This window comes from Nonomuraea sp. NPDC050783, from assembly GCF_040802095.1.
Classification (GTDB): Bacteria; Actinomycetota; Actinomycetes; order Streptosporangiales; family Streptosporangiaceae; genus Nonomuraea.
In genome coordinates this window covers 1-55,348 of sequence record NZ_JBFAHK010000037.1, presented here as the reverse complement: position 1 = coordinate 55,348, position 55,348 = coordinate 1, and the positions used below count along the sequence as shown (strand labels likewise).

56 protein-coding genes (1 of these 56 cut by a window edge) are annotated in these 55,348 nt (G+C 73.8%); 29 read left to right on the top strand and 27 right to left on the bottom strand.

Translation table 11 applies throughout. The annotated features are described in order from the left end of the window. The 6 genes in view from AB0H75_RS46940 to AB0H75_RS46915 are tightly spaced (at most 14 nt apart) and all read left to right on the top strand, a layout consistent with a single transcriptional unit that may run on beyond the window. Nucleotides 1–546, top strand: the 3' portion of a protein-coding gene (locus tag AB0H75_RS46940) for a carbohydrate ABC transporter permease (RefSeq protein ID WP_367807953.1). 336 nt of this gene lie to the left of the window's left edge; 546 of the gene's 882 nt are visible here — the last part of the coding sequence; its start codon lies off the left edge, out of view; the stop codon is at nt 544–546. Nucleotides 547–557: 11 nt separating this feature from the next. Then, nucleotides 558–1,367, top strand: coding sequence for a carbohydrate ABC transporter permease (locus tag AB0H75_RS46935; protein ID WP_367807951.1), 810 nt, complete (start codon nt 558–560; stop codon nt 1,365–1,367). A 14-nt stretch (nt 1,368–1,381) separates the two neighbouring features. After that, nucleotides 1,382–2,680, top strand: coding sequence for a sugar ABC transporter substrate-binding protein (locus AB0H75_RS46930; RefSeq protein WP_367807949.1), 1,299 nt, complete (start codon nt 1,382–1,384; stop codon nt 2,678–2,680). A 9-nt stretch (nt 2,681–2,689) separates the two neighbouring features. Next, entirely contained in the window at nt 2,690–4,234 is a 1,545-nt protein-coding gene (locus AB0H75_RS46925; RefSeq protein WP_367807947.1) for an alkaline phosphatase, read from the top strand. A gap of 11 nt (nt 4,235–4,245) precedes the next feature. Continuing rightward, on the top strand, nt 4,246–6,192 hold the full coding sequence (locus tag AB0H75_RS46920; protein WP_367807945.1) for an NPCBM/NEW2 domain-containing protein: 1,947 nt from the start codon (nt 4,246–4,248) through the stop codon (nt 6,190–6,192). A gap of 14 nt (nt 6,193–6,206) precedes the next feature. Beyond that, nucleotides 6,207–7,805 carry a beta-N-acetylhexosaminidase gene (locus AB0H75_RS46915; RefSeq protein ID WP_367807943.1) on the top strand — a complete coding sequence of 533 codons (1,599 nt, stop codon included), beginning with the start codon at nt 6,207–6,209 and terminating at the stop codon, nt 7,803–7,805. 74 nt (nt 7,806–7,879) lie between these two features. Here AB0H75_RS46915 and AB0H75_RS46910 read toward each other — a convergent pair whose 3' ends face one another. The 3 genes from AB0H75_RS46910 to AB0H75_RS46900 all read right to left on the bottom strand — a co-directional run bounded on the left by AB0H75_RS46910 (nt 7,880) and on the right by AB0H75_RS46900 (nt 12,416). Continuing rightward, nucleotides 7,880–8,374 (bottom strand): DUF2087 domain-containing protein, encoded by a 495-nt coding sequence (locus AB0H75_RS46910; protein WP_367807941.1) that lies wholly within the window; start codon nt 8,372–8,374, stop codon nt 7,880–7,882. A gap of 183 nt (nt 8,375–8,557) precedes the next feature. Beyond that, on the bottom strand, nt 8,558–11,065 hold the full coding sequence (locus tag AB0H75_RS46905) for a DEAD/DEAH box helicase (protein WP_367807973.1): 2,508 nt from the start codon (nt 11,063–11,065) through the stop codon (nt 8,558–8,560). A 46-nt stretch (nt 11,066–11,111) separates the two neighbouring features. Beyond that, nucleotides 11,112–12,416: an acyltransferase gene (locus AB0H75_RS46900; RefSeq protein ID WP_367807939.1), complete on the bottom strand. Its 1,305-nt coding sequence runs from the start codon at nt 12,414–12,416 to the stop codon at nt 11,112–11,114. A gap of 197 nt (nt 12,417–12,613) precedes the next feature. On the opposite strand from AB0H75_RS46900, the gene AB0H75_RS46895 reads away from it, so the two are divergent. Next, nucleotides 12,614–13,849 carry a sensor histidine kinase gene (locus AB0H75_RS46895; RefSeq protein WP_367807937.1) on the top strand — a complete coding sequence of 412 codons (1,236 nt, stop codon included), beginning with the start codon at nt 12,614–12,616 and terminating at the stop codon, nt 13,847–13,849. Then, nucleotides 13,840–14,487, top strand: coding sequence for a response regulator (locus tag AB0H75_RS46890; RefSeq protein WP_367807935.1), 648 nt, complete (start codon nt 13,840–13,842; stop codon nt 14,485–14,487). Before AB0H75_RS46895 ends, AB0H75_RS46890 begins: the two co-directional genes overlap by 10 nt. Nucleotides 14,488–14,631: 144 nt before the next feature. On the opposite strand, the gene mihF is transcribed toward AB0H75_RS46890, so the two are convergent. Both mihF and AB0H75_RS46880 read right to left on the bottom strand, forming a co-directional pair. Beyond that, nucleotides 14,632–14,937, bottom strand: coding sequence for an integration host factor, actinobacterial type (mihF, locus tag AB0H75_RS46885; RefSeq protein ID WP_367807933.1), 306 nt, complete (start codon nt 14,935–14,937; stop codon nt 14,632–14,634). Between the two features lie 567 nt (nt 14,938–15,504). Next, nucleotides 15,505–16,752, bottom strand: coding sequence for an ROK family protein (locus tag AB0H75_RS46880; RefSeq protein WP_367807931.1), 1,248 nt, complete (start codon nt 16,750–16,752; stop codon nt 15,505–15,507). Between the two features lie 23 nt (nt 16,753–16,775). Between AB0H75_RS46880 and AB0H75_RS46875 the strand changes: the two genes are divergently transcribed. From AB0H75_RS46875 to AB0H75_RS46825, 11 genes are all read left to right on the top strand, one after another. Next, complete coding sequence (locus tag AB0H75_RS46875) at nt 16,776–18,014, top strand: MFS transporter (protein WP_367807929.1); 1,239 nt, start codon at nt 16,776–16,778, stop codon at nt 18,012–18,014. 294 nt (nt 18,015–18,308) lie between these two features. Continuing rightward, nucleotides 18,309–19,403, top strand: a complete 1,095-nt coding sequence (locus tag AB0H75_RS46870; protein WP_367807927.1) for a LacI family DNA-binding transcriptional regulator — start codon at nt 18,309–18,311, stop codon at nt 19,401–19,403. Beyond that, nucleotides 19,400–20,314 carry a carbohydrate ABC transporter permease gene (locus AB0H75_RS46865; RefSeq protein WP_367807925.1) on the top strand — a complete coding sequence of 305 codons (915 nt, stop codon included), beginning with the start codon at nt 19,400–19,402 and terminating at the stop codon, nt 20,312–20,314. Before AB0H75_RS46870 ends, AB0H75_RS46865 begins: the two co-directional genes overlap by 4 nt. Then, a complete protein-coding gene (locus tag AB0H75_RS46860; protein WP_367807923.1) occupies nt 20,311–21,129 on the top strand; it encodes a carbohydrate ABC transporter permease in 819 nt (272 codons plus the stop codon). Before AB0H75_RS46865 ends, AB0H75_RS46860 begins: the two co-directional genes overlap by 4 nt. A 9-nt stretch (nt 21,130–21,138) precedes the next feature. Then, on the top strand, nt 21,139–22,455 hold the full coding sequence (locus AB0H75_RS46855; protein ID WP_367807921.1) for a sugar ABC transporter substrate-binding protein: 1,317 nt from the start codon (nt 21,139–21,141) through the stop codon (nt 22,453–22,455). Continuing rightward, a complete protein-coding gene (locus tag AB0H75_RS46850; protein WP_367807919.1) occupies nt 22,452–23,465 on the top strand; it encodes an ADP-ribosylglycohydrolase family protein in 1,014 nt (337 codons plus the stop codon). The genes AB0H75_RS46855 and AB0H75_RS46850 overlap by 4 nt, the downstream gene beginning before the upstream one ends. 5 nt (nt 23,466–23,470) lie before the next feature. Continuing rightward, on the top strand, nt 23,471–24,451 hold the full coding sequence (locus AB0H75_RS46845) for an ADP-ribosylglycohydrolase family protein (protein WP_367807917.1): 981 nt from the start codon (nt 23,471–23,473) through the stop codon (nt 24,449–24,451). Then, entirely contained in the window at nt 24,448–25,587 is a 1,140-nt protein-coding gene (locus tag AB0H75_RS46840; protein ID WP_367807915.1) for an ADP-ribosylglycohydrolase family protein, read from the top strand. Before AB0H75_RS46845 ends, AB0H75_RS46840 begins: the two co-directional genes overlap by 4 nt. Next, nucleotides 25,584–26,921 (top strand): ADP-ribosylglycohydrolase family protein, encoded by a 1,338-nt coding sequence (locus AB0H75_RS46835; protein WP_367807913.1) that lies wholly within the window; start codon nt 25,584–25,586, stop codon nt 26,919–26,921. Before AB0H75_RS46840 ends, AB0H75_RS46835 begins: the two co-directional genes overlap by 4 nt. Then, nucleotides 26,918–27,802, top strand: a complete 885-nt coding sequence (gene rbsK / locus AB0H75_RS46830) for a ribokinase (protein WP_367807911.1) — start codon at nt 26,918–26,920, stop codon at nt 27,800–27,802. Before AB0H75_RS46835 ends, rbsK begins: the two co-directional genes overlap by 4 nt. 111 nt (nt 27,803–27,913) lie before the next feature. Beyond that, nucleotides 27,914–28,120, top strand: a complete 207-nt coding sequence (locus tag AB0H75_RS46825) for a hypothetical protein (RefSeq protein WP_367807909.1) — start codon at nt 27,914–27,916, stop codon at nt 28,118–28,120. 36 nt (nt 28,121–28,156) lie between these two features. Here the strand turns inward: AB0H75_RS46825 and AB0H75_RS46820 are convergent, their stop codons facing one another. After that, on the bottom strand, nt 28,157–28,870 hold the full coding sequence (locus AB0H75_RS46820) for a FadR/GntR family transcriptional regulator (RefSeq protein ID WP_367807907.1): 714 nt from the start codon (nt 28,868–28,870) through the stop codon (nt 28,157–28,159). Between the two features lie 176 nt (nt 28,871–29,046). On the opposite strand from AB0H75_RS46820, the gene leuA reads away from it, so the two are divergent. Beyond that, on the top strand, nt 29,047–30,885 hold the full coding sequence (gene leuA, locus AB0H75_RS46815; RefSeq protein ID WP_367807905.1) for a 2-isopropylmalate synthase: 1,839 nt from the start codon (nt 29,047–29,049) through the stop codon (nt 30,883–30,885). On the opposite strand, the gene AB0H75_RS46810 is transcribed toward leuA, so the two are convergent. After that, nucleotides 30,857–31,282: an SRPBCC family protein gene (locus tag AB0H75_RS46810; RefSeq protein ID WP_367807903.1), complete on the bottom strand. Its 426-nt coding sequence runs from the start codon at nt 31,280–31,282 to the stop codon at nt 30,857–30,859. The genes leuA and AB0H75_RS46810 overlap by 29 nt on opposite strands. Beyond that, the gene (gene pyrF, locus AB0H75_RS46805) at nt 31,279–32,103 is read right to left on the bottom strand and encodes an orotidine-5'-phosphate decarboxylase (RefSeq protein ID WP_367807901.1); all 825 of its coding nucleotides are present in this window, start codon (nt 32,101–32,103) and stop codon (nt 31,279–31,281) included. The genes AB0H75_RS46810 and pyrF overlap by 4 nt, the downstream gene beginning before the upstream one ends. 125 nt (nt 32,104–32,228) lie before the next feature. Here pyrF and AB0H75_RS46800 point away from each other — a divergent pair, with 125 nt between their 5' ends. After that, nucleotides 32,229–32,705 carry a DUF2283 domain-containing protein gene (locus AB0H75_RS46800; RefSeq protein WP_367807899.1) on the top strand — a complete coding sequence of 159 codons (477 nt, stop codon included), beginning with the start codon at nt 32,229–32,231 and terminating at the stop codon, nt 32,703–32,705. Nucleotides 32,706–32,793: 88 nt separating this feature from the next. On the opposite strand, the gene AB0H75_RS46795 is transcribed toward AB0H75_RS46800, so the two are convergent. Then, the gene (locus AB0H75_RS46795; RefSeq protein ID WP_367807897.1) at nt 32,794–33,153 is read right to left on the bottom strand and encodes a hypothetical protein; all 360 of its coding nucleotides are present in this window, start codon (nt 33,151–33,153) and stop codon (nt 32,794–32,796) included. Nucleotides 33,154–33,171: 18 nt separating this feature from the next. Here AB0H75_RS46795 and AB0H75_RS46790 point away from each other — a divergent pair, with 18 nt between their 5' ends. Continuing rightward, nucleotides 33,172–34,014 carry an HAD family hydrolase gene (locus tag AB0H75_RS46790; protein ID WP_367807895.1) on the top strand — a complete coding sequence of 281 codons (843 nt, stop codon included), beginning with the start codon at nt 33,172–33,174 and terminating at the stop codon, nt 34,012–34,014. A 109-nt stretch (nt 34,015–34,123) separates the two neighbouring features. Here AB0H75_RS46790 and AB0H75_RS46785 read toward each other — a convergent pair whose 3' ends face one another. The 5 genes from AB0H75_RS46785 to AB0H75_RS46765 form a co-directional block, all read right to left on the bottom strand. After that, nucleotides 34,124–34,312 (bottom strand): hypothetical protein, encoded by a 189-nt coding sequence (locus AB0H75_RS46785; RefSeq protein ID WP_367807893.1) that lies wholly within the window; start codon nt 34,310–34,312, stop codon nt 34,124–34,126. A gap of 137 nt (nt 34,313–34,449) precedes the next feature. Continuing rightward, complete coding sequence (locus AB0H75_RS46780; protein ID WP_367807891.1) at nt 34,450–35,067, bottom strand: TIGR00645 family protein; 618 nt, start codon at nt 35,065–35,067, stop codon at nt 34,450–34,452. 5 nt (nt 35,068–35,072) lie between these two features. Further along, the gene (locus AB0H75_RS46775; RefSeq protein WP_367807889.1) at nt 35,073–35,222 is read right to left on the bottom strand and encodes a hypothetical protein; all 150 of its coding nucleotides are present in this window, start codon (nt 35,220–35,222) and stop codon (nt 35,073–35,075) included. A 77-nt stretch (nt 35,223–35,299) separates the two neighbouring features. Next, a complete protein-coding gene (locus AB0H75_RS46770) occupies nt 35,300–35,521 on the bottom strand; it encodes a hypothetical protein (protein ID WP_367807887.1) in 222 nt (73 codons plus the stop codon). Between the two features lie 86 nt (nt 35,522–35,607). Further along, a complete protein-coding gene (locus AB0H75_RS46765) occupies nt 35,608–35,976 on the bottom strand; it encodes a winged helix-turn-helix transcriptional regulator (RefSeq protein WP_367807885.1) in 369 nt (122 codons plus the stop codon). A 68-nt stretch (nt 35,977–36,044) separates the two neighbouring features. Here AB0H75_RS46765 and AB0H75_RS46760 point away from each other — a divergent pair, with 68 nt between their 5' ends. Further along, nucleotides 36,045–36,791: an NADPH-dependent F420 reductase gene (locus tag AB0H75_RS46760; protein ID WP_367807883.1), complete on the top strand. Its 747-nt coding sequence runs from the start codon at nt 36,045–36,047 to the stop codon at nt 36,789–36,791. Nucleotides 36,792–37,045: 254 nt separating this feature from the next. Here AB0H75_RS46760 and AB0H75_RS46755 read toward each other — a convergent pair whose 3' ends face one another. Further along, nucleotides 37,046–37,714, bottom strand: a complete 669-nt coding sequence (locus tag AB0H75_RS46755) for an endonuclease V (protein WP_367807881.1) — start codon at nt 37,712–37,714, stop codon at nt 37,046–37,048. A 34-nt stretch (nt 37,715–37,748) separates the two neighbouring features. Next, the gene (locus AB0H75_RS46750) at nt 37,749–39,377 is read right to left on the bottom strand and encodes a catalase (RefSeq protein WP_367807879.1); all 1,629 of its coding nucleotides are present in this window, start codon (nt 39,375–39,377) and stop codon (nt 37,749–37,751) included. A 124-nt stretch (nt 39,378–39,501) separates the two neighbouring features. Here AB0H75_RS46750 and AB0H75_RS46745 point away from each other — a divergent pair, with 124 nt between their 5' ends. The 4 genes from AB0H75_RS46745 to AB0H75_RS46730 are packed head-to-tail and all read left to right on the top strand — an operon-like array spanning nt 39,502 to nt 44,402. Then, nucleotides 39,502–40,614, top strand: a complete 1,113-nt coding sequence (locus tag AB0H75_RS46745; RefSeq protein WP_367807877.1) for an alpha/beta hydrolase — start codon at nt 39,502–39,504, stop codon at nt 40,612–40,614. A gap of 46 nt (nt 40,615–40,660) precedes the next feature. Next, nucleotides 40,661–41,974 (top strand): FAD-dependent oxidoreductase, encoded by a 1,314-nt coding sequence (locus tag AB0H75_RS46740; RefSeq protein ID WP_367807875.1) that lies wholly within the window; start codon nt 40,661–40,663, stop codon nt 41,972–41,974. Between the two features lie 10 nt (nt 41,975–41,984). Beyond that, nucleotides 41,985–43,637 carry an AMP-binding protein gene (locus AB0H75_RS46735; protein ID WP_367807873.1) on the top strand — a complete coding sequence of 551 codons (1,653 nt, stop codon included), beginning with the start codon at nt 41,985–41,987 and terminating at the stop codon, nt 43,635–43,637. A gap of 9 nt (nt 43,638–43,646) precedes the next feature. Beyond that, nucleotides 43,647–44,402: a sulfite exporter TauE/SafE family protein gene (locus AB0H75_RS46730; RefSeq protein ID WP_367807871.1), complete on the top strand. Its 756-nt coding sequence runs from the start codon at nt 43,647–43,649 to the stop codon at nt 44,400–44,402. Here AB0H75_RS46730 and AB0H75_RS46725 read toward each other — a convergent pair. The 11 genes from AB0H75_RS46725 to AB0H75_RS46675 form a co-directional block, all read right to left on the bottom strand. Then, nucleotides 44,390–45,160 (bottom strand): type 1 glutamine amidotransferase, encoded by a 771-nt coding sequence (locus tag AB0H75_RS46725; protein ID WP_367807869.1) that lies wholly within the window; start codon nt 45,158–45,160, stop codon nt 44,390–44,392. The two genes, AB0H75_RS46730 and AB0H75_RS46725, sit on opposite strands and share 13 nt — an antisense overlap. Next, entirely contained in the window at nt 45,160–45,570 is a 411-nt protein-coding gene (locus tag AB0H75_RS46720; RefSeq protein ID WP_367807867.1) for a DUF5655 domain-containing protein, read from the bottom strand. The genes AB0H75_RS46725 and AB0H75_RS46720 overlap by 1 nt, the downstream gene beginning before the upstream one ends. Nucleotides 45,571–45,607: 37 nt before the next feature. After that, nucleotides 45,608–46,435: a bifunctional 5,10-methylenetetrahydrofolate dehydrogenase/5,10-methenyltetrahydrofolate cyclohydrolase gene (locus AB0H75_RS46715; protein ID WP_367807865.1), complete on the bottom strand. Its 828-nt coding sequence runs from the start codon at nt 46,433–46,435 to the stop codon at nt 45,608–45,610. After that, the gene (locus AB0H75_RS46710; protein WP_367807863.1) at nt 46,432–47,037 is read right to left on the bottom strand and encodes a cyclodeaminase/cyclohydrolase family protein; all 606 of its coding nucleotides are present in this window, start codon (nt 47,035–47,037) and stop codon (nt 46,432–46,434) included. The genes AB0H75_RS46715 and AB0H75_RS46710 overlap by 4 nt, the downstream gene beginning before the upstream one ends. A gap of 29 nt (nt 47,038–47,066) precedes the next feature. Continuing rightward, entirely contained in the window at nt 47,067–47,537 is a 471-nt protein-coding gene (locus AB0H75_RS46705) for a hypothetical protein (RefSeq protein ID WP_367807861.1), read from the bottom strand. Nucleotides 47,538–47,616: 79 nt separating this feature from the next. Next, a complete protein-coding gene (locus AB0H75_RS46700; protein ID WP_367807859.1) occupies nt 47,617–49,065 on the bottom strand; it encodes a M1 family metallopeptidase in 1,449 nt (482 codons plus the stop codon). Between the two features lie 65 nt (nt 49,066–49,130). Continuing rightward, entirely contained in the window at nt 49,131–49,895 is a 765-nt protein-coding gene (locus AB0H75_RS46695; protein ID WP_367807857.1) for a chitosanase, read from the bottom strand. 63 nt (nt 49,896–49,958) lie between these two features. After that, nucleotides 49,959–50,579: an FMN reductase gene (locus AB0H75_RS46690; RefSeq protein ID WP_367807855.1), complete on the bottom strand. Its 621-nt coding sequence runs from the start codon at nt 50,577–50,579 to the stop codon at nt 49,959–49,961. 25 nt (nt 50,580–50,604) lie between these two features. Beyond that, the gene (locus AB0H75_RS46685) at nt 50,605–51,720 is read right to left on the bottom strand and encodes an LLM class flavin-dependent oxidoreductase (RefSeq protein ID WP_367807853.1); all 1,116 of its coding nucleotides are present in this window, start codon (nt 51,718–51,720) and stop codon (nt 50,605–50,607) included. Between the two features lie 81 nt (nt 51,721–51,801). Beyond that, nucleotides 51,802–52,452, bottom strand: coding sequence for an epimerase (locus AB0H75_RS46680; RefSeq protein ID WP_367807851.1), 651 nt, complete (start codon nt 52,450–52,452; stop codon nt 51,802–51,804). A 157-nt stretch (nt 52,453–52,609) separates the two neighbouring features. Further along, complete coding sequence (locus AB0H75_RS46675; protein WP_367807849.1) at nt 52,610–53,353, bottom strand: IclR family transcriptional regulator; 744 nt, start codon at nt 53,351–53,353, stop codon at nt 52,610–52,612. Nucleotides 53,354–53,423: 70 nt separating this feature from the next. On the opposite strand from AB0H75_RS46675, the gene AB0H75_RS46670 reads away from it, so the two are divergent. Further along, nucleotides 53,424–53,789 carry a metal-sulfur cluster assembly factor gene (locus tag AB0H75_RS46670; protein WP_367807847.1) on the top strand — a complete coding sequence of 122 codons (366 nt, stop codon included), beginning with the start codon at nt 53,424–53,426 and terminating at the stop codon, nt 53,787–53,789. Beyond that, nucleotides 53,786–54,769, top strand: a complete 984-nt coding sequence (locus AB0H75_RS46665) for an amidohydrolase family protein (RefSeq protein ID WP_367807845.1) — start codon at nt 53,786–53,788, stop codon at nt 54,767–54,769. Before AB0H75_RS46670 ends, AB0H75_RS46665 begins: the two co-directional genes overlap by 4 nt. The last annotated feature ends 579 nt before the right edge of the window (nt 54,770–55,348 follow it).

The following is a 55,348-nucleotide window of genomic DNA, read 5'->3' as shown; positions in this document are numbered from 1 at the left end:
GCCACGCCGATCGTCCTCGGCCTGGTCTGGGACTGGATCTTCGACCCGCGCGACGGCGCGCTCAACAGCGCCCTCGCCCTGGTCGGGGTGGACGGCCCCGACTGGCTGTCGGACCCGGCGTGGGCGCTGCCGGCCGTCGCGCTGGTCAGCGTCTGGCAGCACACCGGCTACAACATGCTGTTCTTCCTGGCCGGGCTGCAGGGCGTGCCGCGCGAGCTGCACGACGCCGCCGCCGTGGACGGCGCCACCCCCGCCCAGCGCTTCTGGCGGGTGACGCTGCCGCTGCTCAACCCCACGATGTTCTTCGTCACGGTGACCAACCTCATCGGCGCCTTCCAGGTGTTCGACACGGTGTACGCGATGACCGGCGGCGGGCCCAGCCACAGCACCGAGGTGCTGAATTTCCGCATCTTCCAGACCGCGTTCAAGGAGTTCGACTTCGGCTACGCGGCCACGCTGTCGACGCTGCTGTTCGCCGTCATCTTCGCGGTGACGCTGGCGCAGGTCCGCTTCTTCGGCAAGCGCACCACCTACGACCTGAGCTGAGGGACGGACTCATGGCCAAGCGCATCCTGCTGTACGCCACGCTCACGATCGGCGCGTTCGTGTCGGTGTTCCCGTACCTGCTGGTGGTGCTCACCGCGTTCAAGACGCAGGCGCAGCTCAGCTCGACCGCGCCGTGGCTGCCCGGGCTGCCGCCCACCGCGGGCAACCTGGCCACGATGCTCGCCGGCGACTTCCCCCGCTACCTGCTCAACACGGCCGTGATGACGGCGCTGCTCACCGCCGGGCAGCTGGTGTTCACCACGTTCGCCGCCTACGCCTTCGCCCGGCTGCGCTTCCGCGGCAGGGACGTGCTGTTCTGGCTGTACGTGGCCACGATGATGGTGCCGAGCGCCGTCACCATGATCCCGCTGTTCCTCATCATGCGGGAGCTGGACCTGGTCAACACTTGGTACGGCCTGCTCGCCCCCTACATCCTCGGCACCCCGTACGGGATCTTCCTCATGCGGCAGTTCTTCAAGAGCCTGCCCGGCGGGCTGGAGGAGGCCGCCCGCATCGACGGCGCCGGGACGATGACGATCCTGCTGCGCGTGCTGCTGCCGCTGTGCCGGCCCGCGCTCGGCACCCTCGCCATCATCACGATCATCTCGTCCTGGAACAGCTTCCTGTGGCCGCTGATCATCACCAGCGGCGACGACACCCGCGTCATCACCGTCGCCATCGCCACCCTCAAGGACGGGATCGGCGTCGACTACCACCTCATGATGGCCGGCAGCCTGATCGCGCTGGTGCCGATGGTGGCCGTCTTCATCTTCTTCCAGAAGCACATCGTCAGGTCGGTGGTCCTCACCGGCCTCAAATAAGAAGAGGTCAGCGAATGACACACACCCCCCGGATTCGCTGGGCCGGGGCGCTGCTCGGCGCCGCCATGCTCCTCGTCCCCGGCTGCTCGTCCTCGGCGGAGCCCGGCAAGGTCACCCTGACCTACCGGCTCTGGGACGACCAGCAGAAGGCCGGCTACGAGAAGGTCATGGCCGCCTTCGAGAAGGCCAACCCCGGCATCGACGTCACCATCGAGCTGCTGCCCTACGACCAGTACTGGACGAAGCTCACCGCCGACGTGGTCGCCGGCAGCGCGCCCGACGTCTTCTGGATGACGCCGACCCAGTTCCCCGAGTTCGTCACCAAGGGCGTGCTCACCCCGGTCAAGGTGGACACCGCCAAGTACCACAAGACCGTCGTCGGCTCGTTCACCTACGAGGGCAAGCTGTACGGCGTCCCCAAGGACTGGGGCGTCGTCGGCCTGCTCTACAACAAGGACCTGTTCGCCAAGGCCGGCGTGGAGATGCCGGACAAGCTCACCTGGACCCCCGACGGCGGCGGCACCCTGCTCGACACGGCCCGCAAGCTCACCGTGGACGAGGCGGGCAAGCATCCCGGCGAGCCCGGCTTCGACCCGGCCAAGGTCAGGACGTACGGTTTCGCCTCCTGGAACCACTACCAGACCCAGTGGATGAACTGGGTCGTCTCCAACGGCGGCAAGCTCGTCGACAAGCCCTTCGGCACGTACACCTTCAACGACCCGGCGTCGGTGCAGGCCCTGCAGTTCGGCGTGGACCTGGTCAACAAGCACCACGTCTCCCCGCCCGCCACCCGGACCAACCCGCCGACCGGCAAGGTCACCGACATGTTCAAGGCGGGCGAGATCGCGATGTTCCCCGCCAACAACGCGCTGTTGCCGTTCGTGGCGCCCGAGGCCACTTTCGAGGTGGGCGTCGCCCCCATGCCGGAGGGCCCGGCCGGCCGCGCCGTCAACCTCAACGGTCTGGCCGAGACCGTCTACGCCAAGAGCGACCACCCGCAGGAGGCCATGAAGCTGGCCGAGTACCTGGGCACGGCCGAGGCGCAGAAGATCATGGCCGACGGCGGCTACGTCTTCCCCGCGCTCGACGGCCTGTCCCAGGGCTACGTGGACTACTGGAAGGCCAAGAAGGTGGACGTCTCGCCGTTCGTCGAGGAGTCCGAGGGCACCACGTTCCCGCTGCCGATCACGACCGGTTTCACCGGCTTCGAGACCAAGCTCAACCAGCTCTTCAACGAGATGTACCTCGGCAAGCTCACGCCGCAGCAGGCCGCCGACCAGGCGGTCGCCGAGGGCAACGCCACCGTCGAGTAAGGACCCCCCATGATCACCCGGCGTTCCCTGTTCGCCGGGGGCGCGAGCCTGGGCCTGTCCGCCGCACTGGGTGCCACCCCGGTGCGCGCGGCGGCCCGCCGCGCCCCCCTGTCCGACCCCTTCCAGCTCGGCGTCGCCTCCGGCGAGCCCACCTCCGACGGCGTGGTCCTGTGGACGCGCCTGGCCACGGACCCGGTCGCGCTCGACGGGCTCGGCGGCATGCCGGAGCGGGCCGTGCCCGTCCAGTGGGAGCTGGCCAAGGACGACGGCTTCCGCCGCGTCGTGCGCCGCGGCACCGAGGTGGCCCGCCCCGAGGCCGCCCACAGCGTGCACGTCGAGCTCGACGGCCTCGACCCCGGCGCGGAGTACTTCTACCGCTTCCGCGCCGGCGGCGAGATCAGCCCGGCCGGCCGTACCCTGACCGCTCCCGCCCCGGGCACCCGCTCCCGCGCGCTGAACCTGTCGTTCACCTCGTGCGCCGACTACCAGGCCGGCTGGTTCACCCCGTACCGGCGGATGGCCGAGGACCAGCCCGACCTCGTCGCCTTCCTCGGCGACTACATCTACGAGTACGGCGACTACAAGTACCCCGTCCGCGACCAGGCCGGCGGCGAGTGCCTGGACCTGGCCGGCTACCGGCTGCGCCACGCCCAGCACAAGGCCGACCCGGAGGCGCAGCTCGCCCACGCCGTCGCGCCCTGGGTCGTGGTGTGGGACGACCACGACATCGAGAACGCCTGGGCCGGCGACGTGCCCGAGCAGCCGGACCCGCCGTTCCTCCAGCGCCGGGCCGCCGCCTTCCAGGCGTACTACGAGAACATGCCGCTGCGCCGCGCCCAGAAGCCGGACGGCGCCGCGCTGCGGCTCTACCGCAGCATCCGCTGGGGCGCGGTGGCCAACCTGCACCTGCTCGACACCCGCCAGTACCGCGACCTGTACGCCTGCACCGGCAGGAGCGGCACCGTCGGCCCCGACTGCCTCGACCGGCTGGCCCCGAACCGGACCATCCTCGGCCAGGAGCAGGAGGCGTGGCTCGACGCCCGGCTCAAGGACTCCCGCGCCACCTGGGACCTGCTCGGCCAGCAGGTCTTCCTCATGGAGATGGACTGGACCGGCGGCGAGGCCAAGGGTTACTCCAACGAGGGCTGGGACGGCTACGTCGCCTCCCGCAACCGGCTGACCGCCGCCATCGACGCCTACCGGCGCAACGCCGTCGTCCTCACCGGCGACGTGCACTCTCACTGGGCGGGCGAGGTCAAGCGCGACTACGCCGACCCCGAGTCGAAGTCCGTCGCCGTCGAGCTGGTCACCACCTCGGTCACCAGCGCCGGCAACGGCATGGACGAGTACCCCGACACGCAGCGCCTGCTCGGCGAGAACCCGCACGTCAAGTTCTTCAACGGCCGCCGCGGCTACGTCCGCGCCCGGCTCACCCAGCAGGAGATGAAGGTCGACTTCCGCTCCCTGTCCCGCGTCACCGAGCCCTACGCCCCGGCCTACACCTCCGGCTCCTTCGTCATCGAGCCGGGCCGCCCCCAGCTCAACCCCGCCTGACAGGAACCCCCATGCGCATCCTCCCGGCCGCCGCCGCGGCGGCCCTCCTCAGCCTGCCCCTCATCCCGTTATCCGGCCCCTCGGCCGCGGCCGGCGCCGCCCTCCCGCCGATGGGCTGGAGCAGCCGCTCGCTCGGCTGCACGGTCTCAGAGGCGTCGGTCCGCAAGGCCGCCGACGCCCTGGCCCCCCTCGCCCCGCTCGGCTACCGGTACGTCATCCTCGACGACTGCTGGCTCGCCCCGCAGCGCGCGGACGGCGTGCTCGTCCCCGACCCGGCCCGCTTCCCCGGCGGCATCCCGGCGCTGGCCGGGTACCTGCACGGCAAGGGGCTCAAGCTGGGCCTGGCCCTGTCCGCCGGCACCCGGGCCTGCGCGGGCGGCGGGCCCGGGTCGTACAAGAGCGAGGCCGCCGACGCCGCCCGCGTCCGGGAATGGGGCGTGGACTACGTCAAGTACGACTGGTGCTCCGTCCCCACCGCCGACTTCCCCGGCCAGAACGTCCAGCAGATCGCCCAGACCCTCTACCCGCGCATGCGCGCCGCCCTCGGCGACGGCGTGGTGTTCGCGATGAACAACGAGGACGGCAGCACCGTCCCGTGGTTGTGGGGCAAGGACGCCGGGGCCACCACCTGGCGCACCAACGTCTACAACCGCCCCATCCCCGACGCCTACGCGAGCATGGTCGACATCTGGGAGACCAACCAGCTCAGGGCCGAGTACGCGGGCGGCGGCAGCTACGCCGACCCCGACCTCCTCCAGGCCGGTCGCGGTGGCATGACCGGCACCGAGTACCGCACCCAGGTCACCCTCTGGGCGATGGGCGCGGCCCCGCTGATCCTCCAGGCCGACCCGGCCGCCGCGCCGCCCGCGATCGTCGCCGACCCCGAGGTGGTCGCGGTGGATCAGGACGAGCTGGGCGCGCACGCCCGCCTGGCCAGGAGCGACGGCTGGTACCACGTGCTGGACAAGCCGCTCGCGGGCGGCGACCGGGCGATCGCGCTGTTCAACGAGAGCGACCGCGCCGCCACGATCCCGTGGTCCCTCGGCTCCGGCCGCTGGCGGGTCGAGGACCTGTGGACCGGCGCCGTGGCGACCACGACGGGGAAGCTGGCGGCCCAGGTGCCCGCGCACGCCGCCGTGCTCTACCGGGTCGCCGGGCGCCGCGACGGGGCGCCGCCGCTGGTGACGTTCGAGGCCGACCCGGCGAAGGCGCCCGGCGAGGACCGGCCCACCACCCTGGAGCCCGGCAAGGCGGGCGAGCTGGTCACCCGCGTCACGAACACCGGCGCCACCGCGAGCCTGCGCGACGTCACGGTCAAGGCCGCGAGCGTGCCGCAGGGCTGGCAGGTCACCGCCCGCACCCCGGCGGGGACCGGCCGCCTCGCCGGGGGTGACGCCTTCACCGTCACCTGGGCGGTCACCCCGCCGGCCGGGACCGCGCCGGGCACGTACGAGCTGGCCTTCGAGGCGGCCGGGCAGCGCGCCACGGCCGTCGTCGCCGTCGCGACCGCCCCGGGCGCCGGCCGTACCTTCCTCAGCGACCTGGCCTGGACCAGGGCGAGCAACTACTTCGGCCCGGTCGAGAGGGACGCCAGCAACGGCGAGCGCGCCGCCGGCGACGGCCGCCCGCTGACCGTCGAGGGCGTGCGCTTCGCCAAGGGCCTCGGCACGCACGCCCCCGCCGACATCGAGTTCTACACCGGCGGGCGCTGCACGACGGTCGAGTTCCAGGCCGGCATCGACGACGAGGTGGGCGCGGCCGGCTCCGCGGGCTTCGAGGTGTGGGCCGACGGCGGCCGGGTGGCCTACTCCGGCCTGCTCACCGGCGCCATGCCCGCCCGCCGGGTCACCGCGGACGTCACCGGCGCCCGCCACGTCCGGCTGGTGGCCACCAACGGCGGCGACAACGCCACCTCCGACCACGCCGACTTCGCCGACGCCGCCATCACCTGCGAGTAGGGAGTTCCCCTTTCATGATCGTTCCCAAGCCCGTCACGCACGAGCCCAGGCCGGGCTCGTTCATCCTCGACGACCGGACCGCGCTCGCCGCCGACCCGGCGCTGAGCGGCACGGCCGCCTGGCTGCGCGCCGAGCTCGCCCCCGTCACGGGCGGCGAGCTGCTGCCGGGGCCGGGCTCGGGAACGATCACCCTCGGGCTCGGCGACCTGCCGCCCGAGGGCTACCGGCTGACCGTCGGCCCCGGGCGGGCCGACATCGTGGCGGGCGGGCCCGCCGGGGCGTTCTACGGCGCGCAGACCTTCCGGCAGCTCCTGCCCGCCGCCGCCTTCCGGCGGGCCGCCGCGGCCGGGCCGTACGCGGTGCCCGGCGCGTACGTCGAGGACGCCCCCCGCTTCCCCTGGCGCGGCTGCCTGCTGGACGTCGCCCGGCACTTCCTGCCCAAGCACGAGGTGCTGCGCTTCATCGACCTGCTGGCCCTGCACAAGCTGAACGTGCTGCACCTGCACCTCACCGACGACCAGGGCTGGCGGATCGAGATCCGGCGCCACCCCCGGCTCACCGAGGTCGGCTCCTGGCGCCGGGAGAGCCAGACCGGCTGGAACGGCCCCCCGGACGGCCGCCCGCACGGCGGCTACTACACCCAGGACGACCTCAGGGAGATCGTCGCCTACGCCGCCCGCCGCAACGTCATGGTCGTCCCCGAGATCGACCTGCCCGGCCACACCCAGGCCGCCATCGCCGCCTACCCCGAGCTGGGCAACCTCGGCACGCCGCTGGAGGTGCGCACCACGTGGGGCATCGGCGTGAACGTGCTCAACGTCGAGGAGAGCACCATCGCCTTCTTCCAGGACGTGCTGGAGGAGGTGCTGGAGCTGTTCCCCGCCCCGTACGTGTGCGTCGGCGGCGACGAGTGCCGCAAGGACCAGTGGCGGGCCAGCCCGGCGGCGCGGCGCCGCATGGCCGAGCTGGGGCTGCGTGACGAGGAGGAGCTGCAGAGCTGGTTCATCCGCCGCTTCGCCGACTGGCTGGGCGAGCGCGGCCGCCGCCTGGTCGGCTGGGACGAGATCCTGGAGGGCGGCCTGGCGCCCGGCGCGGTGGTCGCGTCCTGGCGCGGCGAGTTCGGCGCGGTGGCCGCTGCGCGGCGCGGCCACGACGTCGTCAACTGCTCCAACACCAGCCTCTACCTGGACTACCGGCAGGCGCCGGGGGAGGAGGAGCCGGTGCCGTTCGGCACCGTGCTGACGCTGGAGGACGTCTACGCCTTCGAGCCCGTCCCGGCGGAGCTGCGCGGCGAGCCGGCCGCGGAGCGCGTGCTCGGCGCGCAGGCCGGGATCTGGACCGAGCTGATCGACTCCGGCCGCGGGGTGGACTACATGGCCTTCCCGCGGCTGGCCGCCTTCGCCGAGACGGTGTGGAGCCCGGCGGGCCGGGACCTGGCGGACTTCCGGCGGCGGCTGGCCGCGCACCTGCCCCGGCTGGACGCGCTCGGCGTGGAGTACCGGCGCGCGACGGGCCCGCTGCCCTGGCAGACCCGCCCCGGCGTCCCCGGCCGCCCCGAGGACCCGGAGCGGTGGCAGGCCACGCTGAACGCCTGGACGGCCAACCTGCGCTGAACCCCTGCGCTGAGCCCCCGCGCGGGACTCCTGCGCGGGACCCCTGCGCGGGACTCCTGCGCGGGACCCCGGCGCTAGACCTCCACGGGGCCGCCGCTGCGCCAGTAGACGTTGCCCTCCCGCGACAGCAGCCCCTCGTCGATCAGGTAGCGGCGCAGGGCCGCGTAGTCGTCGTGGAAGGCCCGCAACGTCACGTTGACGTCCTTCTCCGGATAGCGCACCCCGGGCTCGAACAGGCGGGCGATGTGCCGCAGCACCACCAGCCGCTTGTCGCGGCGCATCGCCAGCGTCGTCAGCCGCCCGTCCACCAGGAACGTGCGCAGCACCCGCTCCTCGTCGCTCAGCTCCTCGGCCGGCTCCGCGCGCGCCCGCAGCAGCTCCCTGAACCGCTCGGGCGCGGCCCGCCACTTCCCGTTCTCGTCGCACGCGGCCAGCCCGCCGGCCGCCAGCTTCCGCAACGCCTCGGGGGAGAGCCCGCCGGTCTCGCCGAGCACCAGGCGGGCGAAGGTGCGCACCGTGTCGTCCTGGTAGAGCAGCCCGAGGACGCGTCTGATCTCTTCGTCACTCATTCCGGCAATTTTGTCCCATGCTCGCGGCTCCCGTCCTGGCGGCCGCCTGCCGTCGCGGGATATGTCACGATCTTGCGACGTAGTCATGACATGACGCTGACGTCGTACGGAAGACACTGAATCAGACAGGCGTGTGCCGGGACGCCCTTGCCAGTCCGTTCCGGCACACGGCTTGTCATCCGCCTACAGCCGGTTGAGCCCCTGCACGTGCAGCACGGCCCGGCCCTCCTCGTCGGACGCGGCCAGGTCCACCTGGGCGTCGATGCCCCAGTCGCGGTCGCCCGCCGGGTCCTTGACCGTCTGGCGCACCTTCCACAGGCCCTGCTCCTCCTCGATGTGCAGCAGCGCGGGCCCGCGCGCGTCGGCGTCGGTGAGGATCTCCTCGTGGTCGGCGTAGTAGGCGTCCAGCGCCGCGCCCCAGTCCACGTCGGGGGCCAGCTCCGCCAGCTCCTCCTCCTTCTCCAGCGCGCACAGCTCGACCAGCCGGAACATGGCGTTGCGCACCAGCACCCGGAAGGCCCGCGGGTTGCCGGTGACCGGCCGCACCCGCGCCTCCAGCTCCTGCTGCTTCTCCAGCGCCTCGGCCGGGTTGGCCAGCTTCTCCCACTCGTCGATCAGCGACGAGTCGACCTGGCGCACCAGCTCGCCCAGCCACTCGATGAGGTCGACCAGGTCGTCGGTCTTGAGGTGCTCGGGCACCGTGCGCGACAGCGTGCGGTAGGCGTCGGCCAGGTAGCGCAGCACCGTGCCCTCCGAGCGGGCCAGCTCGTAGAACTGGATGTACTCGCTGAAGGTCATGGCGCGCTCGAACATGTCGCGCACCACCGACTTCGGGCTGACGGTGTAGTCGGCGACCCACGGGTGGCCGCGCCGGTAGGTCTCGTACGCGCCGAGCAGCAGGTCCTCCAGCGGCATCGGGTACATGACCTCGGCGAGGTGCTCCATGCGCTCCTCGTACTCGATGCCGTCGGCCTTCATCTGCGCGACGGCCTCGCCCCTGGCCTTCTTGAGCTGCGCCGACAGGATCGGGCGCGGATCGTCGAGGATGGACTCCACGATCGAGACCATGTCCAGCGCGTACGACGGCGACTCGCGGTCGAGCAGGTCGAAGGCCGCCAGCGCGAACGTCGACAGCGCCTGGTTGAGCGCGAAGTCCTCCTGCAGCTCGATCGTCAGCCGGGCCCTGCGGCCCTGCTCGTCGGGCTCCTTGAACTGCTGCACGATGCCGCCGGCCAGCAGCGACCGGTAGATGGCGATGGCCTGGCTGATGTGCCGGCGCTGCCACTTGCGGTCCTCGTGGTTGTCGGTGAGCAGGTGCTTCATCGCCTGGAAGCAGTCGCCGGGCCGGTTGATGACGGCCAGCAGCATCGCGTTGGTGACCTTGAACCGCGACTGCAGCGGCTCGGGCTCGGCCTCCTGCAACTTCTGGAAGGTCTCCTCGCTCCAGCCGACGAAGCCCTCCGGCGGCTTCTTGCGGGCGTAGCCGCGCCGCCGCTTCGGGTCGTCGCCGATCTTGGCGAGGGCGCGGGCGTTCTCGATCTCGTGCTCGGGGGCCTGGCAGGCAACGTAGCCGATCGTGTCGAAGCCCGCCCGCCCGGCGCGGCCGGCGATCTGGTGGAACTCGCGGGCCCGCAGCCGGCGCACCTTGGTGCCGTCGTACTTCGACAGCGCGGTGAACAGCACCGTGCGGATCGGCACGTTGACGCCGACGCCCAGGGTGTCGGTGCCGCAGATGACCTTGAGCAGGCCCGCCTGGGCCAGCCGCTCGACCAGGCGGCGGTACTTCGGCAGCATGCCCGCGTGGTGGACGCCGATGCCGTGGCGCACCAGCCGCGACAGCGCCCGGCCGAAGCGGGTGGTGAAGCGGAAGCCGCCGATCATCGCGGCGATGGCCTCCTTCTCGGCCTTGGTCGCCATGTTGATCGACATCAGCGCCTGGGCCCGCTCCATGGCCGCGGCCTGCGTGAAGTGCACGACGTAGACCGGCGCCTGGCCGGTGCCGAGCATCTCCTCCAGCGTCTCGTGCAGCGGCGTCATCCGGTAGGAGTAGACCAGCGGGACGGGCCGCTCGGCGTGCTTGACCACGGCCGTCGGCCGGCCGGTGCGCCGGGTGAGGTCGCGCTCGAACATGGTGACGTCGCCGAGCGTCGCCGACATCAGCACGAACTGCACGTGCGGCAGCTCCAGCAGCGGCACCTGCCAGGCCCAGCCGCGGTCGGGCTCGGCGTAGAAGTGGAACTCGTCCATGACGACCTGGCCGATGTCGGCCTGCGCGCCATCGCGCAGCGCCACGTTGGCCAGGATCTCGGCGGTGCAGCAGATGATCGGCGCGCCCGGGTTGACGCTGGCGTCGCCGGTCATCATGCCGACGTTGTCGGTGCCGAAGATCGCGCACAGGTCGAAGAACTTCTCCGACACCAGCGCCTTGATCGGCGCGGTGTAGAAGGTGCGCTGGTCGCGGGTGAGCGCCGTGAAGTGCGCCCCGGCGGCCACCAGCGACTTGCCCGAGCCCGTCGGCGTGGCCAGGATCAGGTTGCTGCCGGAGACGACCTCGATGAGCGCCTCCTCCTGAGCGGGATAGAGGGTGAGCCCGCGTTCGGTGTTCCAGGCGGCGAACGCGTCGAAGATGGCGTCCGGCTCGGCGTCGATCTCTTCGGGCAGGCGGTCAACGAGAAGGCTCACGCCTCCTATCCTGCCGAAGTTTGCCCTGTGGTCGAACCGTTCCGGGCCTCCCGGGTCAGGAAACGGCCCACGACCGGACCCGCGGCGCGGTCAGCAGCAGCCCGCCGAGCACCGCCAGCAGGGCCAGGAACGGCCACGGCCCGGGCGCGAACCCGCCTGCGGTCAGCGTCAGCACCCCGGCGCCGACCAGCGCCGCCGCGGCCAGCATGGCGCCCCGCCCGGCCGCGCCGTAGGGCAGCGCGGGCGGCGTCTCGAACCGGGCGAACACCCGCGTCAGCGGCCACATCACCAGGCACAACGACCCGAACCAGATCGGCCATCCGGCCAGCCAGAACGCGCTGCCCGGCGCCGGGGTGTCCACCCGCAGCAGCACCACGACCACGCCGGTGACCGCGAACAGGGCCGGCATGTGCCACAGGTACACCGTCATGATCCGCGGCCCGGCCCACGCCAGCAGCCGCCGGACCGGCAGCCGCACCAGCCACGGCCGCAGCAGCGCCGCCAGCCCGATCTGCCCGAGGCCCACGGCCAGCATGGCCAGCGTGGGCGGCGCCATGTTCGACATCTCGGCGCCCGGCAGCCCGATCATGCTGCCCGGGTACGGGCCGAGGGCCACCAGCAGCGCCGCCGCCCCGAACCCGCCGGCCGCCAGCGCCCACGGCCGGCGCAGCCGCCCGCCGGCGTAGAAGAAACCGAGCTGGTGCACCGCCAGCCAGACGAACACCACGTTCAGGTACCCCGCCGCGTCGAGGCCGGTGGCGAAGCGCGCCACGTCGGTCAGCACCGCCCCGGCCGCCAGCGCCGCCGGCACCGCCCAGCCGAACCGCTCGTGCAGGCGCAGCGCGTACGGCGTGGCCACCACCGCGACCAGGTAGACGGCCAGGAACCACAGGAGCTGCCCGGTGAGCTGCGCCCCCACCCGCAGCGGCTGCTCGGGCACGCCGGCCGCCAGCAGCACCTGGGGGAGCGGGATCCACACCGCCGCCAGCGGCAGCAGCGGCCAGGCCAGCCGCCGCAGCCGCACCGCCAGCCAGCGCGGCGCCCCCTCGCGGGCGCGGGCGAAGCTGATCGCGTTCGCCGCGCCGCCCGCGAAGAACACCAGCGGCATCACCTGGCTCAGCCAGGTCACCACCCACACGCCGGGCGTGGCCAGGGCGTTGCCCGTCGTCAGCCGCGCCCCGTCGTACGACAGCACGGGGATCGTCCAGTGCTGGAACACGATGAGCGCCATGCCCAGCACCCGCAGCAGATCGATGAACGGGTCCCGGGCGGCGGGGCGCGGGGCCGCGGGCGGGCGCGGCGCGACCACGGCGGGCGCGACCACGGCGGGCGCGGCCGGGCGGTCCAGCAGGACGGTCATGACAAGCCTCGATTCAGGGGGAAGCCGACACCGTCCAGGCTCCCGTCGCGGGCCGCCCGGCACACTGCCGCGAGCCGCCGTCTCCAGGTCAAGATCGCACCACTGCCGGGGGTAGGGTCAGCCCTACCCCCGCACACCTGAACACCTGCTCGTCACACCCCGGCGGAGGTCCTAGCGTGATGACCATGCGCTCCCTGATGAGACGGGTCCTCCTCGACACCCGCTACACGCTGGTCGGCTTCCCCACCGCCGTCATCGCCTTCGTGCTCATGGTCGCCGGCCTCGCCGCCGGTCTCGGCACCGTGGTCGTGTGGGTCGGCGTGCCGCTGCTGGCCGGCACGCTCATGGTCGCGCGCGGCTTCGCCGACGCGGAGCGCGGCTGGTTGTCCGACGTGCTGGCCCGGCCGCCCGTGCGGCCGCGTTACAAGCAGGCCCCGCCCGGCGCGGGCCGCTTCCGCCGCCTGGTCAACCCCATCACCAGCGGCCAGTCCTGGCTCGACCTGCTGCACGGCATACTCAACTTCCCGATCGCGATCGTGTCGTTCGTGCTGACCGTGGTGTTCTGGGCGGTGCCGCTGGCCGGGCTGACCTACCCCCTCTACGGGCTCGTCACCTCGCGCATCCCCGGCAACACGGAGCTGCCCGAGCTGCTCGGCCTCGGCAGCGGCTACCTCGTCAACTCGGCCTTCTACCTCATGCTCGGCCTGGTGTTCTCGGTGCTCATGCCGTTCATGGTGCGCGGGTCCGCGCTGCTGCGCGCCTCGCTCGGCCGGGCGCTGCTGACCGGCGTCGCCGAGCTGCAGGAGCGCATCAGCGACCTGACCGAGGGCCGCGCCGCCGCCGTCTCCGCCGAGGCCAACGCCCTGCGCAAGCTGGAGCGCGACATCCACGACGGGCCGCAGCAGCGGCTGGTCTCGCTGGCGATGGAGCTGTCCAGGGCCCAGCGCCAGCTCGCCAAGGACCCCGAGGGGGCCTCGGTCACGATCAAGTCCGCGATCACCGCCACCCGCGAGACGCTCGACGAGCTGCGCGCGCTCTCGCGCGGCATCGCCCCGCCGATCCTGTCCGACCGGGGGCTGGCGCCCGCACTGGCCGCCCTGGCCGGCCGCTCGACCGTCCCGGTGGACCTCGACGTGCAGACCGTCGAGCGCTACCAGGCGGCCGTCGAGAACGCCCTGTACTTCGTCTGCGCCGAGTCCCTCACCAACGTGGCCAAGCACAGCCGCGCCACCGTCTGCACGATCCAGCTCCAGCGCCTCGGTGACGTCCTCATGCTCACGATCGGGGATGATGGGGTCGGCGGCGCGAACGTCGCCAAGGGACACGGTCTCGCCGGGCTGGCCGACCGGCTCCGCGCCGTGGACGGGGAGCTGACCGTACAGTCGCCGGACGGCGGGCCGACGTTGATCGTGGCGGAGGTGCCGTGCGGGTAGTCGTGGCCGATGACGCGGTCCTGATCAGGGAGGGCCTGGTCAGGCTGCTGGAGGAGTTCGGCTTCGAGGTGGTGGCCACCGTCGGCGACGGCGACGGCCTGGTGGAGGCGATCGCCGAGCACAAGCCCGACGTGTCGGTGGTGGACGTGCGGATGCCGCCGTCGTTCACCGACGAGGGGCTCAGGGCGGCGGTCGAGGCGCGGCGGCGGGTGCCGGGCGCGCCGGTGCTCATCCTGTCCCAGTACGTCGAGGTCTCCTACGCCGACGACCTGCTGGCCGACGCCCGGGGAGCGGTCGGCTACCTGCTGAAGGACCGGGTCGTCGACGTGGACGAGTTCCTGGAGGGCCTGCGGCGGGTCGCGGCGGGCGGGACCGTGTTCGATCCGCAGGTGGTGTCCCAGCTGATGGTGCGCAGGCGCAAGGACGACCCGCTGGCGCAGCTCACGCCGCGCGAGCGCGAGGTGCTCGGGCTGATGGCCGAGGGGAAGTCGAATCCGGCCATCGGGCGGCAGCTCGTGATCAGCGACGGAGCGGTGGAGAAGCACATCAGGAGCATCTTCAGCAAGCTCGGCCTGTACGCGGAGGACGCCGACCAGCATCGGCGGGTGCTGGCCGTCCTGGCCTACCTGCGGTCCTGAGGCCGCCTGCGCCGCTCGCCCCCCTCGGCCGGCCCGCCGGATGAAGAGCGGGGCGGCTCGCCGCTCTTCCGGCCCCTCCACGGCCTGATCGAGGGGTTGCTGGCCGGTCCGCGCGGCGCCGCGCGCGGACCTGGCCGCCCTTGATTAGCCGAGCGCCTCGACCAGCTTCTTGCGCTGCTGGGCGCCCAGACCGCCGAGGCGGCGCTTCTCGTCGACGCCGGCCTCCTCCATCAGCGCGTTGGCCTTGGCCGGGCCGACGCCCTTGACCGCGCGCAGCGCCTGCGACACCTTGATCTTCTTGGCGATGTCGTCGTCGCGCTCCAGGAGCTGCGAGAAGGTCAGCTCGCCGGCCTTGACCTTGGCGAGCAGAGCCGTGCGGGCGGCGCGGGCCTCGGCGGCCTTCGCCAGAGCCGCCTGCCGCTGCTCGGGGGTGAGAGTGGGAAGTGCCATCTCTGTATCTCTCCTCGGGGAGTTGACGTTCGGGTCTTTGTTACCCGTGGTGCAGTGGCTAATCATGGCGGATGCGGAGGGCTCTTGTTTGCGGAAAGCGCCCGCTCAACGCCTTCGCGGGGCCGATCGGGCCGTCGCGCCGGGCCTCCGGCACCCGGGCGGGAGCACCCCCGCCGGCCCCCGCGCCGCCGGCCGCGCGGCCCCCTCCGCCGGGGCCCGGCCGCGGCGGTACGCCGCCCGCGACGGGCGCCCGCCCGGCCCGCCGGCGGCACCGTTCCCGGCCCCGCCGGGCGCGGGCCCGCGACGGCCTGCCCGCCACCGGGGACGCGGGCCGGAGAGAGGGCCGCCACACCGGCTGTGAGCTGGGAAAACGCCCGATTCTCCGGTTCTGTGCGCGGCCGTGGCCCGATCGCCGCGCCCGGGGCGCCGGCGGGGGCGGGAACCCCCGGTCGCGCGGGCGGGATCCGCGGGCCTGATCACGATTGTTCCGCGCATCGGGCCCCGCCGTGGGAACCGGGGCGTGCCGGGCCTTGCCAAGATCGCCTGACCGGGCCCGTCAGGGGTGCCCTACAGCGGGTTTTCCGCCGGCGACGTGGAATTCATCACATTTCGCGTATCGGGCGTGTCGCGGCCCTGGTCAGCGTGGTTCCGCCGCCAGCACTCCAGTCCCCCGGGGGTCAGGAAGGCGTCGAAGACCGACTCCATCGCCCCGAGCAGCGCGCCGCGCCAGCCGAGCGCCGAGCCCTCGATCCTGGGCGGGCGCTCGCGGCGGATGGCCATCAGGTACGGCTCGCAGGCCGCCCGCAGGGCCTCGCCCGCCCGCTCGTACAGCTCGGCGCCGTGGCCCGAGAGCGTGACCGCCTCCGGGTCGTGCGCGTTGACCAGGGCGGCGATGCCCCGGCCGAGGGCGGCGGCGTTGGCGGCCACCGCCTCCCGGCTGGTGGCCAGCACGTGCTCGGCCTGCGCGCGGCCCCGGCCGCCGCCGTGCTCCAGGCCGGCGTGGCGCAACAGGGCGTTGGCGCCGACCTCCATGCTCCAGCAGCCGATCGCGCCGCACGGGCAGGGCCGCTCGCCGCCGATGAGCGGCATGTGGCCGAACTCCGCCCCGGAGCCGGTGGCGCCGCCGAGCGGGCGGCCGTCCACGACCAGCACGCCGCCGGGGTCGAAGTCCACGTGCAGGTGCAGGCCCACCCGCACGCCGCGCAGCCGCCCGCGCCTGGCCTCCGCCAGCGCCGCGAAGGCGGTGTCGTTGCCCACGAACACCTCCCCGGCGGGCAGCGGCGGCTCCCGGCCCGCGCCCAGCAGGCGCGGCACGTCCACCGAGCGCCAGCCGAGATGGGCGATGTCCACCAGGCCGCCGTGGCGGACCGGGCCGGCCAGCGCCACGCCCGTCCCGATCACCCGGTGGCCGAGCCGGCCCCGCTCGGCGGCGAGGGCCGCGCCCAGCGTGCCGAGCGCGCCCTCCGGGGTGCCGTCGTGCGGGCGCACCGCCAGCACCGTGGCCCGCCCGCCCAGCTCGCAGGCCGCCAGCTCCCAGGCGTCCTCGCGCACGTCGGCCGCCAGCGCCAGCGGGCCGCGCGGATGCGGGCCCGGCACCTGGGTCGGGCGGCCCCGGCCGTGCTCGGCGGCGGGCGCCTCGTGCAGCAGCTCGTCCTCCACCAGCCCCGCGACCAGCACCGACGCGGTGCCGCGCGCCAGGCCGAGCTCCCGGGTGAGCTGGGAGCGGGTGCGGGCGGCTCCGCAGTCGTGCACGGCGCGCAGCAGCCTGGACCGGTTGTGCGCGCGTAGTTCGCCGCTCGTCGTGGCTCCGTTCACGGAGGACAGTTTATGCTCTAGGCGTGAACAAAATCCCCGTAACCGCTCGACGTGCTCGTGCCGGAGTTTTCGGATTCTTCTTCTTCGCCGGTCTTGTGATGGGCCTATGGGCGGCTGGGCTGCCGTCGCTCAACGACCGGCTCGACCTCGGCCCGCGCCTGCTCGGCACCGTCCTGCTGCTGATCTCCGGCGGCGCGCTGGTGTCGATGCTGGCGGCCGGGCCGCTGGTGGATCGCTACGGCAGCCGCCGGATCTGCTGGGTGGCCGGGCCGCTGTCCAGCCTGGTGCTGCTCGGGCCCGCGCTGGCGCCGTCGTACTGGACGCTGGCGGCGTGCGCGGTGGTGTTCGGGGCCGGGCTCGGGGCCTGCGAGGTCGCCATGAACGCCCACTCCGTCGAGGTCGAGCGCGCCTACGGCCGGCCGGTCATCTCGGCCTTCCACGGCACCTGGAGCCTCGGCGGGGCCGCCGGGGGCGCGCTGACCTCGCTGTTCCTGCGGATCGGGGTGGACCCGCAACTCGTGCTGGTCACGGCGGCCGTGGTGGTGGCGCTGCTGTACCTGCCGGCGGCGCGGCTGCTGCTGCCCGCCGCGCCGGCCGGGCACGGAGCGGAGGGCAGGGGTGGGAGCGGCGGCGCGGGCGGCGCCTCGCTGACGTGGGGGCTCATCGCGCTGCTCGGGCTGGCCGCCTTCGCCGGGCACCTCAGCGAGGGCGCGGCCATCGACTGGGCGGCGCTGCACGCTCGGTGGGTCCTGGAGACCGGTCCGGCGGCGGCGCCGCTGGCGTACACGATCTTCTCCGTCGCCATGACCACCGTGCGGCTGCTGGGCGACCCGATCCGGGCCCGGCTCGGGTCCGTGCGCACGATCCGGCTCGCCGGGCTGCTCGCCACCGCCGGGTACGGGCTCGTCCTGCTCTCGCCGCTCGTCCCCGAGGGCGCGCGGGTGGCGTGCGCGTGGACCGGCTGGGCGCTGACCGGCGTGGGGCTGGCCACCGTGGTGCCGGTGCTGTTCAGCGCCGTCGGGGCGGCCGGCGGGCGGGTCGGGCGCGCCCTGGCCATGGTCACCGCCTTCGGCTACAGCGGGCTGCTGCTCGGGCCCGCCGTGCTGGGTTACGTGGCGGACGCGGCCTCGCTGCCGGTCGCGCTGATCATCCCGGCGGCGCTGGCCGCCGTGGTCGCCCTCGCCGGCTCCCCGGCCATCCGCTCCCTCACGGGCCTGTCGCCCCAGGCGCCGGCCCCGATCCCGGAGCCGGCCCGCGACTGAGCGGGCCGGTGCGGCGCTACTTCCGGCGGAGGCGGATCACCAGTTGGACCACGGCGAACACCAGGACGGCGGTCACCAGTAATTGGACGAGCTCCGGGAGTCCTAGGCTCATGGTCTTCCTTACGCAGGGGAACCGGCACATGGGAAACGCCCGGAGCTCGGGGAAGGTTCCTGGAGTCGCGTGTTACGCGATCGTGACTTGACCTGTACGTTACGCCCCGGTTTCATGGCCCCCACACCGTAAACGTTTACAGAAAGAAGATCGTAAACGTTTACACCGATGGAAGGACTGCCTTGGCCGACGGACCCACGATCAACACGATCGCCGCGCGCGCCGGTGTCTCGATCGCCTCCGTCTCGCGGGTGCTGAACGGCCTGCCGACCCGGCAGGAGACCGTGCGCAAGGTGATGGCGGCCGCCGACGAGCTCGGCTACGTGCGCAACGCCGTGGCCAGGTCGCTCAAGTCCCGCCGCACCCACCAGGTCGCCTTCGCCATGGCCGACGTCGGCAACCCCGCCTACCTGGCGATGCTGCGCGAGATCCAGCCGGTGCTGAAGGCCGCCGGGTACCGCCTCGTGCTGCACTCCACCGACGCCGTCGTGGCCGACGAGATCGACGTGCTGCACAGCCTGGGCGAGCGGTACGTGGACGGCCTCATCATGAGCCCCCTGCGGGTCACCGACGCCCACCTGGAGATGCTGGCCGCCGCCCGCGCCCCGGTCGTGATCATCGGCCAGGTGCCCGAGGGCACCCGCGTGGACAACGTGCGCGCCGACTCCCGCACCGGCGTCCGGCTCGCGATCGGCCACCTGCACGCGCTCGGCCGGCGCCGGATCGCCCTGGTCAACGGCCCGCTCGACACCGTGCCCGGCGCCGCCCGCGGGGCCGCCTACCGGGAGGCGCTGGAGGACCTGGGCCTGCCCTACGAGGAGGAGCTGGTGGAGATCGGTGACTTCTACCGTCCCGAGGGGCGCCGCGCGGTCGCCGAGCTGCTGGCCCGCCGCCCCGACGTGGACGCGCTCATGTGCGCCAACGACCTGATCGCGCTCGGCGCGCTGGACGTGCTGCGCGGCGCCGGCCGCCGGGTGCCGGAGGACGTGGCCGTGGTCGGCATGGACGACACCGACCTGGCCGCCGCCTCCTGGCCCGCGCTCACCAGCGTCTCGCTCGGCTCGGCCGAGCGCGGCAGGGCCGCCGCCGAGCTGCTGCTCGACCGGCTCCAGGGCGGCGAGCGCGAGCCCCGCCTGGTCACCGTCGCGCCCCGGCTCGTGGTGCGCGCCTCCACGCTCGGCGAGGGTCACCGCGCCGCAGGGAGCGGCGACCGGACCGGGGAGAGCGGCGACCGGGCCGGGGAGAGCGGCGACCGGGCCGAGGGGAGCGGGGCATGACCGCGACCGCGACCAGGCCCGCGCCGCCCCGGCGCCCGCACGCCCGCCCCCGGCGCGTGTCCCGGCAGACCCGCGAGATGTGGCTGCTCATGCTGCCCGCGCTGGTGCCGGTGCTGCTGTTCAGCGTCGGCCCGCTGCTGTACGGCATCGGCCTGGCCTTCACCGACGCCCGCAACACCCGCAACCACGAGACCAGCTTCATCGGCCTGGAGAACCTGACCGAGCTGCTGACCGCCGAGGACTTCTGGTCCTCCTTCCGCATCGGCATGATCTGGGCCGTCTCGGTGACCGGGCTGCAGTTCCTGGCCGCGCTCGGCCTGGCGCTGCTGCTCAACGAGAACCTGCGCTTCCGCGGCGTGGCCCGCGTGCTGGCCGTGGTGCCGTGGGCGATGCCCCCGGTCGTCATCGGCCTGATGTGGAAGCTCGTCTACCACCCCGACGCCGGCATCCTCAACGGCCTGCTCGGCACGCACGTCAACTGGCTGGCCGACTTCTCGCTCGCGCTGCCCGCGATCATCGTGGTCGGCGTCTGGACCGGCATGCCGCAGACCACGGTCGTGCTGCTGGCCGGCCTCCAGGGCGTCCCGCGCGAGCTGTACGAGGCCGGCGAGGTGGACGGCGCGGGCCGCTGGCGGCGCTTCTGGAACATCACGCTGCCGCAGCTCCGCCCGGTGATCGTGGCGATCACCTCGCTCGACTTCGTGTGGAACATCAACCAGTTCGGCCTGGTCTACGTGCTCACCCAGGGCGGGCCGGGCGGGCAGACGCGGCTGCCGATGTTGTTCGCCTACGAGGAGGCCTTCCGCTACCGGTTCGCCGGCTACGCCTCGATGCTCGGCCTCGCCATGGCGATCGTCGTGCTGGCGGCGCTCGGACTGTACCTGTGGCGCCAGCTGAGGGAGACCCGATGAGACGCTTCCCGCAGTACGTCGCGCTCGCCGCGTACGTCGTCTTCCTGGCCTTCCCGCTGCTCTGGCTGCTGTCCACGGCGCTGAAGACGCCGCAGGAGATGGCGCTGGCCGACCCGACCTGGATCCCGCGCGAGCCGACCCTCGCCAACTTCGCCGACGCCTTCGGCGAGCAGGACCTGGTGGGCGCGGCGGCGCGCAGCCTCGGCGTGGCGCTGGCCGCCAGCCTGATCACGGTGCTGATCTCGCTGCCCGCCGCCTACGCCATGGCCCGCTACCGCGGCCTGGTCAACAAGATCGCGATCGGCTGGGTGCTGGTCAGCCAGGTGTTCCCGTTCATCCTGATCATCATCCCGCTCTTCATGATCCTGCGGGACCTGGACCTGGTGAACACGCTGCCCGGCCTGGTGGTCGTGCACGTGACGTTCACGCTGCCGTTCGCGTTGTGGATGTTGCAGGGCTACGTACGGGCGGTGCCGCCCGAGCTGGAGGAGGCCGCGGCCGTGGACGGCGCGACCCGGCTGCGCTCGATCGCCTCGGTCGTCGCGCCGCTGCTGGCGCCGGGCGTGGTGGCCACGCTGCTGTTCGCGTTCATCTCGTCCTGGAACGAGTTCATGTTCGCCCTCGTCATCCTGCAGAACCCCGACGTCATGACGCTTCCCCTCACGCTGGTGCGCTTCACCGGCCCCGAGGGGGTGGCCAGGCTCGGGCCGCTGGCCGCGGCGTCGCTCATGGCGACGATCCCGAGTCTGATCTTCTTCGCAATCATCCAGCGGCGACTGAAGTCCGGCCTGATGGCCGGCGCCGTCAAGGGCTAGGAGGCTCACATGCGTATCAGGTCCGCTCTGGCGGCGGCCGCCATCGTGGCGCTCGCCGGCGCGTGCGGCAGCGGGGGAGGTGGCGGCGGGTCCTCCTCGTCGTCGTCCTCCTCCGGCGAGCCGGTCAAGATCAATTTCCTCAGCCTGGCGTGGCAGAAGGAATCCGTCGCCGCGAACAAGCAGATCGTGGACGAGTGGAACAAGGCCAACCCGAACATCCAGGTCACCTACGTCCAGGGGAGCTGGGACAACGTCAACGACCAGCTCGTCACCCAGTTCGCCGGCGGCACCGCGCCCGACGTCATCCACAACGACTCGCCCGCGCTGTCCGGCTTCGCCGCCGACGGCTACCTGCTCGACCTCAAGGACAAGGTGCCCGCCGAGCTGAAGAGCGACATCCCGCAGGCGGCCTGGGACACCGTCACCTTCGGCGACGGCAAGGGCGGCCAGGGCGTCTACGGCGTGCCGTTCCTGCAGGAGTCGCAGGTCATCATCGCCAACAAGAAGCTGCTGGACGCCTCCGGGGCCCGCGTTCCCACCCCCGACGACCCGTGGACGTGGGACGAGTTCTCCGCGGCGGCCAAGAAGATGACCAAGGGTGACACGTTCGGCGTCGCCTGGGCCATGAAGTCGCCGGTCAACAAGACCCTCAACCTGGCGCTCAACTTCGGCGGCACGTTCTTCCAGACCGCCGACGGCAAGACCACCGTCAAGGTCGGCCCGCAGGAGCGCGAGGTGCTCCAGCGCATCCACGACCAGCTCTGGACCGACAAGTCCGCCGACCCGGCCGCGCTCGGCCAGGGCACCGCCGACCCGCTGCCGGCCTTCTACAAGGGCAAGTTCGCGATGCTGCCGGCCGGGGTGTTCCTGCGCCAGCAGGTCGCCGAGCAGGCGCCCGACGGCTTCGAGTGGGTCACCCTGCCCGGCCCGAAGGGCACCAGCGCCCAGCAGGGCGCGGTCTCGCAGACGTTGTCCGTCGCCCAGGACAGCAAGCACCCGGACGAGGCGCTGAAGTTCATCGCCTACTTCCTCAACGGGGCCAACCAGGCCAAGCTCGCCAAGGGCGACTGGCTGCTGCCGACCTCCCAGACGGCCGCCGCCGACCCGGCGATGACCACCAAGGAGAACGGCTGGGACGTGGCCACCGCCTCCGCCAAGAACCTCGTCGTGGCGCCGTTCCTCAAGGTGAACGGGTTCGACGAGTGGAAGACCAAGGTCGCCACGCCGGTGCTGCAGGAGTACTTCGGCAACAAGATCACCCTCGACGAGGCGGCCAAGCGGCTCGTCGAGCAGGGCAACGCGGTGCTGGAGCGGTACCAGCGGTGACCTCCTACCGGGATCGGGCCCGGGGGTGCCTGCTCGGCCTGGCGGCCGGCGACGCCCTCGGGGCCCCCGCCGAGAACCTCACCCCCGCCGAGATCCGGCGGCGGTGGGGGCGGCTCACCGAGATCGAGGGCGGGGGCACCGACGACACCGAGTACGCCGTCTTCGCCGCCTCCCTGCTGCGGCGGCACGGCCACGGGCTGACCGCCGCGCTGGTGGCCGCCGCCTACCGCGACGAGATCATCCCGCGGGTGACCGGGCCGATGCGCGGCGCCGGCTTCTCCGAGCTGGGCACCATCGAAGCGCTTCGACGCGGCCTGGAGCCGCCGCTGACCGGGCGGGTGCACTCCCACGGCTGGTCGGACGGGCTGGCCATGCGCGCCGCCCCGTACGGGATCTTCTGCCCGGGCGACCCGGCGGAGGCGGCCCGGCTGGTGGAGCAGGACGGGCTGGTGAGCGGGTCCGGCGAGGGCATACTCGGCGGGCGCGCGGTCGCCGGCGCCGTGGCCGCCGCCATGACCGGCGCCGCGCCCGAGGACGTGGTGCGCGCCGCGCTGTCGGTCGTCCCGGACGACTCGTGGACCGCGCGCGCCGTCCGCCGCGCCCGCGACGTCGTCACCCGCGCCCCGCAGGGCGGGACGACCGGACCGGCCGGGGAGGACGGGCTGGTGGAGGCGCTGCACGAGGCCGTGGTCGTGCGGCACTACCCGTGGACCGACCTCGCGCCGGAGGCCGTCGCCCTGGCGCTGGCGGCGTTCCTGGCGGGCGGCGGCGAGGTGGAGGCGGCGGTGACGTTCGCGGTGAGCCTCGGCAGGGACGCCGACACCATCGGCGCCATCGCCGGCGCGGTCAGCGGCGCCCTGCGGGGCGAGGCCGGCGTGCCCGCCCGCTGGGCCGCCAGGATCGCCCCCGTCACCGGCACGTGCCTGCCGGTGGTGGCGGGCAGGCACGTCCTGGACGCCGCCGACGAACTCGCCGACGGACTCGCCGACGAACTGGTGGAAGGACGGTAGACGCCATGTCGGGGGACAGGATCAGGGGGGACAGGATCAGGGGGGCCGTCATCGGGCTGGCCGTCGGTGACGCCGCGGGCTGGCCCGCGAGCCGCCACCGCGCGGCCCTGCACGCCCCCTGGAGCAGGCGGCTCCACCGCGAGCTGGACGCCTTCGCCGAGGAGCACCGGGTCACCACGCTGCCGGTGCCGTTCGCGCTCAACCAGCCGACCGCGCCCCTGGCCGCCGGCCCGTCGGACGACGCCGAATGGCTCGCCTGGACGCTGCTGACCGCCGACCGGCCCCGCGCGGCGGCCTTCCGCGAGCTGGCCGGCCAGGACGTGCGGGCGCGCATCTCGGTGCGGACCGCGCTGGACAACCTGGCCAGGGGCGTCGAGCCGCCCGCGTCCGGGCACGACAACCCGCACCACTTCGACGACGCCGCCGCGGTCCGGGCGGTCGCGTTCGGGGTCCTGGGGAGGGACCCCGAGGACGACGCCCTGGTCACCAACGCCGGCGACGGCGTGCTCGGCGCGCGGGCGATGGCCGCCGCCGTGGCCGCGGCCGTGGCGGGCGGCGACGTGACCCGGGCGGTGGCGGCGGCGCTGGAGCACCTGCCCGCCGACACCGCCATCGGGCACAACGCCCGCGCGGCGCTGTCGGCGGCCGAGCGGGCGGGCGACGCGTTCGCCGCCGTGCCCGCCCTGGACGCGGCGCTGCTCGACCACGTCTACAGCTACGGCGTGGGCGCCGCCCAGACAGTGCCCGCGGCGCTGGCCCTGGCCGTGGCCGCCGGCGGCGACCTGACCAGGGCCGTGCCCGCGGCGGCCTGCCTGGCCGCGCTGGCCGACTCGGCACCCGCGCTGACCGGCGCGCTCACGGGGGCCTGCGGCGGCTTCGAGGCGATCCCGGAGGGGTGGACCGCCTCGGCCCGTACGCTGGCCGGTTGTTGCCTGCCGCACCTGGCGGGCCAGGATCTCATCGACCTTACGGAGGAAAGAGCATGACGCCGCTTGAGGACAGGGCGACCGGCTGCGTGGCGGGGGCGGCGGTCGGCGACGCGCTGGGCGGCGCCACCGAGGGCTGGACGCCGGAGCAGATCGTCGCGCGTTACGGCGGGCGGGTCGAGGGGATCGTGCCGCCGTACAACGAGGACTGGCGCAACGCCCGCCCGATCGCCCCGTACCACAAGGGCGACGGCCACATCACCGACGACACCCTCATGACGCACGCGCTGATCCGCGTCTACGAGAAGGCCGGCCGCCACCTCGACGCCTACGCCGTGGCCGAGCACCTCGTGCCCGAGCTGATGGGCGAGCGGCGCTGGATCCCCGAGCTGGAGGCCGAGGCGCTGCCGTTGCAGCGCGTCTTCCTGGCCGAGAAGTGGATCGTGGCCCGGCTGCACTACGGCCACGTCGATCCGCGCGAGGCCGGCGTCGGCAACATCGTCAACTGCGGCGCCGCCATGTACGTCGCGCCCGTCGGCGTCGTCAACGCCGCCGACCCCGACGCCGCCTACGCCGAGGCCATCGACCTGACCGGCGCCCACCAGTCCAGCTACGGCCGGGAGGCGGCCGGCGTCATGGCCGCCGCCGTCGCCGAGGCGATGCGGCCGGGCGCCACCGCCGACTCCGTGGTGGCCGCCTGCCTGCGCCTGGCCAAGGACGGCACCAGGGCCGCCATCGAGGCGGTCTGCGAGGCCGCCGCCGGGCTCGGCCACTGGGAGGGCTCGTTCGAGACGCTGCGGGCCGCGATGCGCCCCTACGACACGGTCGCCGACACCTACCGCGACCAGGGCCTCGGCGCGCGGCGGCCGAGCCGCGTGCACAGCATCGAGGAGCTGCCGCTGGCGCTCGCCTTCCTGGTGATCGCCAAGGGTGACTACCGGGACACCGTGCTGGGCGGCGTCAACTACGGGCGCGACGCCGACTCCATCGCCTCCATGGGCGGCGCCATCGCGGGCGCGCTCGGCGGGCTCCAGGCCGTGCCGGCGGAATGGGTGCGGCGGGTGGGGGCGGCCAGCCGTACCGACCTGGTCGCCCCCGGCCGCGCCATCGCCGCGGTCGCGCGCCGGGTGCGCGCCGCCGACGCCGAGCGGCGGCGGGCCGCCGAGGCCGCCTTCGCCGAGCTGGAGCACGCGTGATCCGCCTGACCTGGGTCCAGCCCGAGGACCTGGTCGGGCACGAGCTGCGCCAGGCCGCCGAGGACGGCCGCGACCCCGCCCGGGTGCGGGGGATCGCCGGGCGCTGGCACGCGGCCGGCGGGCACGACGCCCCGCCGCGCGCCGGCGCCTCCGAACCGGGCGCGGCCCGGCTGCGCGGCCTGGCCGGGGAGCTGCTGGACGAGCTGGCCGCGATTCCGTCCCTCCTCGACGAGCCGTCGGAGCTGGACGCGATCGTCGCCGCCTGCCCCCGCTGGCCCGCCGCCCGGCCGGGCGGGAAGGCCGACCCCGAGCGGGTGCTGGCGGCCTGGCAGGGGCGGGCGGCCGGCTGCGTGCTCGGCAAACCGGTGGAGAAGATCCCGCGGGCGGGCATCAGGGAGATCGCCGAGGCCACCGGCAACTGGCCGATCCGCGGCTGGTTCACCGCGCGGGGCCTGCCGGACGACGTCGCCCGCCGCTGGCCGTGGAACCGGCGCAGCGCCGCCAACTCCCTGGCCGAGAACGTGGACGGCGTCCCCGAGGACGACGACCTCAACTACCCGCTGCTGGCCCTGTCCGTGCTGGAGCGGCACGGCCGCGGCTTCACCACCGAGGACGTGGCCAGGCTGTGGCTGGACGAGCTGCCGGCCGGGCGCACGTTCACCGCCGAGCGGGTGGCGTACCGCAACCTGCTGGACGGCGTCGAGCCGCCGGCGACCGCGTGCCTGCGCAACCCGTTCAGGGAGTGGATCGGCGCGTTCATCAGGGCGGACGTCTACGGCTGGGTCAACCCGGGCGACCCGGCCACGGCCGCCGCGTACGCCTGGCGCGACGCCCGGCTCACCCACACCGCGAACGGCCTCTACGGCGCCATGTTCGCCGCCGCGATGTGCGCGGCCTCGCTGGTCGCCGGGAGCGCGGAGGAGGTCGTCGAGGCGGGGCTGTCGGTGGTGCCGGCGGGCTCGCGCCTGCACGAGGCCGTGCGCCTGGCGATCGCCGACGCCTCCCGCGAGGAGGACTTCGAGCGCGTCGTGGACCGGCTGCACGAGCGGCACGGCGCGCTGCACTGGGTGCACACCGTCCACAACGCGGCCCTCGTCGCCGCGGCCCTGGTCCACGGGCGGGGCGACTTCACCGCCACGATCGCCGGAGCGGTGGCCGCCGGCTGGGACACCGACTCGGCGGGCGCCACGGCAGGGTCGATCGCGGGCGCGCTGGCCGGGAGCGTGCCGGAGCGGTGGCGCCTGCGCGACAGCCTGGCCAGCAGCCTGACCGGGTTCGACGGGGTGAGCCTCGTGGAGCTGGCGGGCCGTACTCGGGAGATGATGCAGCCATGATCTCGGTTTTCGGCAGCGCCAACATGGACCTCGTCGCCTACGTCTCCCGGGCCCCCGGGCGGGGCGAGACGGTCACCGGTCACCGTTTCCGCACCGTGCCCGGCGGCAAGGGCGCCAACCAGGCCGTCGCCGCCGCCCGGGCCGGGGCGCGGGTGGCGTTCCTGGGGGCGGTCGGCGACGACGGGTTCGGGGCCGAGCTGCGCGACACGCTGGCCGCGGCCGGGGTGGACGTGCGCGGCCTGCGCCGGGTGCCGGGCCCGAGCGGCATCGCGCACATCGTCGTGGACGACGACGGCGGCAACTCGATCATCGTCGTCCCCGGCGCGAACGGCACCGTCACCGGCCTCACGGACGACGACCGGGCGGCCGTCGCCGGCTCCGAGGCGCTGCTGCTCCAGCTCGAACTGCCGATGCCGGCCGTGGTGGCCGCCGCCCGGGCCGGGCGGGCCGCCGGCGTGCCGGTCGTCCTCACCCCCGCCCCCGCCCAGCCGCTGCCGGACGAGCTGCTGGACGCGGTCACCATGATCGTCCCCAACGAGCACGAGGCCGCCGCCATCACCGGCGCCACCGGCCCGGACGCCGCCCTGGACGCCCTGCTCGACCGGGTCGGCGAAGCCGTGATCACGCTCGGCTCGGCGGGCGCGCTGTACGGGTCGCGGTCGGGGGAGCGGCTGCGGGTGCCCGCGGTCGAGGTCAAGGCGGTGGACACGACGGCCGCCGGGGACACGTTCGTGGGCGCTCTGGCCGTGGCCCGCGCCGAAGGCCGCCCCGTCGCCGAGTCCCTGCGCTTCGCCGCCGCCGCGGCGGCGCTGTCGGTGCAACGCGAGGGCGCCAGCACCTCGATGCCCACCCGCGAGGAAATCGACCACTCCCTCGCCTGACGTCCCCGTCCGGGTCGATGCCGCCGCCCGGCAGGTGCCAGGGCGGCGGGTCCTCCGGCCGGACGTCGTCCCCGGACGGTAGCAAGGCCCCGCGTCGGGCAGGGGACGGCCATGAGTGAGAAGCCCGATGAGCTGCCGGAGGCCGTCGGAGGGGTGAACGGGGAGAGCGACGTGGTGGCCGAGCGCTCCGGCGCCGGCACGCCGAGGACGCGCCGCCCGGTCTCCGCCGACCCGCCGGAGGAGATGGACGCGCCCGAGCCGGAGGACCCGGACCCCGACGAGGACGTCACCCGCCCCGACATCGGCCCCACCGGCTGACCCGCCCCGCACCCACCCGGCCCGCCCCGCGCCCTCTCACGCCTGATCGGCGGAGGCGTCCGGGCGGGGGCGGAGGTGGGTGAGCGTGTGTTCGAGCTCGGCCCGCAGGACGGCCTCGGCGGCCGCGCCGTCGCCGCGCCGGACGGCGTCCACCAGGGCGGCGTGCGTGGCGTGCCCCGGGTCGGGGTCGCGGGCGCGCAGCCCCAGCAGCTCCACCAGGTCGATCAGCCGTTCCCGCAGCACCGGGGCGAACTCGGCGAACAGGTCCGCCAGCACCGGGTTGCCGGCCGCCGCCACGACGGCCGCGTGCAGCGCGATGTCGGCGTCCACGAAGGCGGCGTCATCGCCGGCGGCCGCCGCGTGCCGGGCCGCCAGGGCGGCCTCCAGCGCCGCCACGTCCTCCTCGGTCCGCCGCTCGGCCGCCAGCCGGGCGGCCTGGGTCTCGACCATCACGCGGACCTCGTACACGTCGGTGATCGCGGCCCGCCGCAGCCGGGCCGGCCAGTCCTCGGCGGGCTCGGTCGCGATGACGTACACCCCCGACCCCTGGCGGGCCTGCACCAGGCCCGCCCCCGCGAGCGCCCGCAGCGCCTCGCGGACCGTGGAGCGGCCGACGCCGAGCGCCTTGGCCAGGGCGTTCTCGCCGGGCAGGCGGGTGCCGACCGGCCACTCGCCCCGGGTGATCTGCTCCCGCAGGTGCTCGGTGGCCTGTTCGACGAGCGGGCTGGGGCGGAGGGCGCCGAGCGGCATCGAAACCTCTCAGGTTGTCTGAGGACCTGTGTTGTGGTTAGTGTAGCGCCCATGACGTCGTACGGTCTCCTCCTCGGCCGCCGCGGCGGGGCCTGACCGGACCGGCACCCCGTCGCGGTGGCCCGAGCGTGCCGGTCTTCCCCCATTGGAGACGGACGACAAGGAACACGACCGACATGTACCTATGGAACCGGCAACGCCCCAGCACGATGCCGTCCTACCGCTACCGCCCCGCCCACGAGCGCGTCGAGGTGCCCCTCGCCGGCGAGCGCGCCTGGCCCGCCAACCGGATCACGCAGGCGCCGCTCTGGGTGCCGGTGGACCTGCGCGACGGCAACCAGGCCCTGGCCGAGCCGATGGACCCGGCCCGCAAGCGCACGATGTTCGACCTGCTGGTGCGCATGGGGTTCAAGGAGATCGAGGTCGGCTACCCGTCCTCCAGCCAGCTGGACTTCGACTTCGTCCGCGAGCTGGCCGCGCCGGGCGCGCTGCCCGAGGACGTGACGCCCGTGGTCTTCACCGCCGCCCGCCAGGACCTCATCGAGCGCACCTTCGCCGCCATCGCCGGCATGCCGCGCGCGGTCGTCCACCTCTACACCGCCACCGCGCCCACCTGGCGCGAGATCGTGCTCGGCCACGGCCGCGACGAGCTGCGCGCCCTCATCAGGGCCGCCGCCGAGCGGATCGCCCGGCTCGCCGAGGGCCGGCCGGACGTGCGCTTCGAGTTCTCCCCCGAGGTCTTCAACCTCACCGAGCCCGACTACGCGCTGGAGGTGTGCAACGACCTGACCGCCCTGTGGGACGCCTCGCCCGACCGCCCGGTGATCCACAACCTGCCCGCCACGGTCGAGGTCGCCACGCCCAACGTGTACGCCGACCAGATCGAGTACATGCACCGCCACCTCGACCGCAGGGACGCCGTGATCCTGTCCGTGCACCCGCACAACGACCGCGGCACCGGCGTGGCCTGCGCCGAGCTGGCCGTGCTGGCGGGGGCGCAGCGGGTGGAGGGCTGCCTGTTCGGCAACGGCGAACGCACCGGCAACGTGGACCTGGTGACGCTCGCGCTCAACCTGCACACCCAGGGCGTCGACCCGATGATCGACTTCTCCGACCTCGACGGGATCCGGCGCACGGTCGAGCACTGCAACCGCCTGCCGGTCCACGACCGGCACCCGTACGCGGGCGACCTCGTCCACACCGCCTTCTCCGGCACCCACCAGGACGCCATCGGCAAGGGCCTGGCCCACCACGCCGAGCGCGCCGCCGAGCTGGGCGTGCCGCCGGAGCGGGCGCCGTGGGAGGTGCCGTACCTGCCGATCGACCCGGCCGACGTGGGCCGCGGTTACCAGGCGGTGATCCGGGTCAACAGCCAGTCGGGCAAGGGCGGCATCGCGTACCTGCTGCGTAGCCGCTACGGCCTGGAGCTGCCGCGCCGCCTGCAGATCGACTTCGCGGCGGTCGTGCAGCGGGCCACGGACGGCAGCGGCGAGGAGATCACGGCCGAGGAGCTGTGGGAGCTGTTCCACGCCGCCTACGTCGCCCCCGGCGAGGCCGGCACGTTCGCCGAGTGGACGACCGCGCAGGCCGGGCCGGGCACGCACACGTTCACCGGCACGCTGCGCTCCGGCCGCCGCCTGCACGGCACCGGCAACGGGCCGCTGTCGGCGCTGACCGCCGCCCTGGCCGCCGACGGCCTCGACGTGGAGATCCTCGGCTACGCCGAGCACGCGCTGGGGGCGGAGGCGGGCAGCGAGGCCGTCGCCTACGTCGAGGCGCGCACCGGCGGCGTGACCCGCTGGGGCGTGGCCCGGGACACCTCGGTCCTGACCGCGTCGGTCCACGCGGTGCTGTCCGCGGTCAACCGCGCCCTGACCCCGGACGACCCGACCCCGGACGACCAGGCCGCCGTCGGCGAGGCTCCTGGCGGCCAGGCTCCGGGCGGCGAGACCCCGGACGGCGAGGCGGTCCGGGGGCTGGGGCTCCTCACGGCGGGTCCTCGCAGCGGCGCTTGAGGCTGAGCGCCTCGGTGCGCACGTAGCGGCGGGTGCGGGCGCCGGTCAGCAGGGCGAGGACCGGCGCCAGCAGCCCCGACCGGGTGATGGACAGCACGACCTCGGCCCCGCCGCGCCCGCCCGGCTCGACGGCGTGCCCGGCCGCGATCGTCACGCCGGCCGCGACGGTCTCCCAGACGAACGACCGGCCCGGCGTCAGGGCCGTCACCAGCCAGTCGAGGACCGGCATCGCGGGCTGCTCGATGCGCACCCGGCAGCCGACCGCGAGCGGCCCGTCGTCCAGCATCCGCACGCCGGTCACCGTCGGGGTGAACTCCGGCCAGCGCGTCACGTCCGTCATCGTCCGCCAGACCAGCTCGGCCGGGGCGTCCACGGCGAGGCGCGTGCGGAAGCTCATCGCCGGGCCGCCGCTTCGGGCGTCAGATGCGCCAGGCACTCGTCGCGGTAGTGGAGGGTGCGGCCGCGCAGTCGCTTGGGGTCGGCCAGCACGGCCCGCGACACCGACGGCAGGACGGCGTGCCGCACCGGCGCGAACAGCCGGGCCACGTCGGCGGGCGTGGCGCCCTGCGCGCCCAGGCCCGGCGCCAGGATCGGCCCGTTGAGCCCGGTCAGCGGATGCTCCACCTCGGCCAGCGTGGCGCCGATCACGACCCCGACCGGCCCGAACGGCGCGTGCCCCGCGTTCACCTCGGCCGCGCCCGCCAGCACCTGCCCGGCCACGAGCCGCTGCAGATCGGCCGCCTCCGGGTTGGAGGTGCGCGCCAGCACGAACACGCCGGCGTCGTTGGCCACCGCCGAGGCGATCGCGCCCTCCAGCGACCCGAACCCCAGATAGGGGCTCAGCGTCACGGCGTCGGCGGCCAGCGGGCTGCCCCGGTCGAGGTACGCCTCGGCGTAGGCGGCCATCGTGCTGCCGATGTCGCCCCGCTTGACGTCCAGCAGCACCAGCGTGCCCGCTTCCCGCAGGTCGGCGATGGTGCGCTCAAGGACGGCGACGCCGCGGCTGCCCCACCGCTCGAAGAAGGCCGACTGCGGCTTGACCACCGCCGCCACCTCCGCCACGGCCTCCACGACGGTCCGGCTGAAGTGTTCGAGACCGGACGGCGAGTCGTCCAGCCCCCAGGCTCCGAGCAGCGCCGGGCTCGGATCGATGCCCACGCACAGTGGTCCGCACGCGTCGAGCCTGGCTCGCAGGCGCGCCCCGAACGACTCGTTCATGTCGACGAACTCCTTCGCACGGCTACGCGGCCGACCCTACGGGACCGGCCGCTCGGCTGAACAGGAGACCGGCCGTTCCCGTTCGCCAGTCTTCCCGGACGGGCGGCCGGGGTAAGGCAGCAGACATGTACGAGATCGCCCATCGGGTGCTGACGCTGCGCGGCGATCCGCCCCAGGACGTGGTCGTCACGGTCGGCATGCCGTACGAGGAGCCGACGGGGGAGTGGTCGTGCCCTTACCGGATCGACGGGCTCGACGGGTGGGAGCACGATCGGAAGGTCACGGGGCTCGACTCGCTGGGCGCGGTCGAGCTGGCGATGGCCATGGTACGGGCCGCCGTGACCGGCTCGCACGAGGCCAAGGAAGGGCGCCTGAGCTGGGAGGACGTGCCGTCCGGGCCGCGCGCCCAGACCGTGTACGTCACCTGGGACCGGGAGAACGACCTGGCCTACATCGCGATGAAGCACGAGATCATCCCCGGCGAGGCCGTACGCCAGGTGGTGGCCGAGGACGTCGTCCTCGACTACGGCGAGCAGGGGCGGCTGCTGGGCGTGGAGCTGATGAACGCGGACGTCCGGCTGCCCACCGAGATGCGCATGTGAGCCCGCCGCCCGCCGCTCACCGGCCGCGCGCCCGCTGTCCGTGGCCCGCCGCTCACCGGCCACGCGCCCACTGTCCGTGGCCCGTCGCTCAGCCGGACGTCAGCCAGCGCCAGCGGGGCAGCTCCAGCACCACGGTGACCACGGCCAGCACGGTCACCAGCGCGGCGACCGCCGCGTGCCAGGCCGCCCACGCCGCCGCCACGGCGGCCACGAGCTGCAGCACGACCAGCGCGATCGTGACGTACCCGGGGACGGCGACGATCACGTTCCGCTTGTCGCCGGGGGTGGAGAACACCGTCGGCAGCCCGATCAGCACCACCACCGACAGCACCGCCAGCAGGACGGAGTGCGGGGCCAGCGCCCACGGGGTCGCCACCCAGGCGACCAGCTCGGTGGCGAAACGGAAGGCGGAGGCCGGACGGTCGTCGGGGCGGGGGTCGGAGGGCACGCGCGTACCTTACAACGTATGACGCCTCCTCGTATCGTGGCCACCGACCTCGACGGCACCCTCCTGACCTCCGCCCGCACGGTCTCGCCGCGCACCAGGGACGCGCTCCGCCTGGCCCGCGAGTCCGGGGCCGAGATCGTCTTCGTCACCGCGCGGCCGCCGCGCGGCGTGCGCGCCGTCGCCGAGCAGGCGGGCGTGACGGGCACCGCGATCTGCAGCAACGGCGCCATCGTCTACGACCTGGAGACCGACGAGATCACCGAGAGCCTGCCGCTCGACCCGGCCGCTGCCCGCCGGGCCGCGCTCGCCCTGGCCGAGGCCCTGCCCGGCGTCGGGCTGGCGGTGGAGACGGGGCGGGACGTGCTGGTCGAGGCCGCCTACACCCGGCGCGTGCCGGAGGACCTGGCGTTCTACCGGGAGGTGACCGCGCTCTTCGGCACGGCCGAGCCTCCTGCCGGGGCTGCCGCCGGGTCTCTCGCCGGGCCGGTCGCCGGGCCGGTCGTCAAGCTGCTCGCGCACTCGCCGGCCCACACCGCCGACGAGATGATCGCCGCCGTGCCGGCGGTGCTGGCCGGCCTGGCCGAGATCACGCAGTCGGGGGAGAGCGGCCTCGTGGAGATCAGTGCCCCGGGCGTGACCAAGGCGGCCACCCTGGACCGGCTCTGCCGGGCGCGGGGCGTCGCGGCGGGCGAGGTGGTGGCCTTCGGCGACATGCCGAACGACCTGGCGGTGCTGGCGTACGCGGGCGCGGGTTACGCGATGGCCAACGCGCACGAGGCGGTGCTGGCGGCGGTGTCGCGGCGCACGCTGTCGAACGACGAGGACGGGGTGGCGGCGGTCCTGGAGCGGTTGTACGGCTGAGGAGCCGGGCCCGCCCGCCCGGGAAGACGGCGGACGAGCCCGGAGACAGGGGACGCAGGGACGGTGGACGCAGGGACGGTGGACGCGGGCGGTGGACGCGGACGGTGGGTCAGGCGTCGTCGTCGGAGACGCGCGAGGTGTCCTTGCAGGTGGCGGGCGCCCGCGCGAGCAGCGACGCGCCACCGCAGGTGCTCACCGGCACCGACACCGGCTCGACGATCTCGTCGTTGAAGACGGTCACGTCCCCGATGAGGGGCGGCGGCGGACCGGCGTGCCCCGAGCCGGAGTGAGCGGCCACGGCCTGAACCGGGACGGCCTGAGCGGGAGTGGCGTGCGCGGGAGTGGCGTGTGCCGGGGCGGCGTGTGCCGGGGCGGCGCAGAGCAGCAGGAGCGCTCCAGCCAGTGCTCCGGCCCCGCCAGCGGCCACTGCCGCCCCTAGGCGATCAGCCGCTCCTGGGGTCGCTCGGCGGGCCGCCCGCCCTGGTCGTTGCTGTCGGGTCTCAAGCGCCCGTACGTCATGATCCGGTCGATCAGGGCGAGCGCGACGGCGGACACCACGAACGTCAGGTGTATCAGCGTCTTCCACAACAACTCCCTGTCGGTGATGGCCGGCTTGCCGGCGTTGATGAAGATCTGCAGAAGGTGGATGCCGGAGATCCCGATGATCGCCATCGCCAGCTTGACCTTGAGCACGTTGGCGTTGACGTGCGAGAGCCATTGCGGCTGGTCGGGATGGCCCTCGATGCGCAGCCGCGAGACGAACGTCTCGTAGCCGCCGACGATCACCATGATCAGCAGATTGGAGATCATCACGACGTCCACGAGGCCGAGGACGATGAGCATGACGACGGTCTCCGGCGGCGAGCCGCCGAACCCGAGGTGGACCAAGTGGGCGAGCTCCACCATGAAGCGCCACACGTACACGATCTGGGCGACGATCAGCCCGAGGTAGAGCGGCACCTGGATCCAGCGGCTGAGGAACATGACGTAGCCGACGCGGGTGAGCGCCGACCGTGGCCCGGCGGGGGTCCGGGCCACGGAGAGCTGGGCCATTCCCACTACGACGTCAGGACGTTGACGTGCTGGACCCAGGTCTGGATCTCGGCCAGGGGCGGCGACCCGGAGCCGAGGTGGTCGAGGAGGACGGGGGGTGTGATGGCGGTGGCCAGCGCGAAGGCGGCGATGACGGTCAGGGATCCGGCCTTCAAGAGGTCTCCTTGTGGCTGCTGCTCATCTGCGGGGGGGAGCGGAGGGGGAGGGAGGGAGCGGGGGGCGGGGGAGCGGGTCAGGGATGGAGGCAGGACACCGCCGGGACCTCGGCGGGGACGCTCGGCGCGGCCGGATCGACGACGGTCGTGAGCTCGGTCGCCGCGGTCGCGAGGCAGGCCCCCACGGAGAAGGGGTCCACGACGGCGTGGGCGGCCGGCGCGGTGAGCAGGCCGAGGCCGGTGACGGCGAGGGCGGCGGCGAGGACGGGCGTGAGGGCCCGGCGTGAGCCGGTGAGCATGGCACCTCCTGAGTGACGGTAAAGAACAACCGACGTGTAGTTACCCAGGGTAGTAAGTCAGTAACGCTACGTTCACGGCGGGATTTTCAGGAGGCGGGCGCGTCCCAGCGGTCCTGCGCCGCCATGACCTCGTCGGCGTGCTCGAAGGCCCACTCCCCGAACGCGCCGATCGGGCCGAGCAGGGTGCGGCCGAGGTCGGTCAGCTCGTACTCGACGCGCGGCGGGGCCTCGGCGTACGCGTGCCGCGTCACCAGGCCGTTGAACTCCAGCCGGCGCAGCGTCTCGGTGAGCACCTTCGTGCTGATGCCGCCGATCTCCTCCCGCAGCAGGCCGGGGCGGCGCGGGCCGTGCCGCAGGGCCCAGAGCACGACGGCGTTCCAGGTGTTGCCGAGCAGGTCGAACGCCAGCCGGGCCTGGCAGTCGGCGAGGAACAACGCGGACCTTTCGATGGGCACCGGATGGTGCGTGACGGGCTTCCTACAGTCCTCCTATCAGTAAAACCCTTCTCAGGAGGAGGACGCGCATGCGGATCGGGATCCTCGGCGCCGGCGGGATGGCGGACGCGCTCGGCACCCGGTGGGCCGGAGCGGGACACGAGATCATGATCAGCGGCAGGGACGCCCGCGCGAGCGCCGCCCGCGCGGCGAAGATGGCGGAGATGGCGGAGGCGGCGGGGATGCCGGGGACGCCAGGGATTACGGGGGCGCCGGGGATCACGGGGACGCCGGGGATCACGGGGACGCCGGGGGCGCCGGGGACGACCGGCCGGGTGACGGCCGGGAGCTGGGCCGAGGCGGCCGCCTTCGGGGACGTCGTGGTGGTGGCGGTGCGCGAGGCGGGCCTGGTGGACGTGCTGACGGCGAGCGGCCCGGCGCTGCGCGGCAAGCCCCTGGTGGACGTGACCAACGCGGCGGACCCGGCCGCCTACGACCCGGCGCGCTCGCCCGCGCTGCTCATCGCCCGGCTCAGCGGCGGCCACGTGGTCAAGGCGTTCAACCTGTGCCACGTGGACGTGTGGCGGATGCGGCCGCCGGTGTTCGACGGCCGGCCGCTGGCCGTGCCGCTGTGCGGGGACGACCCGGCGGCGCTGGCGGCGGCGCGCACGCTGGTGACCGACCTCGGCTGCACGCCGGTGGACGGCGGCGGGCTGGCCCGGGCGACGCAGCTGGAGGCGACGGCCGCGTTCATGATCGGGCTGTGGTTCGGCGGCGCGGACGCGCAGGCCGTGCTGCCGCCGCTGGAGTGGTCGGGAGCGCACACCCCCGCCTGACGCGCGGGCGGCCCTGGCAGACGCCCAGAGGGGTAGTGGCGACGACGACGGGCGGCGGATGCCCGGCGGCGCCGTGCTGGCGCAGGCGGTGACGGCCGGGCAGCTCATGAGCGGGGCGGGGCGGGCCGCACGGCGCCGGGGCGCCGGCCGGGCAGCTCATGAGCGGGGCGGGGACGGGCCGCACGGCGCCGGGGCGCCGGCCGGGCACGTACCGGGGCCGGTGCCGCTGGAGGGACGCCGCCGGAGGGATGTCCCTAGGGAGCGGGGTGGCGGGCGAGGTGGTCGGCGCGGCGGATGGGCTCGGGCAGGCGGTAGCGCGGGGTCAGGCGGAGGACCTGGGCGGTGACGGTCTCCAGGGAGACGCGGTGCCCCTGGGAGACGTACACCGGCTTGACGCCGTCCCGCGTGCGCAGGGCGCGGCCCACCACGGCGCCGCCGTGCACGATCGGCGTCCACGACCCGCGCCGCGCCGCCGGCGGCTCGTACGCGCCGACGAACGGCGTCTTGCCCACCCCCAGCGCGGGCAGCCCGGTCAGCACGCCGAGGTGGCAGGCCAGCCCGAACCCGCGCGGGTGGGCCAGCCCGTGGCCGTCGCACACCAGCAGGTCGGGCGTGACGGTGAGTCGTTCCAGCGCCTCGACGAGCGCGGGCAGCTCGCGGAAGGCGAACAACCCCGGCACGTACGGGAAGGCCGCCACGCCGTCCACGGTGACCTGCTCGACCACGTCGAGCGTGCCGGCGTCCATGACGACCACGGCGGCGGTCAGGCCGTCGCCGCCGGAGCCGTGGTAGTGCACGTCCAGGCCCGCCACCAGGGCGAAGGAGTCGGGCCCCGACAGCTCGACGCGCGGGCGGAGCCGGTCCTGGACGGCCTCGGCCTCCCGCGCGGTGGACGGCCACGGATGGAGCTGCTGCACCTGCACCCGGCCCAACCTATCGCCGGGCGGGACGGCCGGGTTACGGCAGGCCGCGCTCGTTCGGCACGCAGTGGGTCATCTTCAGGTCGCCGACGTCGCGCGGCCCGTTCTTGCCCAGGTTGGCCAGCCGCCGCCGGTCCTCCTCGGTGAGCTGCTGCTTGGGCAGCGGCTCCAGGTGGGCCACGTCGGACGCCGAGATGCCGAGCCCCTGCCCGACCCGCAGCCCCAGGTCGTCCTCGACGAGCAGCAGGTGCCAGACCATGCGCTCCTGGATGGGGCGCGGGCACTGGGCCAGGTTCGTGGTGAAGTTCTTGACCAGGTCGTCCTTCTCCCACTGGTGCATCAGGCAGTAGCGCTGCCCGGCCTGGAGGTAGTCGTTGGTGCGGGTGATCCGCTGCCGGGTGACCCGCGCGTTGATCTCCGGCCCGACCTCGGGGCTGCCGATGGGGTCGGCCTCGCGCAGCCCGTCGGTGATCGAGGGCTCGTAGTTGATGTGCGGGCTGCGGCCCCGGCTGTCGGGCGCGTACATCATCAGGCCGTCGCTCTGGTTGGTGCGCACGTCGGCGTTCCTGGCCTGGTTGACCGGGAGCTGCAGGTAGTTGGGGCCGACCCGGTAACGCTGGGTGTCGCTGTAGGAGAACGTGCGGCCGACGAGCATCTTGTCGTCGGAGAAGTCGAGCCCGTCCACCAGCACGCCGGTGCCGAAGGAGATCTGCTCGTTCTCGCCGAAGTTGTCGGAGACGGTGCGGTTGAGCACCAGGCGGCCCACCGGCAGCGCGGGGAACTCGTTCTCCGGCCAGACCTTGGTGTCGTCCAGCGGGTCGAACTCCAGCTCCGGGTGCTCGTCGTCGCTCATCATCTGCACGACCAGCTCCCACTCGGGGAAGTCGCCCCGCGCGATCGCGTCGTGCAGGTCCCTGGTGGCGTGGCCGAGGTCGTGCGCCTGGATCGCGGCGGCGTCCTCCTCGGTGAGGCTGCGCACGCCCTGCTTGGGCATCCAGTGGTACTTCACCAGGCGGGACTCGTCCTGCGCGTTGACCCACCGGTAGGTGTTGACCCCGAAGCCCTGCAGGTGCCGGTAGGTCGCGGGGATGCCGCGCGGGCTGAACAGGTTCACCAGCATGTGCATCGACTCGGGGGTCTGCGACATGAAGTCGAAAATCCGCGCGGGCTCCTGGCGGAAGGTGATCGGGTCGGGCTTGAGCGCGTGGATCACGTCGGGGAACTTGATGGCGTCCCGGATGAAGAACACCGCCAGGTCGTTGCCCACCAGGTCCCAGTTGCCGTCCTCGGTGTAGAACTTGATGGCGAAGCCGCGCGGGTCCCTGGCCGTCTCGGCGGAGTCGCGCCCGCCGATCACGGTGGAGAAGCGCAGCGCCACGTCGGTGCGCTTGCCGGCCTCCTGGAACAGCTTCGCCCTGGTGTAGCGGGCGATGGGCTCGTCGCCGTACCTGCCGTACGCCTCGAAGTAGCCGAAGGCGGTCGTCCCGCGCGCGTGCACCACGCGCTCCGGGATGCGCTCCCTGTCGAAGTGGCTGATCTTCTCCAGGAAGTGGTAGTTCTCCAGGGTCGCCGGGCCGCGCGATCCCACCGTGCGCTGGTTCTGGTTGTCGTAGACGGGGTGCCCCTGCCGGGTGGTCAGCACGGGACGATCGTCGCCGGTCGTCATCGCTCCGGCTCCTTCCATGTGGACGCTTCCGCTTCCATATCCGGATCCCGGCGTGCGTGATCTCCCGTCCCGTGCGAGAACGGATAAAGCCTCGGCCAAAGCGCCTTCTGTACGCTCGGCATCCATGGACGAGGTGCTGGTCGTGGTGGGTCCGGGGGTCGTGGCCGACGCCGCGCTGGTCGGCGAGGTGGCCGAGCGCGAGTTCGCGGCGCTGGGCGTGGCGGGGTCGGTGGTGCACGCGCGGGACGCCGCCCGGGTCGCGTCCCTGCTGCGGCCCGGCGCGGTGGTGCTGCCCGGGCCCGCAGGCGAGGTGCGCGAGCTGATCGGGCGGCCGCTCGGGCCGGTGGTGTGGGTGGACGTCGAGCGCGCCGACGGCGTCGAGCCGGGGGAGGAGGCCACGCACCTGCACGGGCGCGGGGTGGCCGGGCTGACCTGGGGGATCCGGCACGCGGTCCACCGGCTGCGGCACCCGGCCCGCCGCCGCATCCCGTACGGCCCGCACCGGGACCAGTGGGGCGACCTGTACCTGCCCCCGGACCCCGCCACCCCGGACCCCGCCCCCTCGAATCCCGTCCCCTCGCATCCCGGCGGGGCGCTGCCGCCGGTCGTGGCGCTGATCCACGGCGGGTACTGGCGCTCGATCTGGGCCGCCGACCTCATGGAGGCGCTCTGCGCCGACCTGACCGGGCGCGGGCTCGCCGTCTGGAACCTCGAATACCGCCGCCCCGACCTGCACGGCTGGGACGCGACCGCCGAGGACGTCGCCGCCGGCCTGGCCGCGCTGGCCGGGTGCGGCGCCCCCCTCGACCTCGGCCGGCTGGCGCTGGCCGGCCACTCCGCGGGCGCCCAGCTCGCGCTGCGGGCCGCGGCCGACGGCACGCCGGCGGCGCTGGTGCTCTCGCTGGCGGGCGTGCTCGACCTCGTCGAGGGCGACCGGCGCTGGGCCAGCGCCGGCGCGGTCGCCGCCGCGCTCGGCGGCCCGCACGCCGCCCGGCCCGGCCGGTACGCCGCCGCCTCGCCGCTGCTCCGGCTCCCGCTCGGCGTGCCGCAGCTCGTCGTCCAGGGCAGCGCCGACGACCTGGACCTGGTCGACTTCGGCCGCCGGTACGCGGGAGCCGCCCTGCGGGCCGGGGACGAGGTCACCTACCTGGAGATGCCGGGCGACCATTTCGACGTGATCACCCCCGGGACGCCGATCTGGCGGGCGGCGGCCGAGACCCTGACATCCCTGTTGTAGACGGTTTGTGGTGGACAGGGGCCGGGCTCCGCCGTACGAAGGGAACATGGAGGTCACGATCGTCGGCGCCGGCCTGGTCGGCTGCCTGCTCGCCTGCTTCCTGGCCCGCCGCGGCCACCAGGTCACCCTGTACGAGCGCCGCCCCGACCCCCGCGAGCGGCGGGCGGGCGACGCGGGCCGCTCCATCAACCTGGCCCTGTCCGAACGCGGCCTCGACGCCCTGCGCCGCCTGCGCCTGGACGACCGGGTCAGGGCGGCGGCCCTGCCGATGGCGGGCCGGATGATGCACGCCCAGGACGGCGGCCTGTCGTTCCAGCCCTACAGCGCCGGCGGCGCCCACGCGATCAACTCCATCGGCCGCGCCGCGCTCAACCGCGAGCTGCTGGAGGCCGCCACCGCCCTGCCCGGCGTCCGGGTGCGCTTCGGCCACCGGCTCACCGGCCTCGACGAGCGCCGCGGCACCCTCGCCTTCGACCCCGGCGGGGGCGAGGCCCGGGCGCGGGTGGTGATCGGCGCGGACGGGGCGCGCAGCGCGGTGCGGGCGCGGTTGCAACGATTGCCCGGCGTCAGCTTCAGCCAGGACTACCTGGACTACGGCTACAAGGAGCTGAGCATCCCGGCGCTGCGCGGGCAGTTCGCCCTGGATCCGGGCGCGCTGCACATCTGGCCGCGCGGCCGCTCGATGATGATCGCGCTGCCGAACCCGGACCGCTCCTTCACCTGCACGCTCTTCTGGCCGCACGACACCCTCGCCGCGCTCGACACGCCGCACAAGGTGCGGGCGTACTTCGCCGAGCACTACCCGGACGCGTTCGAGCTGATGCCCGGCCTGGTCGCCGGCTACCGGGACAACCCGGTCGGCCACCTGGTCACCGTGCGCTGCTCGCCCTGGCACGTCACCACGCCGGCCGCCACGGTCGGCCTGATCGGCGACGCCGCGCACGCCATCGTGCCCTTCTACGGCCAGGGCGCCAACTGCGGCTTCGAGGACTGCGTCGAGCTGGAGCGCTGCCTCGACCGGACGGGCGACGACTTCCCGCGCGCGCTGGAGCTGTTCGAGCGCCGCCGCGCGGACACCGACGTGATCGCCCGGCTGGCCCTGGACAACTTCGTGGAGATGCGCGACAGGGTCGGCTCCCGGGCGTTCCTGGCCGGCAAGCGGGTGGAGCACGCGCTGGAGCGGGTGCTGCCGGGGTACCGCTCGCGTTACGAGCTGGTGTCGTTCACGACGACGCCGTACGCGGAGGTGGAGCGGCGTGTCGCCCGCCAGCGCCGCTGGGCCGCGGCCGCCGGGCTGGGGGCGGCGACGGCGGCGGTCTCGGGACTGGTGGCCCTGGTGCGCGCGCGGGCGGACGGCTGACACTGGGCACATGTTGTCGTACTCCAGCGCAACCGCCGACACGCCCCTGCTGGGCGAGACCGTCGGCGCGAACCTCGAACGGGCGGCGGCCCGCTTCGGCGAGCGGGAAGCGCTCGTGGACATGCCGGCCGGCCGCAGGTGGACCTACGCCCGCCTGGACGCCGACGTGACCGCCCTGGCCCGATCGCTGCTGGCCAGGGGCGTGCGCAAGGGCGACCGGGTCGGCATCTGGTCGCCCAACCGCGCCGAGTGGGTGCTCGTCCAGTACGCCACCGCCAGGATCGGCGCCGTCCTGGTCAACGTCAATCCCGCCTACCGCACCCACGAGCTGCGGTACGTGGCCGAGCAGTCGGGGATGAGCCTGCTGATCAGCGCGCTGACCCACAAGGGCAGCGACTACCGCGCCATGATCAACGAGATCGGTCTCGCCGACGTCGTGTACTTCGACGACCCGAGCTGGGACGCCCTGCTCGCCGAGCGGGCCCCGGCCGCCGCCCTGGCGGCCAGGGAGGCGGAGCTGAGCTTCGACGACCCGATCAACATCCAGTACACCTCGGGCACCACCGGCTTCCCCAAGGGCGCGACGCTGTCGCACCACAACATCCTCAACAACGGCTACTTCGTCGGCGAGCTGCTGCACTACACCGAGGCCGACCGGGTGTGCCTGCCGGTGCCGTTCTACCACTGCTTCGGCATGGTGATGGGCAATCTCGGCGCGCTCTCGCACGGCGCGTGCGTGGTCATCCCGTCGCCGGGCTTCGACCCCGAGGCCGCGCTGCGGGCCGTGCAGCAGGAGCGGTGCACCTCCCTGTACGGGGTGCCGACGATGTTCATCGCCGAGCTGGCCCTGGCCGCCGGGTTCGACCTGTCGTCGCTGCGCACCGGCATCATGGCCGGCTCGCCGTGCCCGGTCGAGGTCATGAAGCGCGTCGTCGGCGAGATGAACATGCGCGAGGTCGCCATCTGCTACGGCATGACCGAGACCTCGCCCGTCTCCACCATGACCAGGGCCGACGACGACCTGGCCCGCAGGACCGGCACCGTGGGCCGGGCGATGCCGCACGTCGAGATCAAGATCGTGGACCCGGAGACCCGGCTGCCCGTCCCGCGCGGCGAGCCGGGCGAGCTGTGCACGCGCGGCTACTCGGTCATGCTCGGCTACTGGAACGAGCCGGACAGGACCGCCGAGGCCATCGATGAGGCCCGCTGGATGCGCACCGGCGACCTGGCCACGATGGACGAGGCCGGCTACGTCAACGTGGTCGGCCGCATCAAGGACATGATCATCCGGGGCGGCGAGAACATCTACCCGCGCGAGATCGAGGAGTTCCTCTACGGCCACCCGGACATCGCCGACGTCCAGGTCATCGGGGTGCCGGACGAGAAGTACGGGGAGGAGGTCATGGCCTGGGTGGTCATGCGCCCCGGCGCCGAGCCGCTCACGGCCGGGCGGGTCAGGGAGTACTGCGCGGGGCGCCTGGCGCACTACAAGATCCCCCGGTACGTGCACGTCGTGGACGCCTTCCCGCTGACGGTCACCGGGAAGATCCGCAAGGTGGAGATGCGGGAGCGCTCGGTGGACCTGCTCGGCCTGCGGACGGCGCCCGCGGCGCGTGATCTGAGGACCCGCCCCGACCGAGCGGACAAAACGGACAAGCCATAGCATGGCCGGGTGATCTTCGGAGACGTGCTCGGGCTGCTCGGCGTCGGCGTCGCGGCCGGCGTGGTGAGCACGGTGGTGAGCCTCGCCTCCCTCGTCTCCTACCCGGCCCTGCTCGCCTTCGGCCTCCCGCCGCTGACCGCCAACGTCACCAACACCGTGGCCCTCGTCTTCACCGGCGTCGGCGCCGCCGCCGGCTCCCGCCCGGAGCTGGCGGGGGAGGGCGACCGGATGCTCCGCCTCGGCCCGATCGCCGCGCTGGGCGGCGCGGCCGGCGCCCTCCTGCTGCTGCTGACCCCGGCCAGGACGTTCGAGCTGATCGCCCCCTGGCTGATCGCGATGGCCTCGCTCCTGCTGATCCGGCCGCCCTCCGGCGGCGGGCGCGGCGAGCACGGGGTGCTGGGGCGGATCGCGCTGTTCGCCGTCACCTGCTACACCGGCTACTTCGGCGCGGCCGGCGGCATCCTGCTGCTCGCCGTCCTCACCGCCATGTTCGGCCGCTCGGCGTCCGGCCACCCGCCCGCCAAGCTCAACGCGATGAAGAACGTGCTGTCCGGCCTGGCCAACGCGGTGGCCGCGCTCGGCTTCGCGCTCTTCGGGCCGGTGGACTGGAGCGCGGCCCCGCCGCTGGCGGCCGGCTTCCTCCTCGGCGGCTGGCTCGGCCCCAAGATCGCCCGCCGCCTGCCGGGCCAGAGCCTGCGCTACCTGGCCGCGGCCTGCGGGCTGGCGGTGGCCGTCAAGCTGGCCTGGGACTCCTACGCCGGCTGAGCCCCGGCCGGCTGAGCCCCGGCCGGCTGAGCCCCGGACAGTTGAGCCCCGGCCGGCTGAGCCCCGGACGTGGCGTGCTCGGTGACCAGGGCGGCGAAGCGCCGGGTCACCTCGTGCCAGATCGGCGTGGACACCGGCTCGTCGGCCACCGCCCGGGCGTAGACCTCGTCCGGGTCGAAGCCGTCGGCCTGCCACTCCCGGATGCGCGCGGGCAGCACCTCGGGATGGAACTGCACCCCCCAGGCCCGCTCGCCCACCCGGAACGCCTGGTAGGGGCAGGCCGCGGTCTCCGCCAGCCAGACGGCGCCCGGCGGCAGCCCGGTGACCGCGTCCTTGTGGTGCTCGACGGCGGGCACCGCCGGGGGCAGCCCGTGGAAGAGCGGGTCCGCGGCGGCCTCCGGCCGGATCGTGACGGGCAGGCTGCCGTTCTCGGGCGCGCCCGTGTCGCCGGTGACCTCGCCGCCCGCCACCTCGGCGATCATCTGGCCGCCCAGGCAGATGCCGAGCAGCGGCACGCTCCTGGCCAGCGCCTGGCCCACCAGCCGCCGGGCGTCCGCCAGCCACGGCGCGCGGGCGTCGTCGCCGGGCAGGTAGCCGCCGCCCAGCATGATCATGGCGTCGTGCCCGAGCCGGTCGGGCAGCGGCGCGCCCTCGTGGGCGAGCACGATGTCCAGCTCGTGCCCGGCCTCGGCCAGCCAGGCACCCACCCGGCTCGGGCCGCCGCTGCGGCTGTTCTGCACGACCAGCACGTCACCCATCAGAAACCTCCATGATCATCACAAGCCTCGGCCATCCAGGCGAGGATCCGCTCGTCCACGTCCTGCACGCGGGTGAGCTTGAACATGTGCCACGTACGCCCGCCGGGCCCGGGCAGCGCCCGGGCGATCAGCGGGTGCTCGACCCGCCTGGGCAGCGCCAGCGCCAGCGACAGGCTACGGGCCCTCGGCCGCACCTCGGCGAACTTCCGCCCGCTCTTCAGGAACACCCCGACCCGCACCGCGTCCTCGTGGACCGGGCCGAGCCCTTCCAGCAACCGGTCGTAGATCTCCCGGTAGACGGGCGGGTGCGGCGCGAACGTCTCGTCCACCGTGCAGCCGGGCACGCAGACGTGCGACTGCCGCTCCCGGGCGAACTCCCGGTCGCACTGCGGGCACGTCCACCGGCTCACGCCCGGCCGCCCTCCGGGGCGGGCCGCGTCCCGCGCGTCACGAGGCGGCCGCCGCGCGGGCCGTGTGGTGGAGCAGGAGGGCCGTGGTCACCGGGCCGACGCCGCCGGGGACCGGGGTCAGCGCGCCGGCCACCGGCGCGACCGCGGCGGCGTCGACGTCGCCGGTCAGGCCGCCGTCCTCGGTCGGGTTCGTGCCGACGTCGATGACGACCGCGCCCGGCGCGACGTGCCCGGCCCCGATCAGGCCCGCCCGCCCGGCCGCCGCGATCAGCACGTCGGCCCGCGAGGTGACCGAGGCCAGGTCGCGGGTGCGGGAGTGGCAGACGGTGACGGTGGCGTTCCGGTCGAGCAGCAGGTGGGCGAGGGGCTTGCCGACGACCGTCGAGCGCCCCACCACCACGGCCCGCCGCCCCTCCAGCTCCACCCCGTAGTGGTCGAGCAGCGCCAGCACGGCCGCGGCCGTGGCCGGCGCGAACGCGGGCAGTCCCGCCGCCAGCCGCCCGAGGGAGAGCGGGTTGGCGCCGTCCACGTCCTTGGCCGGGTCGATGGCCGCGGCCAGCTCCTGCGCCGAGGCGCCCGCCGGGAGCGGCGTCTGCAGCATCACGCCGTGCACCCCGGGGTCGCCGCTGAGCCGGGCCAGGGTCTCGGCGACGGACTCGGGCCTGGCGTGCGGCCCCAGCTCGACGACGTCGCAGGCGACGCCCGCCCCGGCCGCCGCCTTGGCGATGGAGCGGACGTACCACAGGCTCGCCTCGTCGTCCGTGGCCACCACCACGGCCAGGCGCGGCTGCCCGCCCGCCGCGGCCGCGGCCCGGGTGCGCTCCCGGACGGCGGCGGCCAGGTCCTTGCCGGTCAGGGTCCTCACGGCTTGATCTCCTCGCGTACCGCGGCCGCCACCCGGTCCGCCCTGGCGACGGCGCCGTCCACGGCGGACAGGCGGGCGCTCAGCTCCGCGCGCGGCCCCTCGTCCTCCAGCCCGGACAGGTTGACCTCGACGTTGATCCTGGCGGTGGTGAGCGCGGCGCGGGCGGCGTCGGCGGCGGCCGCCACGTCCGTGAGGAGGTTGCGGTTGGCGACGGGCAGCAGCAGCTCGCACAGCTCGGTCGCGCGCGCGGCGGCCTCGACCACCCGGGCGGGCGGCTCGGCCGCGCCGGCCAGCGCGCGGGCGACGGCGGCGGTGCGCTCCTCGCCCTTGGGCAGCCGGTAGGCGTCGGTGACCGCGGTGAAGGCCGCCGCGTCCTCCTCGGCCAGCCGCAGCGCCCGCGCCCGCAGCTCGTCGGTCTCGGCGATCACGGCCTCGACGGTCGCGGCGTGGGCGGCGTACTTCTCGCCGGTGGTGTAGCGGGCCACCATGCCGAGCAGCGCGGCGGCCTGCGCCGCGTGCAGGGCCGCCGCCGCGCCGCCGCCGGGCGCGGGCACCCGGCCGGCCAGCTCGGCCAGGTAGTCACTGATCCTCAAGTCGCGCATGGCCCGCATTCTGCCAGGCCGGGCGCGGCTCACTCGCGGTACATCGGGCGGGTGGCGTCCTCGGGCAGGTAGGGCGAGGGGCCCTGCCCGTACGCGGAGGAGGTGAGCGGCGGCTCGGCGGCGGCCCGCCACCGCGACGGGAACGCCGAGACGGCCAGCAGCGCCACCCCGAGGACCAGCAGCAGCCCCAGGGAGGCGAGGGCGAGGTAGCCGTCGCGGAGCTGGGCGGGCAGCAGCTCCTGCGGCTCGAAGGTCAGGCCGCTGACCGTCCGGACCAGCGGCAGCAGGCCCAGCGCGGTGAACGCGAGCCCGCCGAGCAGCGAGGCGACCGGCGAGATCCGCGAGCCGGCCAGGAACGCCAGCACGATCCCGGTGGCGGCCAGCACCCCGATCGCCGGCCACGGGACCTGGAACACGCCCCGGGTCTGGTCGGCGACCTGGTCGGTGCCGTAGCAGAGGCCGGCGAGCGTCAGAGGAGGGAGGAGCAGCCCGGCGACCACTCCGAGAGCATGACGGGCACCATTTGACATGATCAACCCCGTATGTTGACGTTGGTGCCAACGTACCCCCGCCCGCCCGTCAGTGTGGCGTGCTCTCCGAGTCCAGCCAGGCGCCGATGAGCCGGGTGAGGTTCTCGCCGGTGTGCCGGTTGATCCAGGCCGTGAACGACGCCCGGTCCTGCGTGGTGTCGCGGTGCTCCTGCGGCCAGGCCCGGAGCATCGCGAGGAAGCGGCGCTCGCCGAGCCGGTTCCTGATCTCGTGCAGCATGAGCGCGGGGCAGTAGTAGACGTTGGCGGTGGCGAAGGCGAGCGGCCGGTAGGCGCCCGGCGGCCCGCTCGCCCGGCGGAGCTCGCCGTCCTGGCGCCGCAGGTCCGTCAGGCGGCTGTTGAAGTCGCCGCCGCGGTCGCCGGCCGTCCACCGCAGTTCGAGGTACATGGCGAAGCCCTCGTTGAGCCACACGTCCCGCCAGGTGCGCGGGGTCACGGTGTCGCCGAACCACTGGTGCGCCAGCTCGTGCGCCACCACGTCCGGCTCCATGCTGCCGGGACCGATGGTGATCATCTGCTGCGTCTCCATGCCGGTGTCGCTGGTGACCACGAGGCCGGCGCTGGGGAACGGGTAGGGGCCGAGCCGGTCCTCCAGCCACCGCATGATCTCCGGCATCCGGCGGGCGACGGGCAGGGCCGCGGCGGCGTCCCCGGGCCGGATCCAGTACGTGATGGGGACGCCCCGCGGCCCCTCGTCCCGGTACATCTGGAACCTGTCGGCCGCGAACACCGTCAGGTAGCTGGCCACCGGCGCGTCCGACCGCCAGCGGAAGGTGCTCGACCCACCGGCCGCGCTCCGGCCCAGGTAGGTGCCGTGCGCGACCCCCGACCAGCCCTCGGGCACCGTGATCGCCACGTCGTACAGCGCCTCGTCGGAGGGGTGGTCGTTGACCGGGAACCAGGTGAACGCGCCGTAGGGCTCCTGCAGCGCGTACGCCGACCCGTCGGGCCCGGTGCGGAAGCCCAGCCGGGCGAGGTCCGGGCGCTCCAGCCCGGAGTCGACGGGCGCCGGGCTGCCGTGGTAACGCACGTTCAGCACGGCGTCCGCGTCCGGCGCGAGCGGCCTGGCGGGCAGGACGGACAGGCGGTCGCCCCGGTGGCTGAACACGGTCGGGGCGCCGTCCAGCGTGACCTCCTCCACCTGGAGCGCGCGCCCGAGGTCCAGCCGCACCTCGCCCAGGGGCCGCGGCGCGGCCACGCGGAGCACCAGCCGCGCCGTGCCGGTCAGGACGCGGCGCTCCGGGCGCCAGTCCAGCGCCAGGTAGTAGTGGAGCACGTCCACCGCAGGGTTGCCGTGGCCGGGGAAGACCGGATCGGCGACGGGCTCGGAACGGCCCTTCCGGTACGCGGACAGGTCCACGGGGGGCGGGGCCGCGGGGGGCGGGACCGCGGCCGGTGCGGGAGGCGGCGAGGTGCAGCCGGACAGCACCAGGGAAAGCACCAGGGACAGGAGCAGCGGCAGTAAGAAGGGCCTGCGCATCCGGGCAAAACTAGCGATCCACACCGGCCCTGGCAAGGTCGTTCCCGTGGGTCACGGTCTCCGCGTCAGCTCTTGATCGTGTAGCTGTCGCCGTAGACCTTCCACTTCAGCGGCGGGGTGAGGTCGAGGTTGCCGGCGTTCAGGAAGACCCGCTGCATGGTGTCCACCCGGGTGGTGTCCTCGTGCGCCTCCTCGGCCTTCATGGCCGCCTTGCGCGCGTCGAGGAAGGCGTGCAGGTACGTCGTCTCGTCGCCGCCCTGCGCCGGGGTCCTGGCCTTGGCCAGGGCGGACTTCCTGATGCCGCCGAAGCTGAGCTTGTCGCCGCCGGGGCCGTGCATGACCATCGCGTCGTAGTAGGCGAACTGGCCGAGCGCCCGCAGCCCGTCCTTCTTGGCCTGGCGCACGGCCGGGTTGAAGTAGACGCGGTCGCGCTCGTCGTTCTGGGCCTGCTGGAAGACGGGGTCCTTGGCGGCGGTCCTCCAGTCCTTGGTGAAGTTCGGGTCGAGGCCGGCGTGCGAGTCGGTGCCGTCGACCCTGCGCAGGGCGGGCAGGTACTTGGCCAGGACGTTGCCCGGCTTGCGCTCGGCGTAGAGCTCGACCAGCGCCAGCATGTCGCCGGTGCCGGAGCAGAAGCCGATGATCCCCGCCGTGTAGCCGCGGCCGTCGTCGATGTCCTCGATGTAGCCGTACTGGGCCTTCCAGTCGAGGGAGGAGTTCTCCGCGCTGGACACCAGTTGCATGGCGATGTCCTTCTTGTGTGGATCGGTGAGATCGGCGGAGGCGGTCCCGCCTAAGGCGAGCGAGAGGGTCAGGAGGGTGGCGGTCAGCACGGAAGCTCCTGGTTCGTTAGGAAAGATTCCTAACGAACCATACTCCCCTGACCGCCGGTGAAACTAGCGGTTCGGGCGCAACGCCGCGAGCTGCTCCGCGAACGGCACGACCTCCTCGGCGCCCTCGCCCGGCCGGGCCCGCGGGGCGCGGTGCGACAGCAGGTCGGCCAGCTCCCCGGCGGCCCGCTCGATCCGCTCGCCCAGGCCGTCGGTGAAGGTGTCGTGCCCGCCGCCCCAGTCCTCCGCCGCCGCGTAGACGGCGGTCGGGACGACCACGGCCCGCAGGTACGCGAACAGCGGCCGCAGCGCGTGCTCCAGCGCCAGCGAGTGCCGGGCGGTGCCGCCGGTGGCCGCGATCAGCACCGGCTTGCCGGTCAGCGCCGTGTTGTCGAGCACGTCGAAGAACGACTTGAACAGCCCGCTGTAGGAGCCGCTGAAGATCGGCGTGACCGCGACGAGCCCGTCGGCCTCCGTGACCGCCGCCAGCGCCTCGCGCAGCCTGGCGTTCGGGAAGCCGGTGACGAAGGCGTTGGCCACGTCGCCGGCCAGCTCGCGCAGCTCGATCACCCGCACGTCCGGCTCGTGCCCGGCCAGCCGCCGGGCGGTCGCCTCGGTGAGGCGGTCGGCCAGCAGCCGGGTCGAGGAGGGCTGGGTGAGTCCCGCCGTGACGGCGACGAGCTTCATGGGATCTCCCTTCGGGGACGTACGGTCAGGCTTCGACGGGGGCGGGGGCGGGGGCAGGGACCTCGGCGGCGCGCCTGGCGGCGAGCAGGGAGGCGTGCGTGGGCGCGTCCGGCACCCCGGCCGGGCGGGCCTTGGCGAACTCCTCGCGCAGCACCGGCACGACCTCCTCACCCAGCAGGTCGAGCTGCTCCAGCACGGTCTTCAGCGGCAGGCCCGCGTGGTCCATGAGGAAGAGCTGGCGCTGGTAGTCGCCGAAGTGCTCCCTGAACCGCAACGTCCGCTCGATGACCTGCTGCGGGCTGCCCACGGTCAGCGGCGTCTCGGCCATGAACTCCTCCAGCGACGGCCCGTGGCCGTACACCGGGGCGACGTCGAAGTACGGGCGGAACTCCCTGATCGCGTCCTGGGAGTTCTTCCGCATGAACACCTGCCCGCCGAGCCCGACGATGGCCTGCTCGGGCGTGCCGTGGCCGTAGTGGGCGTAACGCCGCCGGTAGAGGTCGATGAGCCGCTGGTAGTGCTCCTTGGGCCAGAAGATGTTGTTGGCGAAGAAGCCGTCGCCGTAGTAGGCGGCCTGCTCGGCGATCTCGGGGCTGCGGATCGAGCCGTGCCACACGAACGGCGGCACCCCGTCGAGCGGGCGCGGCGTCGAGGTGAAGCCCTGCAGCGGCGTGCGGAAGCGGCCCTCCCAGTCCACCACGTCCTCGCGCCACAGCCGGTGCAGCAGGGCGTAATTCTCCACGGCCAGCGGGATGCCCTGGCGGATGTCCTGGCCGAACCACGGGTAGACCGGGCCGGTGTTGCCCCGGCCCATGATCAGGTCCACCCGGCCGTCGGCCAGGTGCTGGAGCATGGCGTAGTCCTCGGCGATCTTCACCGGGTCGTTCGTGGTGATCAGCGTCGTGGAGGTGGACAGGATCAGGCGCTCGGTCCTGGCCGCGATGTAGCCGAGCATGGTGGTGGGGGAGGACGGCACGAACGGCGGGTTGTGGTGCTCGCCGGTCGCGAACACGTCCAGGCCGACCTCCTCGGCCTTGAGCGCGATCGTCACCATCGCCTTGATCCGCTCGTGCTCGGTCGGCGTCCTGCCCGTCGTGGGGTCGGGGGTCACGTCGCCCACGGTGAAGATTCCGAACTGCACTTTAGTCACCATCCATGACTGTTGAATCTTTAACGGCTAGGGTAGCGCTCCCGGCCTCCCGGTTATTCCATCATCGGCGGATCAGAGCGCGTTGATGTCCGCCGGCCCGAGGACCCTCCCGGGCGCGCCGCCCGCCGCCACGGCGATCATGGCCTTGCCGATCTGCTCGGTCGTCGTCACCGCCGCCGGGAACATCCGCCGCAGCACCGGGTAGAGCGGGCGGGTCACCACGTAGCCGAGGCGGTAGAGGCGGGTGCGCGAGGTGACGCCGTACAGGGGCTGGATGTAGCCGGGACGGAACATGTAGGCCCGCAGGTCCATCGCCAGCAGGGCGTTCTCGGTCTCGCCCTTCACCCTGGACCACATGGCCCGCCCGCCCGCGTCGGTGCCGGCGCCGGAGACGTACACGAAGGCCGAGCCGGGGTTGAGCCTGGCCAGGGTGCTCCCGGCCGCCACCGCGTAGTCGTAGGTGAGGTGCCGGTAGTCCTTCTCGCTCATCCCGGCCGAGGAGACGCCCAGGCAGAAGAAGCACGCGTCGTACCCGGCCAGCTCCGCCTCGATCGGCGCCAGGTCGGGCAGGCCGGTGTGGACGATCTCCCGCAGCTTGGGATGCGCCAGGCCGGTCGCCGACCGCCCGACCGTGAGCACGCCGGAGACCCGCGCGTCGAGCAGGCACTCCCGCAGCACGCCCCGCCCGACCATGCCGGTGGCACCGAAGATGATCACTTTCATGCCGGCCCGTCCCGATCGTCGCGGAGCTGTCGTCAGGCACGAGGATAGAGCCGCCCGGCCCCGCCCGCGCCCACGGGCCGCCCGGCACGCCCCGGCGCCTCACGGACCCTCTGGCGCGCCCCGGCGCCTCACGGGCCGCCCAGCACGCCCGCGCGCCTCACGTCCCTTCCAGGTCCCGGGCCGCCTCGGCCAGGAGGGCGGCGACCTGGGGCGGGACGGTCAGGCCGCGCGTCGAGACGCCGATCGCCCAGTGGGTGCCGGGGACCACGGCGCCCGCGCACGCCACCTGCTGCCGGAACTGCCCGTGCTCCTCCACCACCTGCCCCGGCCGCAGCCGCGCCAGCTCCTCCTCCACGTCCTCCGGGCTGGCCGGGGTCACCGAGGTGAAGCGGGGCAGCCGCCCGTACCCCGTCAGGACCTCCCGCCGGTCGCGGGCCGGCAGCGCCAGCAGCAGCGCCTTGCCCAGGGCGGTCGCGTGCGGCGCGGTCTCCAGGCCCGCCTGCAGGTCCTCCAGCCACGGCGAGCGCGGCCCCTCGGCCACGTCCACCACCAGCAGCCGCCCGTCGGCGAGTTGCGCCAGGTAGGCGGTGTGCCCGGTGACGGCGGACAGGTGGCGCAGCACGGCCCCGGCGTGCGGCGGCCGCTCGAAGGCGTCCAGCATGTCGTGGAAGCGCTCGGCCACCTTCGAGCCCAGCAGGTAGTCGCCGTCGGGCCGCCGGTGCAGGTAGCCCTCGTAGCACAACGTGCGCACCAGGTGGTAGGACGTGGACAGGTTGAGCCCGCAGCGGCGGGCGATCACCTTGACCGGCAGGGGCCGCTCGGCCCGTGACACCTCCTCCAGCACGCGGAGCGCGCGCGAGACGCTGCGGATCAGGTCGCTGGGCTGTGCGTCATCGGTCATCCTTTCAGCATCTGCGCCATCTGAAAGAGCGCGCCTACCCCAGGAGACACACCCGTCCGACGATGAGGACATGCCGGATATACCGCAGTGGGCCAGCCAGGCGCTGGCCGGGGTCTACGACCCGTGCTGCCGCGAGAAGGGCATCTCGGTCGTCGAGATGGGCCTGGTGCGATCGGTCGAGGTGGACGGCGGCCTGGCCCGGGTCGAGCTGCTGCTGACGACGGGCTGGTGCCCGTTCGCCGCCCGGGTGCTCACCGAGGTCCGCGAGCGCATCGAGGAGCAGCCCGGCGTGGAGCGCGCCGAGGTGGAGGTCGTCTGGGACGAGCCGTGGACCGTGGAGCGGCTCTCGCCCCGCGCGGCCCGCCTGCTGCGCTTCCTGCCCGCCCCCGCGCGGGTGCCCGACAAGGACGCCTTCATCAGGAAGGAAGCGCGATGATCGACGACTTCTTCGTGTTCGACAGCGTCGCCCACGTCACGAACTTCGAGGCCAAGAACGCCTACGGCGCCGCCGGCCGGATGTTCTCCGACCACCTGTACGCCTTCCACACCACGCTCACCCCCGAGGGGGAGACCAAGCTGCCGCCGGAGGAGTTCCTGCGCCAGTGGGGCGTGGACGACATCCGCCGCATGGTGTTCGAGGAGTCGGACACCGACATGCTCGTCGCCATGCCGCTCCCGCTCACCGACCTCTACCACGACGGCCTGTCGCCCTGGCAGGAGTGCGCCGAACTGGCCGCCCGCGACCCGGACAGGACGGTCTTCTGGGGCTCGGTCAACCCCCTGGAGGGCCGCCGGGCGCTCGACCTCATGGAGCGGCAGGTGGGGGAGTTCAACGCGCGCGCGTTCAAGCTGTACAACGTCCGCTACGACTACGGCTCGCCGTACCCGTGGCGGATGGACGACCCGCGCGTGGCGTACCCGATCTTCGAGAAGGCCCGCGACCTCGGGATCGACCTCATCGGCGTCCACAAGGGCGTGCCGCTGGGCCCGCAGCCGATCGAGCACACGCAGACGTGGGACATGGACGGCGCCGCCGCGAACTTCCCCGACATCAACTTCGTCATCTTCCACGTCGGCCTGCCGTTCCTGGACGAGACCTGCTGGCAGCTCGTGCGCTACCCCAACCTGTACGCCTGCCTGGCCGCCACGGTGAACTTCGTCGTCCGCGCCCCGAGGATGTTCGCCGAGATCATCGGCAAGCTGCTCTTCTGGTGCGGCGAAGACAAGATCATCTACGGCTCGGAGGCGCCGATCTTCCACCCGCAGTGGGCGCTGCGCGCGTTCCGTGACTTCACGATCCCGCAGGACCTGTGCGACGGGTACGGCTACCCGCAACTCACCGACCAGGCCAAGCGCAAGATCCTCGGCGAGAACCTGCTGCGACTGCACGGCCTCGCCCCGGTACGCGACTCGTGAACCGCCCGGCGGCGCCCCGGTGACGGCCGATGGCCGGCGGCCCGCCGTTCCCGCCAGGCCCCGGTTCACAACAGCCAGTTGACGATCACGGTCAGCACCACCGACAGCAGGATCGACAGGACGATCATCATCAGGCAGCCCGTCCAGCCGCCCAGCGGGCGCACGTCCCAGTTACCGAATCTCATGGGCCCCGCCTACCCGGCCCGGACAGCACGAAGCCCCGGCACTCGGGCCGGGACCGCTCGCCGAGGTCGTGGCATGACCTGCCCCTTCCCAGGTCCCCGCATCGGCGGGCCTGACAGCGGCGTACGTCAAGGTCCGGACCGGTACGTGAAATCGGTGACGTACGAGGGGTCCGATCTGCGACCTTCAGCGGGCCGTCGGGCACGGGTGGGTCACGTGCCGGTTGGGGCAACAGATCATGCCCACGGTGATGAAGCGTCCTCCGTGGAGCCATTCGCCCCACTGGACATCGACGCCACGCGGCAACAGGTCGGCGGCTCCGGCCAGCCGGTGTTGCAGGGGAATCACGTCCCGGTCCGGCCGGTGCGGCGCGTACGCACCCGCCATCCACTCCCC

What these genes read in the sequence shown, in the direction of transcription:
- AB0H75_RS46935 (WP_367807951.1), top strand. Translation starts at nt 558, where the DNA reads ATGGCCAAGCGCATCCTGCTGTACGCCACGCTCACGATCGGCGCGTTC.
- AB0H75_RS46930 (WP_367807949.1), top strand. Translation starts at nt 1,382, where the DNA reads ATGACACACACCCCCCGGATTCGCTGGGCCGGGGCGCTGCTCGGCGCC.
- AB0H75_RS46925 (WP_367807947.1), top strand. Translation starts at nt 2,690, where the DNA reads ATGATCACCCGGCGTTCCCTGTTCGCCGGGGGCGCGAGCCTGGGCCTG.
- AB0H75_RS46920 (WP_367807945.1), top strand. Translation starts at nt 4,246, where the DNA reads ATGCGCATCCTCCCGGCCGCCGCCGCGGCGGCCCTCCTCAGCCTGCCC.
- AB0H75_RS46915 (WP_367807943.1), top strand. Translation starts at nt 6,207, where the DNA reads ATGATCGTTCCCAAGCCCGTCACGCACGAGCCCAGGCCGGGCTCGTTC.
- AB0H75_RS46910 (WP_367807941.1), bottom strand. Translation starts at nt 8,374, where the DNA reads ATGAGTGACGAAGAGATCAGACGCGTCCTCGGGCTGCTCTACCAGGAC.
- AB0H75_RS46900 (WP_367807939.1), bottom strand. Translation starts at nt 12,416, where the DNA reads ATGACCGTCCTGCTGGACCGCCCGGCCGCGCCCGCCGTGGTCGCGCCC.
- AB0H75_RS46895 (WP_367807937.1), top strand. Translation starts at nt 12,614, where the DNA reads ATGAGACGGGTCCTCCTCGACACCCGCTACACGCTGGTCGGCTTCCCC.
- mihF (WP_367807933.1), bottom strand. Translation starts at nt 14,937, where the DNA reads ATGGCACTTCCCACTCTCACCCCCGAGCAGCGGCAGGCGGCTCTGGCG.
- AB0H75_RS46865 (WP_367807925.1), top strand. Translation starts at nt 19,400, where the DNA reads ATGACCGCGACCGCGACCAGGCCCGCGCCGCCCCGGCGCCCGCACGCC.
- AB0H75_RS46860 (WP_367807923.1), top strand. Translation starts at nt 20,311, where the DNA reads ATGAGACGCTTCCCGCAGTACGTCGCGCTCGCCGCGTACGTCGTCTTC.
- AB0H75_RS46855 (WP_367807921.1), top strand. Translation starts at nt 21,139, where the DNA reads ATGCGTATCAGGTCCGCTCTGGCGGCGGCCGCCATCGTGGCGCTCGCC.
- AB0H75_RS46845 (WP_367807917.1), top strand. Translation starts at nt 23,471, where the DNA reads ATGTCGGGGGACAGGATCAGGGGGGACAGGATCAGGGGGGCCGTCATC.
- AB0H75_RS46840 (WP_367807915.1), top strand. Translation starts at nt 24,448, where the DNA reads ATGACGCCGCTTGAGGACAGGGCGACCGGCTGCGTGGCGGGGGCGGCG.
- rbsK (WP_367807911.1), top strand. Translation starts at nt 26,918, where the DNA reads ATGATCTCGGTTTTCGGCAGCGCCAACATGGACCTCGTCGCCTACGTC.
- AB0H75_RS46825 (WP_367807909.1), top strand. Translation starts at nt 27,914, where the DNA reads ATGAGTGAGAAGCCCGATGAGCTGCCGGAGGCCGTCGGAGGGGTGAAC.
- AB0H75_RS46820 (WP_367807907.1), bottom strand. Translation starts at nt 28,870, where the DNA reads ATGCCGCTCGGCGCCCTCCGCCCCAGCCCGCTCGTCGAACAGGCCACC.
- leuA (WP_367807905.1), top strand. Translation starts at nt 29,047, where the DNA reads ATGTACCTATGGAACCGGCAACGCCCCAGCACGATGCCGTCCTACCGC.
- AB0H75_RS46810 (WP_367807903.1), bottom strand. Translation starts at nt 31,282, where the DNA reads ATGAGCTTCCGCACGCGCCTCGCCGTGGACGCCCCGGCCGAGCTGGTC.
- pyrF (WP_367807901.1), bottom strand. Translation starts at nt 32,103, where the DNA reads ATGAACGAGTCGTTCGGGGCGCGCCTGCGAGCCAGGCTCGACGCGTGC.
- AB0H75_RS46800 (WP_367807899.1), top strand. Translation starts at nt 32,229, where the DNA reads ATGTACGAGATCGCCCATCGGGTGCTGACGCTGCGCGGCGATCCGCCC.
- AB0H75_RS46790 (WP_367807895.1), top strand. Translation starts at nt 33,172, where the DNA reads ATGACGCCTCCTCGTATCGTGGCCACCGACCTCGACGGCACCCTCCTG.
- AB0H75_RS46780 (WP_367807891.1), bottom strand. Translation starts at nt 35,067, where the DNA reads ATGGCCCAGCTCTCCGTGGCCCGGACCCCCGCCGGGCCACGGTCGGCG.
- AB0H75_RS46770 (WP_367807887.1), bottom strand. Translation starts at nt 35,521, where the DNA reads ATGCTCACCGGCTCACGCCGGGCCCTCACGCCCGTCCTCGCCGCCGCC.
- AB0H75_RS46760 (WP_367807883.1), top strand. Translation starts at nt 36,045, where the DNA reads ATGCGGATCGGGATCCTCGGCGCCGGCGGGATGGCGGACGCGCTCGGC.
- AB0H75_RS46750 (WP_367807879.1), bottom strand. Translation starts at nt 39,377, where the DNA reads ATGACGACCGGCGACGATCGTCCCGTGCTGACCACCCGGCAGGGGCAC.
- AB0H75_RS46745 (WP_367807877.1), top strand. Translation starts at nt 39,502, where the DNA reads ATGGACGAGGTGCTGGTCGTGGTGGGTCCGGGGGTCGTGGCCGACGCC.
- AB0H75_RS46740 (WP_367807875.1), top strand. Translation starts at nt 40,661, where the DNA reads ATGGAGGTCACGATCGTCGGCGCCGGCCTGGTCGGCTGCCTGCTCGCC.
- AB0H75_RS46735 (WP_367807873.1), top strand. Translation starts at nt 41,985, where the DNA reads ATGTTGTCGTACTCCAGCGCAACCGCCGACACGCCCCTGCTGGGCGAG.
- AB0H75_RS46725 (WP_367807869.1), bottom strand. Translation starts at nt 45,160, where the DNA reads ATGGGTGACGTGCTGGTCGTGCAGAACAGCCGCAGCGGCGGCCCGAGC.
- AB0H75_RS46710 (WP_367807863.1), bottom strand. Translation starts at nt 47,037, where the DNA reads ATGCGCGACTTGAGGATCAGTGACTACCTGGCCGAGCTGGCCGGCCGG.
- AB0H75_RS46700 (WP_367807859.1), bottom strand. Translation starts at nt 49,065, where the DNA reads ATGCGCAGGCCCTTCTTACTGCCGCTGCTCCTGTCCCTGGTGCTTTCC.
- AB0H75_RS46690 (WP_367807855.1), bottom strand. Translation starts at nt 50,579, where the DNA reads ATGAAGCTCGTCGCCGTCACGGCGGGACTCACCCAGCCCTCCTCGACC.
- AB0H75_RS46680 (WP_367807851.1), bottom strand. Translation starts at nt 52,452, where the DNA reads ATGAAAGTGATCATCTTCGGTGCCACCGGCATGGTCGGGCGGGGCGTG.
- AB0H75_RS46675 (WP_367807849.1), bottom strand. Translation starts at nt 53,353, where the DNA reads ATGACCGATGACGCACAGCCCAGCGACCTGATCCGCAGCGTCTCGCGC.
- AB0H75_RS46670 (WP_367807847.1), top strand. Translation starts at nt 53,424, where the DNA reads ATGCCGGATATACCGCAGTGGGCCAGCCAGGCGCTGGCCGGGGTCTAC.
- AB0H75_RS46665 (WP_367807845.1), top strand. Translation starts at nt 53,786, where the DNA reads ATGATCGACGACTTCTTCGTGTTCGACAGCGTCGCCCACGTCACGAAC.